Genomic DNA, 54,615 nt, shown 5'->3' with positions numbered 1-54,615 from the left:
AGATCGAACGGAAGAAACCCTTGTCCTTGTCTTCGACGTCCTGCTGCCAGTTGAACACGTCCACATCGCGCAATAGCGGCTTGATGTAGCCGTTGAGCCGGCCCTGTTCGGCCTGGGCTTCAATCACCAGGTCACCGTGCCCGGCGTTGAAGTCGAACTTGCCATAGGCACTGGCGAAATCGTTGAGCCGGCGCAGCTGGATGTCGGTGGCGCGCAGGCGGAATTCGAAGTCGTCGAAGTCGCTGAACGGGTCGAAGGTGGCGCGGCTTTCCACCCGGGCGTCGCCCAGCAGGCGCGCCGTGCCGTCGAAGCTGGCGTCGCGCCTGCCTTTCTCGTCGCGCACATTGGTCAGGTTGCGGATGCTGGCCTGCAGTTGGGTGGCCTTCAGGTCCACGGGCGGCTTGGAGGTGAAGTTGCGAAAGGTCAGGGTGCCGTCGTCGATGCGCACTTCGTTGAGGGTGATGGGCAGCAGCTTCTCCAGCTGCTGGCGCCAGTCGGTGCCCTGGCCGGTCTGGGAATTGCGCTTGTTGCCACCGTCGACGAAGTTCAGCTCTGGGTGCACGAACACCACTTCGGCCACCACTGCCTGGTCGTACCACAGCGCGCGCCAGCTCACCGACAGGTCGACCAGCGGCGCATCGAGCAGCGGCACCGGGACCTTGCCGGTGGTCTTGACGATCTTCAGGCCGTTGACCTGGTAGGCGCCGCGCCACCAGGCCAGGTCGACATCGGTGATGTGGCCGCGGTAGTCGCCCATGTCGGCCAGCCTGTCGTTGAGGTAGTCGCGCACCAGGTAGGGCAGGGCCAGGTGCAGGGCCAGCAACAGGGCAACCAGGCCGGTGACGCCGAGCAACGGCCAGCGGTAACGCGCTTTCATCGAAGGCTCTCCGAGGGCGGGTTGTCCGGTTGACCGCGCCGGGCTTGGCCGAGTTCGAACGGGCTTTACTGGCCTGTGGGGCGGGCTTACCCTTGAGGCTTTCCTGCACGGTTAAGGACCCTGCCATGAGCCGCATCTACGCAGACAATGCCCATTCCATCGGCAACACGCCGCTGGTGCAGATCAACCGCATCGCCCCGCGCGGGGTGACCGTCCTGGCCAAGATCGAAGGGCGTAACCCAGGTTATTCGGTCAAGTGCCGGATCGGCGCGAGCATGGTCTGGGATGCCGAGAGCAGTGGCAAGCTCAAGCCGGGCATGACCATCGTCGAGCCGACCTCGGGCAACACCGGCATCGGCCTGGCGTTCGTTGCCGCTGCCCGTGGCTACAAGCTGCTCCTGACCATGCCCGCTTCCATGAGCCTGGAGCGGCGCAAGGTGCTCAAGGCCCTGGGCGCCGAACTGGTGCTCACCGACCCGGCCAAGGGCATGAAGGGCGCGATCGAGAAAGCCAACGAGATCGTTGCTTCCGAGCCTGGCAAGTACTACCTGCCGGGGCAGTTCGACAACCCGGCCAACCCGGCGATCCATGAGAAGACCACCGGCCCCGAGATCTGGAACGACACCGACGGCGCGGTGGACGTGCTGGTGGCGGGCGTCGGCACCGGCGGCACCATCACCGGTGTTTCGCGCTATATCAAGCACACCCAGGGCAAGTCGATCCTTTCGGTGGCGGTGGAGCCTGTGGCTTCGCCGCTGATCAGCCAGACCCTGGCCGGAGAGGAGCTCAAGCCCAGCCCGCACAAGATCCAGGGTATCGGCGCAGGTTTCGTGCCGAAGAACCTGGACCTGTCGGTGGTCGATCAGGTCGAGACGGTCACCGACGAGGAGGCCAAGGCCATGGCGCTGCGCCTGATGCAGGAAGAGGGCATCCTCTGCGGTATCTCCTGTGGTGCGGCGATGGCGGCGGCGGTGCGCCTGGCCGAGAAGCCCGAGATGCAGGGCAAGACCATCGTGGTGATCCTGCCGGACTCCGGTGAGCGCTACCTCTCGAGCATGTTGTTCAGCGACCTGTTCACCGAGCAGGAAAACCAGCAGTAGGCGGCTGCTGGGCAACCTAATCGCCGGCAAGCCGGCTCCCACGAAGCACGCGTAGCCTGGGAGCTTGTCCAGCATACCGCTGATCCGGCGCAATGCTCGATGGCGCGCTTTGTTGCAAAATCCTCAACACTGCAGTCCGGCCCCGGTTGTTTTTACCGGGGCCGGATGGGTTTATGATGGCCGGATGATTTTGCGTGGGAGCAGGCTACGGCCTGGTTTCCTCTCCAAGGAGTTGTTGCATGACCTTTTCCTTTGCAGCCAAGGCAGGTGTCCTGCTGGTGTTCTTCGGTAGTGTGCTGTTCGTGCACTTGCGCGGCAAGGCGCGCTTGCCGGTGCTGCGCCAGTTCGTTAACCATTCAGCGTTGTTCGCCCCTTACAACAGCCTGATGTATCTCTTTTCCGGCGTACCTTCCAAGCCCTACCTGGACCGCCAGCGCTTCCCGGAACTGGACGTGCTCAAGGACAACTGGGAGGTGATCCGTGAAGAGGCCATGCGCCTGTTCGACGAGGGCTACATCCGCGCGGCGGAGAAGGACAACGATGCCGGCTTCGGTTCGTTCTTCAAGAAGGGCTGGAAGCGTTTCTACCTGAAATGGTACGACAAGCCGTTGCCCTCGGCCGAAATGCTCTGCCCCAGGACCGTCGAACTGGTCAGCCGCATCCCCAATGTCAAGGGCGCCATGTTCGCCCTGCTGCCGGGCGGCAGCCACCTGAACCCGCACCGTGATCCCTTCGCCGGCTCGCTGCGCTATCACCTGGGCCTGTCGACGCCCAATTCGGACAACTGCCGCATCTATGTCGATGGCCAGCCGTACGCCTGGCGCGACGGCGAGGACGTGATGTTCGACGAAACCTACGTGCACTGGGTCAAGAACGAGACCGACGTCACCCGCGTCATCCTGTTCTGTGACATCGAGCGGCCGCTCAGCAGCCCGCTGATGACCCGCATCAACCGCAAGGTCAGTGCCTTCCTCGGGCGCGCCACCGCGCCACAGAACACCGATGACGAGCGCGTGGGCGGCATCAACCAGGCCTATGCCTGGAGCAAGCGCTTCAGCAACCGGATCAGCACCCGGGTGAAGCAGTTCAAGCGCGCCAACCCCAAGGCCTACCGCATCCTGCGGCCGGTGCTGGCGGTGGTGGTGGCCTACCTGCTGTACCGCTGGTTGTTCTGACGCCCTGGCCCGATCGTCGGCGAACCGGCGATCGGGCCCTGATCATCACGCGCCTTGCCCAGTAGCGGATACGCCGCTATAGTCGGATCCATTCACATCCTTCCAGAAGACCTGTTCATGCCAGCCATCCCTTCCACCACTGCTTTCGTCCTCGCGCCTGTCGCGGGCGTGGCCGTGCGTGGCAGCCAGCAGCCGGCCATGATCAGTCACTACCCACCACCTGTCAGTGGCGTCGTAGGCGGCGTAGCTCCGCCTCCTTGCGCAGTCGTGGTGCTGGGCTGACCGGCCCCTGGCCGCACCCCACCGCACGCGCAACCTACTGAACACGGTCGGCTATATCCCTCGCTAACGCGACAGCCTGCCGTTTGGCTTTCTTGCCCAATACAGGTGGCAACACATGTCTGTCTTTTCCAAAGCATCCGTGGTCTCGGCGGCCACGACCAGCTTGTTCGTCCTGCTGTGGAGCAGCGGGGCGATCGTCTCCAAGCTCGGCCTGGCCCAGGCCAGCCCGTTCGCCTTCCTCTTGCTGCGCTCGGCGCTGGCCCTGGCCGGCCTGCTGCTGATCGGCCCATTGCTGGGGCTGCGTTGGCCGCGCACCCCGGGCGCGATCCTGCGTGCCCTGGGGACTGGCTGCGTACTGCTGGGCGCCTATCAGGTCTTTTACCTGCTGGCGCTCGATACTCACGTCACGCCCGGCGTGATGGCTACGGTGATGGGCGTGCAACCTATCCTCACCGTGGTGCTGATGGAGCGCCAGCGTTCCTGGAGCCGCTTGTTCGGCCTGGGCTTGGGGCTCGGCGGGCTGGTGATGGTGGTGTACCAGGGCATCAACCTGGGCGGGGTATCCCTGGCCGGGATGCTGTTCGCCCTGCTGGCGCTGGCCAGTATGACCTTTGGCTCGATCCTGCAGAAGCGCATCACCGACAACCCCATGGGCACCTTGCCGCTGCAATACCTGGCCGGTTTCGCCCTGTGCGCGGTATTCGCGCCGCTGCAACCGTTGCATGTGCAATGGAACGCGACCTTCTTCGGCGCGCTGTTGTGGATGGGCCTGGTGGTGTCGTTGCTGGCGACCCTCCTGCTGTACCGGCTGATCGCCCGGGGCAACCTGGTCAATGTCACCAGCCTGTTCTACCTGGTGCCGGCGGTGACGGCGGTGATGGACTTCCTGATCTTCGGCAACCGGCTGGCACCGCTCAGCCTGCTGGGGATGGGGTTGATCGTCGTCGGCTTGTTGTTCGTGTTCCGCAAGCCTGGGTTGCGGCCGGCTGAGGCTTGAGGCCCGGGGGCCGCTTTGCGGCCCGTTCGCGGCGCAAGGCCGCTCCTGCAGGGGCGGCCTTGCCTCGCGATCGTTATCTGGCCGGTCGCAGCACCAGCCACAGCGCCATGCCAATCAGCACGCCGCCATACAGGTGCGCCATCGACAGCGGCTCGTCCAGCAGCCAGGCGCCCCAGAGCACGCCGAACACCGGGATCAGGAAGGTCACGGTGCTGGCCTTGACCGGCCCGATCTCGGCCAGCAGGCGGAAGTACAGGATGTAGGCGAAGGCTGTGCACAACAGGCCCAGGCCCAGCAGCGACGACCAGACCTGCCAACCGCCCCAGCTGGCCGGAGGCTGGGTCAGGGCGCTCCAGGCGAACAGCGGGGTCAGCAGCAAGGTGGCGCCCAGCATGCTGCCCAGGGCGGAAAGCCGGCTGTCCAGGTCGCTCAGCCAACGCCGGGCGAGAAAACCGGCGAAGCCATAGCAGGTGGTCGCCGCCAGGCAGGCCAGGGCGCCTTGCAGCAGGGCCAGGTCCAGGGCAACGGGGCCTGCGCCGCTGAGGATGCCGACACCGAACAGGCCGAGGAAGATCCCGCACAGCTTGGCCAGGGTCATCGGCTCACGGAAGAACAGCACGCCGATGAGCACGCCCATCAACGGTGTGGTGGCATTGAAGATCGCCGAATAGCCCGCCGGCAGCACCTGGGCCGCCACCGAATAGAAAGTGGCTGGAATTCCTGAGTTGATCATCCCCAGCACCAGGCAGGCACCCAGTTTGCCTTGGAAGTTCCAGCGCACCCGTGCCGCCGCCAGGATGGCCATCAGCCCCAGGCAGGCGATCGATACCCGGAAGAACGCGGTCGGCACCGTGCCAAGCTCCGGGGCGATGATACGCATGAACAGGAAGCTCGCTCCCCAGACGGCGGCAAGGGTCAGCAGGCGGGCAAGGGCGGTGGCGCTCACGGTGGTCTCCAGCGATCGGCAAGGGCGCGAGTGTACGCTAGCGGGGGAGAGCGGTTCTTGTCCTTTCTTGCGGTGTGAATTCGCGCTGGTCCTGTCGCGGGACAAGCCCACCCAGGTGGGACGGTGTGCTGCCCCTGTTACCCGCGAAGGGGGATACCAAGAGCGGGAGATGAAACTAAGCTGACGTGTTGAACCCCAGCACAGAGGTCCTTCGCATGTCCCAGCCCTGGCCGGCAGCTCAGATCGCCCGGATGATCCTCGATGGCTTCGACGACTACCGCGAGCATTTCCGGCGCATCACACTCGGTGCCCGTGAGCGTTTCGAACAGGCTCAGTGGCAGGAAACCCAGCGGGCGGCCGCGAGGCGGATCAACCTCTACGAGGCCAAGGTCAATGAAGTCAACGGTTGGCTGCGTCAAGGCTTCGCCGAGATGGTGCTGCTGGACGTGGAGCAGTGGCCGCTGGTCAAGAGCGCCTACATCAGGCTGATCGACCCACGGCTGGACGATGAACTGTCGGAGACGTGGTACAACTCGATCTTCTGCAGCCTGTTCAGTCATGACCTGATCAGCGATGGCTGCATGTTCATCCACACCACCCGACCCTCGATGCGTGGCCACGAACGTGCGGCGCAGACTCGTACCTACCGGCCGGACGGCAGCCTGCGCAACCTGCTGCGGGCCGTGTTTGCCGACTATCCGTTCGACGTGCCCTACGCTGACCTGGAGGGTGACGTGGTGCGCTTGGAGGGGCAACTGCGCGACTGCCTGCCGGACTGGGTGTGCAAGGATCCGGCATTGGCCGTGGAGCTGTTTTCGCCGGTGCTGTACCGCAACAAGGGCGCCTACTTGGTCGGGCGGCTGTATACCCCCGACGAGCAATGGCCGCTGGTGATCCCGTTGCTGCACCGCGAGGGCCATGGCATCGAGGCGGATGCGCTGATCACCGACGAAGCCGAAGTCTCGATCATCTTTTCCTTCACCCGTTCGTATTTCATGGTCGACGTGCCGGTGCCCGCGGAATTCGTCGGTTTTCTCAAGCGTATCCTGCCTGGCAAGCATATCGCCGAGCTGTACACCTCCATCGGCTTCTACAAGCATGGCAAGTCGGAGTTCTACCGTGCCTTGATCAACCACCTGGCGACCACCGAGGATCGCTTCATCATGGCGCCGGGGGTGCGGGGCATGGTGATGAGCGTATTCACCCTGACCGGCTTCAATACGGTGTTCAAGATCATCAAGGACCGTTTTTCGCCGTCCAAGACCGTCGACCGGGCCACGGTGATCGACAAGTACCGCCTGGTGAAAAGCGTCGACCGGGTCGGGCGCATGGCCGATACCCAGGAGTTCGCCGACTTTCGCTTCCCCAAGGCCAAGTTCGACCCCCAGTGCCTGGCCGAACTGCTGGAGGTGGCGCCTTCGACCGTGGTGCTCGAAGGCGATACCGTGCGTATTCGCCACTGCTGGACGGAACGGCGCATGACCCCGCTCAACCTCTACCTCGAGCAGGCCAGCGAGGCCCAGGTGCTGGAGGCCTTGGAGGATTACGGCCTGGCGATCAAGCAGCTGGCGGCGGCGAATATCTTTCCGGGCGACATGCTGCTGAAGAACTTCGGCGTCACCCGCCATGGCCGGGTGGTGTTCTATGACTATGACGAGATCAGCTTCCTCACCGAGGTGAATTTCCGGCACATTCCGCCGCCTCGCTACCCGGAGGACGAAATGTCTGGCGAGCCCTGGTACTCGATTGGGCCCCACGACGTGTTCCCCGAAGAGTTCCCACCGTTCCTGTTTGCCGATATCGGCCAGCGGCGATTGTTCAGCCGGCTGCATGGGGAGCTGTATGACGCCGATTACTGGAAGGGGCTGCAGGCGGCGATTCGTGACGGGAAGGTCATCGATGTGTTTCCGTATCGGCGTAACGCACGCTGAGCCTGGCCACGGCTTTTGTGCAGCCGGACGCACAGGCATCACCGAAGCGTGTGGTGGTGCCCATGCGTCGTTATTTCACAGCTGGGTAAGCACCAGGTGGGTACCCGCCTTGAGGTATTCGAGCTGCGCTTGCAGCGCATCACGGACGATAGCTTTCCCGGTATCGGTCAGCTTGGCTTTCTTGGCCTGCAGAGCCGCCAACTGTAGCAACTGCATGGTGACATCCATCGAGTTCATGTAGGCGGTCAGGGTGCTGTTGCGTGATCCCAGCAGCCCGATAAGTGTTTCGATACGCTTGTCCGCTTCATCCCGAATGGCCCTGTATTCCTGGGCCGAAACGCAGCCATCCGCGTAGATGGCGCTCAGCAAGTCCTCCAACGAGCCGGAGTAGAAGGGCGCATTCTCGTCCTGATTGGTGAAATCGGTCTTCATGGGTCAGTGCTCTCGACAAAAAGGTGAATGGCGTCGGCTGTGATGCCTTGCTGTGCATTGTGTCGATACCCCTGTAGAACCTGCGGTAGATATGTCTGGCATGAGGTGTCGCTGGTCATCGTGTGGCTGCGGCTTGCAGGCACTTCAGCTCACGGAAATCAGCGCGCACCTTGCTCAACCGCTGTTGGAGAAACTGCCGCTGCCCGGGGGTGCTCTGCTTCATCAGGTCTACCAGCAGGCTGCGAGCCTGTTGCTCGGAGCGCTGAAAGGCGATGCGGTATTCCGGGCTCCATAGGCTTTCCTTGCGTTGTAGCAGCTGGGCGATCCGAGGCTCGAAGGCGGGGGTGTTGCGCTGGGCCATGGCCTTTACCAGTTGCTGCTGCCAGTGGGCGCGATTGGCAATGCGCTGGCCGTTCTGGTCCCCCAGCGCCTGGGACCAGGTCAGCACGCGCAGGCGCTGGGGCGCGTTGAGCTCGCCGAACCAGGGCTCCAGGCGCTCTTCCATGCGCTGGGCGCGTTCGCTGACCTGCTTGTGCAGTGGCGTCTTGTCGTATTGCGTCTGGCGCTTGTGGATATCGTCGCGCAAGGCCTGGCTCATCTCCTTGACCTGATCATCGCTCATACCACGCAACAACTCGGTGGCTGATGGCGTGATCGCCTCAGCGACCCGGACAATGGCCTGGCGCGCTTCGTCGGTGCGCTGGCGCAGGGCCTGGTCGGTAACCTGATCGTTGGCCACCATCCGGCGGATCTGGTCGAGCCACTCCAGGTAGCTGGGCAGCTGGGTCTGGCAATGCCAGGCCAGGTGTTGCTTGAGCCGCTGGTCGAGCCAGGCCTTCTGCTGGCGGTTCATGTTCAGGTAGTCGCCCAGCGACCAGGGCACCAGCACGTCGAGGTTGCGATAGGCCAGGTCGATGCGGCTGCAGGCCACCACGGCCAGGGCGAAGCAGAGGGCGAGGAACGCGTGGCGCAGGGTCAGGAGCATGGGCCAATCCTTGCTGGGGCTTGCCTGGCAGTAGATGCAACCTGGCCACCGCAGTTCCTGGGCATGGATGGACAGGCGGCCGGGGCTGTTCAGGTGTAGAATAGCCGCCTTGTCTTGAGGATCTTCGTAAATGGCTTTGCTTGGGCGCTACAACAGTTTGCAAATCGTGAAACACACCGACTTCGGCCTGTACCTCGACGGTGGGGCCGATGGCGAGATCCTGCTGCCCAGGCGCTACATTCCCAAGGACACCGCCACCGAGGTCGACGACTGGCTGAACGTGTTCATCTACCTCGACAGCGAGGACCAGCTGATCGCCACCACCGAGAAGCCCAAGCTGCAGGTCGGTGAGTTCGCCAGCCTCAAGGTCAAGGACATCAACGGCGCCGGCATCTTCCTCGACTGGGGCCTGTCCAAGGACCTGCTGATGCCATACTCGGAAGAGTCCCGGCCGCTGAAGATCGGCGATTATTGTGTGGTGCACGCCTACCTGGACAAACGCACACGCCGCATCACCGCCACCGCTCGCCTGGACCGCTACCTGGATCGCACCCCGGCCGACTACCAGGCCGGCCAGCCGGTCGAGCTGTTGGTGGCCGGGCAGACGCCGATGGGCTTCAAGGCGATCATCAACAACCGCCACTGGGGCCTGATCCACAAGAACGAGGTGTTCAAGTTCCTGCGTTCGGGCATGCACGAGAAGGGCTACATCAAGGAAGTGCGCCACGACGGCAAGATCGCCCTGAGCCTGCAGCCGGTGGGCAAGGTGCTGGCCGACAGCCTGCCCGAGCAGATCATGGCGCGCCTGGAGGCCGCCGGCGGTATGCTCGAGGTCTGCGACAAGAGCGACCCGGAGCTGATCAGCCGGCTGTTCAACGTCAGCAAGGGCAATTTCAAGAAAGCGATTGGCGCGCTGTACAAGCAGGGCCGTATCGTCATCCTTGACGATCGTATCGAGCGAGCCTGATCAGGCCTGCAGGAAAGGCGTGAAGTCCAGCTGCTCGCCACCGGGGCGGGTGTCGCGTAGCAGCGAGTCGCGGTCGGCGCTCAGGGCCAGGCTGATGGTCGAGCGGCGCTTGCCGGGGTGGCGGACTTCCATCTGTTCCTGATGGGCACGCAGGAAGTTGGTCGGCACCTTCAGGTGCTGCAGCGTGTCGGTCTCGGGCGTGTGCAGCAGCAGGTTGACCCAGTCGGGCTGGCCCTTGCGCAGCAGCGCCGTCGGTACATCGAACCACCACAGGTTGCGCTTGCGGTCGAGGATCGCGAACAAGGTGTTGTCGCGGTTGAGCACCGGCCGTTCCAGCACTTCGTTGCGGCGGGCGATGGCGGTGGGTTTGTCGAGTTTCATGCAGGTTCCTGCGGGTTGACGCTAGAAAGGCCTGGTATTGTGCGTTGGGCGCTGCTGGCGAACAAGCCCGGTATGCTCCCGCAGTGCGTGCCCGGCATAGCCCATTGCGTAGCCATTTCTTCGGTGTGTCCGGGATTGAGCAGCACCGCACCTGGCGTGGTCTATTAGACTTGCATCATTGAAAGGGCCTACCGCCTGCCAGTTGGCCTTGCCTGACACGATCCTGCGGCGAAAGGAGACGCTATGATTTTCCCCGACCTGCGCGGCTTGCCCCTGCACCGCGTGCTGGTGCGCACCGTTCGCGAATTTCTCGATGACGAGATGTCCACCTATGCTTCCGCGCTGGCCTACCAGATGCTGTTTTCGCTGTTCCCCTTCCTGCTGTTCCTCATCGCCCTGATCGGCTTCCTGCACCTGCCGGACTTCTTCTCCTGGCTGCGCTTGCAGTCGGAGCTGGTGCTGCCGCCCCAGGCCTTGGAGCAGGTCAACCCGGTGATCGACCAGTTGCAGCAGTCCAAGGGCGGGCTGCTGTCGGTGGGTATCGTCATTGCCCTATGGACCGCCTCGGCCGGCGTACGCCTGATGATGAGCGCGATGAACGCCGCCTACGACGTGCCCGAAGGGCGCCCGGTGTGGAAGCGCCTGCCGCTGTCGATCATCTACACCGTCGGCATCGCCGGCATGCTCCTGGCGGCTGCGGCACTGATGGTGCTCGGGCCGCAGGTGATGGAATGGATCGCCGCCCAGGTCGGCATGCAGGAAGTGATCGTCACGGTGTGGACCATCCTGCGCTGGCCGTCGATCATCATCCTGATGATGGTGGCGGTGGCATTGATCTACTACGTGATGCCCGATGTGAAGCAGGAGTTTCGTTTCATCACCCCAGGCTCGGTGCTGGCGGTCGTCGTGTGGATCATCGCCTCGCTGGCGTTCGGGTACTATGTGAAGACCTTCGCCGACTACAACGCGATGTACGGCAGCATCGGTGCGATCATCGTGCTGCTGCTGTATTTCTACATCTCCGCCGCGGTACTGCTGTTGGGCGCGGAAATGAATGCGGTCATCGAGCACATGTCGAGTGAAGGCAAGAACCCTGGCCAGAAGGAAGCCACCGGCCAGGCCGCCAAGCAGACCCTGACCGTGCTCGGCCATGAGCACCCGGTCGAGCCCCAGCCCAGCGAGCCGAACCCGCGATGATCCGTGACATCCTGAAGATGGGCGACGAACGCCTGCTGCGCATCGCCCCGCCAGTGCCGCAGGAGCTGCTCGGCAGCGCCGAGCTGCAGCAGTTGATCGACGATATGTTCGAGACCATGCGCCATGTAGGGGGTGTGGGCCTGGCCGCGCCACAGGTCGGCATCGACCTGCAGTTGGTGATCTTCGGCTTCGAGCGCAGCGAGCGCTACCCCGATGCCGAGCCGGTACCGCAGACGATCCTGCTCAACCCGGTGATCACGCCCGTGGGGATGGAGGTCGAGGACGGCTGGGAAGGCTGCCTGTCGGTGCCCGGCCTGCGTGGCGTGGTGCCACGCTTTCGGCATATCCGCTACGAAGGCATCGACCCACAGGGCAACCCGATCAACCGCTTCGCCGACGGTTTCCATGCCCGGGTGGTGCAGCACGAGTGCGACCACCTGATCGGCCGCCTGTACCCGTCGCGCATCCAGGATTTCAGCCGGTTCGGCTATACCGAGGTGCTGTTTCCCGGGCTGGATGCCCGCGACGATTGACCTCGTACCATCGCCACTAGGCGCTTGCTGCGCTGGTAGCGCGTCAGGCGTGCGCCCAGGGCGTCGGGCAGGACAGCGGTGACGGTAAAGCCCATGCGCTGGTAGAACGCTTCCAGCTCCGGATGGCAGAACAGCCAGGTAGGGGGCGCGTTGGCGGCCAATGCTGCCTCGATCAAGTGCGTGGCGACCTGCCGGCCACGCCATTGCGGCGCCACGAACAGGCCGGTGAGCCAACGGCCATCGGCCACGGGGCTCAGGTTCATGCCGCCGACGATGCCATCGGCCCGAGCCACCCATGATTCGCCATCGCCAGCCGCGCGCATGCGCGAGCCGTGCTGGCGGTAGAAGTGATCGAGCAACTTGCGTTCGAGGCGGGTGAGGGGGCGGCAGTCAAGTGCGGGCATCGTCGTCATGTGCCGATTGTGACATCACAATGGCTGACCTGCAGCCTCCCTGGTGCAGGCCTGTCATGAATTGTTGCAGGCCACGCAAGGGTGATTGTCCGAGTTTGGGGTTCAACTATTACCGGCGGGGAGTAGAATTTTCTCCATCCCCCGTACGCAGCGGGATCGGTACTTCGTGTCATCTCGAAGTCGATGACAACTTCTCCGCGCCATTTCCGGCATATGAAGTCAATCGATCAGTTTGATTGCTTTTAAGGCCATATACCATGAAACCCTTACTGATTCTTGCATTGGTCGGTATGTCCTCGTTCGCCCTGGCAGACGAGGTCAAGACCGCCTCCACCCAGCCTGTTGTCGAGCAGTACGACTACTCCATGAACCTGGACATCAAGCGGGTGATCAGCCTTTCGACCATCCCCAACGTCTGCGAAGTGGTGCCCGCCACCATGACCTACGAGGACCATCAAGGCCAGGTGCACACCATCCAATATCGTGCCATGGGCGAAGGTTGCAGCCAGGGCTGAAACGTCGGCGCCGCCTTCGACCTTGAAGGAGATAGCCCAACCCTTCGGGCTGCGCTGTCGCGCAGAGAACCATTGATCAGTGCTGCCCTGTGGGACCACCGCTCCCACAGGGCGTCGCAGGACAAATGGTGTTTGCCAGCGACCACCCAGCGGCAAGGTTCTAGAGTGTAGTTGGTACTCGGCAGCCAATGCTGGCGGTGCCATCGGCCTCGCCTGGGAAAGGAGGCCAAGCGGTCGAGCAGGCTGCGCGGGCCTGACATCCACGCTGCAAGCCAGGCACAATGCGCCTCTTCTCGAGCCGTAGCGTATACAGAGTGCCCCATGCCTTTTTCGAATGGATTCCTTCTGAGCCTGTCCTTGTGCCTGGACATCGGCGTGGCCAACATCGCCATGATCACCTTGGCGATGCGCCGCGGCTTCATGCAAGGCCTCTGGCTGGGCTTGGGAACGTGCGTTGGTGACCTGATCTATGCCGTCGCGGCGTTGGCGGGCATGACCGTGCTGTTGCAGTTCGAGGCGGTGCGCTGGACCTTGTGGCTTGGCGGCTCGGCGCTGTTGGTGTGGTTTGCGCTGAAGATGGCACTGGCGGCCTGGCGTGGCGGGCACCTGGAGGCCCGTGGGCAGGTGGTGATCGAGCCGGCCTGGCGCGAGTTCCTGCGAGGAATGTTCCTGGCCATGTCCTCGCCCAGTGCCATTCTCTGGTTCGCTGCGGTGGGAGGGGTGCTGATTTCCCGCTCCGGTGCCGGTGGGCTGCTGGAGGCCGGGTTGTTCCTGGGAGGCTTCTTCGCCGCCGGGGTGGTCTGGTGCCTGGCCCTGTGTGGTATCGCCAGCCACGGCGGGCGTCTGCTGGGGGATCGTTTGCTGACTTGGTCGTACCTGTTGTCGGCGGCGATCTTCTGCTACTTCGCGGGGTACGTGATTCTCTCCGGTTATCGTGAGTTCATTCTGGCCAGCCCGGCGTCATAAGCCTGGTTAATAGCGTGGTCCCGTCGCGGACGCGACAAAAAAAGATTTTCAGCGCGGTGTCGATTTCCCCGATCCCAGTTCGACCAGTCATGAAGGCACCGGCTTCTCCCGGTGCCACCCACTCATGAGCGATCGGAGGAAACACCGATGAACACTGCAGCCGAAACCGAAATCCGCCAATTGATCGAAGGTTGGATGCAAGCCGTGCGTGACCGCGACCTCGATGCGATCACCGCGCCCTATGCCGACGATATCCTGGCGTTCGATGCCATCCAGGAACTGCAATTCAAGGGCAAAGCGGCCTACCGGGCGCATTGGGAGATGTGCATGGGCATGTGTACCGGGCCGATGGTCTTCGAACTCGCCCAGTTGACCGTGCATGCCGACGGTGACCTGGCCCTGGCCCATTGGCTCAACCGCTGCGGCCCGGCCGACAACGAAAGCCAATGCGGCTTCATGCGCGCCACCGTGGGCTATCGTCGTAGGGGCGGGCAGTGGCAGGTCATCCATGAACACTGGTCGGCGCCTTTCGACATGCAGACCCAGAAGGCGCTGTTCAACCTCAAGCCCTGATACCGCTTATCGGCAATTGCCCGCGACCCCTGCATTGGAGACGACCATGAAATACCTGTGCCTGGTCTATTGTGACGAAGGGCTGCTGCACAGCTTGCCCGACAGCCCCGAAGACGCCGAATGCATGGCCTACGCCGAATCGCTGCAGGGGTCCGGGCGAATGCTCGCGGCCGAGGCGCTCAAGCCTGTGCAGACCGCCACTACGGTACGCGTGCGTGGCGGGCGCATGAGCCTGACCGACGGCCCGTTCGCCGAGACCAAGGAACAGTTGGCCGGCTTCTACCTGGTCGATGCCCGCGACCTCAACGAGGCGCTGAACATCGCCAAGGGGATTCCGGCGGCGCGGGTCGGCAGCGTCGAAGTGCGGCCGGTGCGCGAGCTGCAACCTTGACAATGGAGAGCGAGCATCATGAGCCTTGCACAACCAGGCCTGGCCCAGGCACAGCATGAGCTGGCCATCAGCCGCCTGATCGATGCACCGCCGGCCAAGGTGTTCCGCGCCTGGACCGAGCCCCAGTGGCTGAGCCAATGGTGGGGGCCCCATGGCATGACCACCCCTGAATGCGAGATGCAACTGTGGGTCGGTGGCCTGTTCCGCACGTTGATGCGGGCGCCCGATGGCGCCGAGTACCCCAACCAGGGTGTATTCCTGGAAATCATCGCACCGCGGCGGCTGGTATTCACCGATGCGTTCGCCCCGGGCTGGGTGCCGTCGGGCAAGGCTTTCATGACCGCGGTGATGACCTTCGACGAAGAGCAGGGCAAGACCCGCTACACCGCCCGGGCCTTGCATTGGAGTGCTGCCGACTGCCGCGCCCACGAAGAAATGGGGTTCTACCAGGGATGGGGCGAAAGCCTGGACCGCCTGGTGGAGGTCGTGACCCAGCGGATGCCGGACTGATGGTCGATGCCGAACAGGTGCGCGGGGAGGTCGAGGCGGTCTACCGCCGCGACTCCCGGCGTATCCTGGCAACCTTGATCCGCCTGCTCGGCGATTTCGACCTGGCCGAAGAGGCGATGCATGACGCCTTCTTCATCGCTGTCGAACGTTGGCAGCGGGACGGCATCCCGGACAACCCCCGGGCCTGGCTGGTCTCCGCAGGCCGTTTCAAGGCCATCGATGCCTTGCGCAGGCGGGCTCGCTTCGACCGCTCCCAGGCTGACCTGATCATGCTTCTGGAAGGGGAGGGACAGGACCCCAGCGAGGAGGAACTGCTGGTGGATGACCGCCTGCGCCTGATCTTCACCTGCTGCCACCCGGCTCTTGCCGCAGACGCCCAAGTACCGCTGACCCTGCGTGAAGTATGCGACCTGACCACCGAGCAGATCGCCCGGGCATTTTTGCAAAGCCCGGCGACCATTGCCCAGCGCATCGTCCGCGCCAAGGCCAAGATCCGCGATGCGCGCATTCCCTACCAGGTACCGGCCCTGGGTGAGCTGCCCGAACGCCTGGAAAACGTGCTGCGGGTGGTGTATCTGGTGTTCAACGAAGGGTACTCCGCGTCCTCTGGCGAAGACCTGGTGCAGCGCGAACTGTGCGACGAGGCGATCCGCCTGGGGCGCTTGATCGCCCAACTGCTGCCCGATGCCGAGGTGCTCGGGCTGCTGGCATTGATGCTGCTGCAGGCGTCGCGCCTGCGCGCCCGCACCGATGCGGCGGGAGAGCTGGTGCTGCTCGACCGCCAGGACCGCAGCTTGTGGGACCGTGCGCAGATCGACGAAGGCTGCCAATTGGTGCAGCAGGCGTTGCGCAGCCGTCAGTTTGGCGCCTACAGCGTACAGGCAGCCATCGCCGCGCTGCATGCCGAGGCGCCCAGCGCCGAGCAGACCGACTGGGCGGAAATCGTCGGGCTTTATGATGTGCTGCAGCGCCACTGGCCGTCACCGGTGGTCGAGCTGAACCGGGCGGTGGCGCTGGCCAAGCGAGATGGAGCGAGGGCTGGGTTGCAGGCGATCGAAGCGATCCTGGGGCGGGGCGAGTTGCTCGATTACCACCTGGCCCATGCCGCGCGGGCCGAACTGCATCGGCAGTTGGGGCAGGATGAGCAGGCCCGGGTCGCCTGGCGCCAGGCCCTGGCGCTTACCCGGCAAGGGCCGGAGCGGCGGCATATCGAGCGGTGTCTGCGGGAGTTGGGGTGAGAAAGAGCTGAGCAAGCGCAAGGCCCGTGGGAGCGGGTTTACCCGCGAATACCGTGTGGCATGCTGTGCGGGTAAAACCGCTCCCACAGGGCACCGTATCAGCTGGCGACGAAATTTGGCGGGGTGACCAGTTCCACGGTCTGCTGTTTGCGCGGTGCGAGGATCTCGGCGACGCCTTCGACGACCAGCTCGTCGTTCTGGTTGTATACATTGGTGGCGATGCGCACCTTGAACTTGGGCAGTTTCTCGAGAATCTCAAGGCGCACGGTCAGGGTGTCGCCGATCTTCACCGGCTTCTGGAAGCTCATCTGCTGGCCCAGGTAGATGGTCCCGGGGCCCGGAAGGGTGCAGGCCACCGCGGCGCTTATCAAAGCGCCACTGAACATGCCATGGGCGATGCGCTCGCGGAACATGCTCTTGGCCGCGAACTCGGCGTCCAGGTGCACCGGGTTGTGGTCACCGGACATCGCGGCGAAGAGCTGGATGTCGCGCTCCTGCACGGACTTTTCATAGCTGGCTTTCTGCCCGACTTCGAGGGCTTCGTAGGGCGTGTTGGTGACCTGGGGCATCGGGGCTTCCTTAGGGGGGCGGACGGGGAAGTGTACATCATTCACTGCGGGCAGGGCGGCCAAGGGCCAGGGCCTGCTCCAGCCAGCCGAGGATATCGGCGGTGACCTCGTCGCGGTTGGTTTCGTTGAGCAGTTCGTGCCGGGCCTCGGGGTACAGGCGCAGTTGCACGTGCCGGTTGCCGGTCGCGCGCAGGGCAGCGGCCAGACCTTTCAGACGCTTGCCGGCACTGACCGGATCACATTCGCCGCCGATCACCAGGATGGGCAGGTTCGGGTCGATCTGCGCCAGGTTCTTCGGCTGGCTGATCTGCGCCAGGCCTTGGAGCAGGTCAACCCACAGCTGGTTGCAGCAGCGAAAGCCGCACAGCGGGTCGGCGACGTACTGGTCGACTTCGTCAGCATCGCGGCTGAGCCAGTCGAAGGCAGTGCGGTTGGGCTTGAAGGCCTTGTTGAACGAGCCGAACGACAGCCAGTCGAGCAGCGCGCTCTTGCCCAGCGGCCCCTGGCGCCAGGTTTCGGCACGGGCTACCAGGGAGGCGGTGCGGTACAGCAGGGGGGGGTGGAAGTTCGAGCCACTGAGCACGGCGCCCTGCAGGCTGGCGCTGTGGTGCATCAGGTACGCTTGGGCGATGTAGCTGCCCATGCTGTGGCCGAACAGGAACAGCGGTGTACCAGGGAATTGCTGGCCGATGTGCTGGGCGATCAGGCCCAGGTCGTTGACCACGGTGGTCCAGCCATGATGACGGGCGAACAGGCCCAGGCAGCCCAGCTCGGCGGTACGGCCATGGCCACGCAGGTCCGGGGCGAGCAGCGCGAAACCTGCATCCGCCAGGGCGTGGCCCAGGCGCCGATAGCGACCGGCATGCTCGGCCATGCCATGGGCCAGCAGCACCACGGCCTTGACCGGGGTGGTCGGCAACCACTGGTGGACATAGAGGCTGCAATGCTCGCTGGCAGGCAGCCAGAAGGCGTCATGGGGCATGGAAGGTCCTTTGCGCACGGCTTCGAGACAGTGTATGCGCAATGGCGCCGATTGCAGGAAGACAACAAATAAGATTCACAATGTTAATGGCGGCATTTGGCTTGTATGCCACCTGCGTCTTACCTGCTAACGTCGGTTCAACACCCTTTTGCCTGTGTGGGCAAAGAGGTAGGGATAGCTTCGGGCAGAGGAACAACTATAAATGCAAGCCGACTTCTGGAACGACAAGCGCCCGGCGGGCGTGCCTTCCACCCTCGATATCAATGCCTACTACTCCGTGGTCGATGTCTTCGAACGCTCCTGCAAGCGCTTCGCCGACCGCCCGGCCTTCAGCAACCTGGGCGTGACCCTCAGCTATGCCGACCTCGATCGCCACTGCGCGGCCTTCGCGGCCTGGCTGCAGCAGCACACCGACCTCGTCCCGGGCGATCGCATCGCCGTGCAGATGCCCAACGTGCTGCAATACCCTATCGCCGTGTTCGGTGCCATGCGCGCCGGCCTGATCGTGGTCAACACCAACCCGCTCTATACCGCGCGCGAGATGCGCCACCAGTTCAAGGACTCCGGCGCCCGCGCCCTGGTGTACCTGAACATGTTCGGCCAGCGCGTGCAGGAGGTGCTCGGCGAGACCGACATCCAGTACCTGATCGAGGCGAAGATGGGCGACCTGCTGCCCACCGCCAAGGGCTGGCTGGTCAACACCGTGGTCGACAAAGTGAAGAAGATGGTCCCGGCCTACAACCTGCCCCAGGCCGTGTCGTTCAAGCAGGTGATGCGCCAGGGCCGCGGCCTGTCGCCCAGGCCGGTGGCGCTGGCGCTCGACGACATCGCCGTGCTGCAGTACACCGGCGGCACCACCGGCCTTGCCAAGGGTGCCATGCTCACCCACGGCAACCTGGTCGCGAATATGTTGCAGGTGCTGGCCTGCTTCGCCCAGCACGGCCCCGACGGCCAGCGGCTGATCAAGGACGGCGAGGAGGTGATGATCGCGCCGCTGCCGCTGTACCACATCTATGCCTTCACCGCGAACTGCATGTGCATGATGGTCACCGGCAACCATAACGTGCTGATCACCAACCCCCGCGACATCCCGGGTTTCATCAAGGAATTGGGCAAGTGGCGGTTCACCGCGCTGCTGGGCTTGAACACGCTGTTCGTCGCTCTGATGGACCACCCCGGCTTCAAGGCCCTGGATTTCTCCGCCCTCAAGGTCACCAACTCAGGCGGCACGGCGCTGGTGAAGGCCACCGCCGAACGCTGGGAGCAACTGACGGGTTGTCGCATCGTCGAGGGCTATGGCCTGACCGAAACCTCTCCGGTGGCCAGCACCAACCCCTATGGCGAGCTGGCACGCCTGGGCACCGTGGGCATCCCCGTGCCGGGCACGGCGTTCAAGGTTATCGACGACCAGGGCAACGAACTCCCCCTGGGCGAGCGGGGCGAGCTCTGCATCAAGGGGCCGCAGGTCATGAAGGGCTACTGGCAGCAGCCCGAGGCCACCGCCGCCACACTGGATGCCGAGGGTTGGCTGAAGACGGGCGATATCGCCGTGATCGACCCCGACGGTTTTACCCGTATCGTCGATCGCAAGAAGGACATGATCATCGTCTCGGGTTTCAACGTGTACCCCAACGAGATCGAGGATGTGGTCATGGGGCACCCGAAGGTCGCCAACTGCGCGGCCATCGGCGTGCCGGACGAACGTTCCGGCGAGGCGGTCAAGCTGTTCGTGGTGCCCCGCGAGGGCGGGCTGGATGTCGATGAGCTCAAGGCGTTCTGCAAGGCCAACTTCACAGGCTACAAGGTGCCCAAGCACATCGTGCTGCGCGATTCATTGCCCATGACGCCGGTGGGTAAGATCCTGCGCCGCGAGCTGCGTGATATCGCCTGATCCCTGGCGGTCTTCCGAACAGGCAGGCTAGGGATGAACCGCTCTAGCCTGCCTTTTTCGGGCTGAATTGCGACGTTTTGGTTAAATACTCTAAAAATGACCTGTATAGTTCTTTGAGTCATTTTTGTGACCGGTAAGGCCGATTCGGGCTCTAGTCGACCCTTGGCAAAGCTGTTACTCTCGGCGCGCTTTCGGATGATCCGGTTTGCAATGAGCCGTCATCTCATATCAATAATAAACGCACAATGCGTGACGAATTGGCTGTTGCTGAAGGAGCGGGCTTCCATGATCGAAAATTTTTGGAAGGATAAGTACCCAGCCGGAATTACGGCTCAAATCAATCCTGACGAATTCCCCAATATCCAGGCGGTACTCAAGCAATCCTGCCAACGCTTTGCCGACAAACCGGCCTTTAGCAACCTGGGCAAGACCCTGACCTACGGTGAGCTCTACACGCTCTCGGGCGCTTTCGCCGCTTGGCTGCAACAGCATACCGACCTCAAGCCCGGCGACCGCATCGCCGTGCAATTGCCCAATGTCCTGCAATACCCCGTAGCCGTGTTCGGCGCCATGCGCGCCGGCCTGATCGTGGTCAACACCAACCCGCTGTACACCGCGCGGGAAATGGAGCACCAGTTCAACGACTCCGGCGCCAAGGCCCTGGTATGCCTGGCCAACATGGCCCACCTCGCCGAGAAGGTGGTGCCCAAGACCCAGGTCAAGCACGTCATCGTCACCGAAGTGGCCGACCTGCTGCCGCCGCTCAAGCGCCTGTTGATCAACAGCGTGATCAAGTACGTGAAGAAGATGGTGCCGGCCTACAACCTGCCGGGCGCCGTGCGCTTCAACGATGCCCTGGCCCTGGGCAAGGGTGGCGCGGTGACCGAGGCCAACCCCCAGCCCAACGACGTCGCAGTGCTGCAGTATACCGGCGGTACCACGGGGGTTGCCAAGGGCGCCATGCTGACCCACCGCAACCTGGTGGCCAATATGCTGCAATGCCGGGCGCTGATGGGCTCCAACCTGCATGAGGGGTGCGAGATCCTCATCACCCCGCTGCCGCTGTACCACATCTATGCGTTCACCTTCCATTGCATGGCCATGATGCTGATCGGCAACCACAACGTGCTGATCAGCAACCCGCGTGACTTGTCGGCGATGGTCAAGGAGCTGGGCAAGTGGAAGTTCAGCGGCTTCGTCGGGCTCAACACCCTGTTCGTCGCCCTGTGCAACAACGATGCCTTCCGCGCCCTGGACTTCTCGGCGTTGAAGATCACCCTGTCCGGCGGCATGGCCTTGCAGTTGAGCGTGGCCGAGCGCTGGAAGGCGGTGACCGGTTGCGCCATCTGCGAAGGCTACGGCATGACCGAGACCAGCCCGGTAGCGGCGGTCAACCCGGCCGAGGCCAACCAGGTCGGCACCATCGGCATTCCGGTGCCTTCCACCCTGTGCAAGGTCATCGATGACAGCGGTCGCGAACTGGGCCTGGGCGAGGTCGGCGAGCTGTGCGTCAAGGGCCCGCAGGTCATGAAGGGCTACTGGCAGCGCGAGGACGCCACCGCCGAGATCCTCGACCAGGACGGTTGGCTGAAGACCGGCGACATCGCGGTGATCCAGCCGGACGGCTACATGCGCATTGTCGATCGCAAGAAGGACATGATCCTGGTGTCCGGCTTCAACGTGTATCCCAACGAGCTCGAAGATGTGCTGGCTGGCTTGCCGGGCGTGCTGCAGTGCGCGGCGATCGGCGTGCCGGACGAGAAGTCGGGCGAGGTGATCAAGATGTTCATCGTCGTCAAGCCGGGCATGACCCTGACCAAGGAGCAGGTGATGGAGCACATGCGCGCCAATGTCACCGGCTACAAGGTGCCGCGCTACATCGAGTTCCGCGATGCGCTGCCGACCACCAACGTCGGCAAGATCCTGCGTCGCGAGCTGCGCGATGAAGAGCTGAAGAAACAGGGCCTGAAGAAGATCGCCTGACCCGCAGGCCGCGCGGTCTCTGGAGCGGCCTTGTGCCGCGAAAGGGCTGCAAGGCACGCCCCGGCTTTTGCAGCATCGCTGATCGGGGCCGCTTTGCGGCCCTTTCGCGGCACAAGGCCGCTCCTACAGGGGGCGCGGAGTCAGCGCAGTTTCTCGAGCATCTGGTAGTACCACATCCCCGCCGCCAGCAGCGGATTGCCCAGTAGGTCCCCCATCGGCACCTTGATGTGCTTGCACGCCGCGAAGGTGTCGAATTTCTCCAGCGTTCCGGTCAGGGCTTCGGCCATGATCTCGCCCATGATGTGGCTGGTGGCGATGCCATGCCCTGAATAGCCCTGGCAATACCAGACGTTGTCCGAAAGCTTGCCCAACTGCGGGATACGGTTGACCACGATGCCCATGGCGCAACTCCACTTGAACTCGATCGGCACGCCCTTGAGCGCCGGGAAGGTGCGCTCGATGCAGGGGCGCAGCTCGCCTTCGATATCCCGCGAATCCTTGCCCGAGTAGTTGGCGCCGCCGCCGAACAGCAGGCGTTTGTCCGCCGTCAGGCGGTAGTAGTCGAGGACGAAACGGCAGTCGTACACCGCCAGGTCCTGGGGGTTGATCTGTTCGGCCAGCTCACCCAGCGGTGCAGTGGTGACGATGCCGCCCATGGCCGGGAAGATCTTGCCCTTGAGCTGGCGCTTTTCCAGCTTGTGGTAGACATCGCCTGCCAGCAGCACCTGACGTGCCTCGATGCGGCCTTGGGCGGTGACCACCGCCGGGCGCGGGCCATGGATGATCTCCAGTACCTCGGAGTTTTCGTATACCAAAGCGCCCAGGGAATGGGCGGCGCGGGCCTCGCCCATGCACAGGTTGAGCGGGTGCAGGTGCAGGTTGCGGCGGTTCTTCAAGGCGCCCAGGTACAGCGGGCTCTGCAGGTGCTGGCCGACCGCGGCGCGGTCGAGCAACTGCACCTGGTCGCCCATGCCACGGCGCTGCGCCTCGTCGTAGCTGGCTTGCAGCTCGCTCATGTGCGACGGCTTCATCGCCGCGTGCAGGTGGCCGCGCTTGAGATCGCAATCGATACCGTAACGCGCCACGCGCTGCTCGATGATCTGGTGCCCGCGCCAGCGCAGGTGCCAGATGAAATCGTCTACCTCGCTGCCCAGGCGATTGCGCATCTGCGTGCGCATGGCCTCGTCGCCCGAGAGGCTGCCGGTGACTTGGCCGCCGTTGCGCCCGCTGGCGCCCCAGCCGATCCGGTTGGTTTCGACGATGGCCACCTTCAGGCCTCGCTCGGCCAGCTCCACTGCCGTGGCGACTCCGGTGAAACCGCCGCCGATGATGGCCACGTCCACCTGCTCGGTGCCGGTGAGCGTCGGGTAGGCGGTCGGGTCGTTGAGCGTGGCGCTGTAGTAGGACGGTGCCCGTTGCGCCGCCAGGTTGTTCGATGCTGCGTTCATGTCGATTCCTTCAAACGGATGAGGCTCATGCCTGGTGCAGATACCAGCGCCAGTCCTGTTCGCCGACTTCGGCCATGAACTGGCGGTACTCGGCGCGCTTGACCTTCAGGTAGACCCCGAGGAAGGCCTCGCCCAGAGCTTCCCGGGCCCACGTCGAATGCTCCAGGGCCTCCAGGGCGGTCAGCCACTCGGTGGGCAGGTGCTCCTTGGCTTGGGCGTAGCCGTTGCCTTGCACAGGCGCACCGGGGTCGAGCTGCTCGCGTACACCCCGGTGGGCGGCGGCGAGAATAGCTGCTGCGGCCAGGTACGGGTTGGCATCGGCGCCGCAAATACGATGTTCCACGTGGCGGCTGTTGGCCGGCCCACCGGGCACCCGCAGGCTCACGGTACGGTTGTCGACGCCCCAGGTCGGCGCCAGGGGCGCATAGCTGTTGGCCTGGAAGCGCCGGTAGGAGTTGGCGTTGGGGCAGAACAGCAGCAAAGACTCGCGCAGGTGGCGCAACATGCCGCCGACCGCCTGGCGCAGCAGCGGGGTACCGGCCGGGTCGTGGCTGGCGAACAGGTTGTTGCCCTCGGCATCGGCCAGGCTCAGGTGCATGTGCATGCCGGTGCCGGCCAGGTGGGCGAAGGGCTTGGCCATGAAGCAGGCCTGCATGCCATGCGCGTTGGCGATGCCCTTGACCAGGCGCTTGTAGCGCACGGCCTGGTCCATGGCCTGCAAGGCAGGGCCGTGTTCCAGGGTGATTTCCACCTGGCCGGGCGCGTATTCGGAGATCGCCGTGCGCGCGGGGATGCCCTGGGCCTTGCAGGCGGCATAGAGGTCGGCGAGGAAGGGTTCGATCTGCTCGAGTTCTCGCAGCCCGTACACCTGGGTGGCGTGTGGGCGACCGCCATCGCTGTCCAGTGCCGGTTGCGGGCGCCCCTGCGCGTCGCGTTGCTGATCGAGCAGGTAGAACTCCAGCTCGCAGGCCATCACCGGGTGGTAGCCGTCAGCCTCGAGCGCTTCGAGGGTGCGCAGCAATACATGACGCGGGTCGGCCACGCTGGCCGGCAGGCCCTCGCTGGGGTGCATGCTCACCTGCACGGCGGCGGTCGGCACGCGTCGCCAGGGCAGGCGTACCAGGCTGCCTTCGAGCGGGTAGGCGCGGCAGTCGATATCGCCCACGTCCCAGACCAGGCCGGAGTCTTCCACGTCCTCGCCATTGAGGGTCAGGCCGAGAATGGTGCTGGGCAGGGGGCGGCCGCTTTCGTACACCGCCAGCAGCTCGTCGCGGTGCAGCAGCTTGCCACGGGGCACGCCGTTGGCGTCGAGGATGAACAGCTCGAACAGCTCGATATCAGGGTTGTCGGCCAGGAAGCGCCTGGCCTGGTCGGGGTTGGCAAAGTGCATGATGTTCGCTCGCGCCCGCAGGCGCACAGGGCCGTCGCACGCAGGCGGCGGCTCGTACCGGGAAACCGGCCGAAGGTGGCCGGGACGGGTCAGAGAGGCGTGAACGAAGTATCCGGCGGGCGTGCGTGGCGGCAGTGCCACAGGGCCCAGAAGGCGAGGATGACATGTACCAGCGGGTTTTCGCCGGCGCGCGCCTTGGCCTTGGGAAGGGCCGGGTGCGCATTGCTCGAGGGGCGGATCATGCCTGGATACTCACATGGGGTATAAGGTTGATTAAAGCAGTGAATGGCAACGTTCATTCCGTGGTTGGCTAAACATTCTCAAGCAACGATGCAAATGCTGTCGGAAGGCCTTGTGCCGCGAAAGGGCGCGAGGCCGCTCCTTCAGTGCAGGCAGCACAGACAGCAAAGCGGTCGCAAATCTGCGACAATCGCGCATCTTTCGAATGCCGATCATGAAAAAGCAGGCCCACCTGCATCACCAAAAAGCCCCATGACAGACCACTCAATCGACCAACTCCTGAAGAACCTTGACCACGCCATGATCGCCGACCGCCATCGGCTGCGGCGTCAACTGCACGAGCTGCGCAAGCGCCCCGACGAGGCGAAGCAGGCGTCGTGGGTGGAAAAGGTCCAGGCTTCCTGCGCCCAGGTCGTGGCCCGCGAGCAGAGCGTGCCGAGCATCCGCTACGACGACAGCCTGCCCATCGCGGCCAAGCGCGACGAAATCAAGAAGGCCCTGGCCGAGCACCAGGTGCTGGTGATCGCCGGCGAGACCGGCTCGGGCAAGACCACCCAGTTGCCGAAGATCTGCCTGGAGATGGGCCGCGGTCGCCACGGCCTGATCGCCCACACCCAGCCGCGTCGGATCGCCGCGCGCAGCGTGGCGGCGCGGGTGGCCGAAGAACTGGGCACGCCCTTGGGCGGGCTGATCGGCTACCAGGTGCGCTTCGAGGACCAGAGCGATGCCGGTACCCTGGTCAAGCTGATGACCGACGGCATCCTGCTGGCCGAGACCCAGCACGACCGCTTCCTCGAGCGCTACGACACGATCATCGTCGACGAAGCCCACGAGCGCAGCCTGAACATCGACTTCCTGCTCGGCTACCTGAAGACCCTGCTGCACCGCCGCTCGGACCTGAAGCTGATCATCACCTCGGCGACCATCGACCTGGAGCGCTTCTCCAAGCATTTCGACGGCGCGCCGATCATCGAGGTGTCGGGCCGCACCTTCCCGGTGGAGACTTGGTACCGCCCGTTGACCAGCGAGCAGGACGAGGAGGGCAACCGCGTCGAGGACGACCTCACTGTCGACCAGGCGATCCTCGCCACCCTGGACGAACTGGCCCATCACGAGCGCAGCGAGGGCAAGGGCCCCGGTGATGTGCTGGTGTTCCTGCCGGGCGAGCGGGAGATCCGCGATGCCGCCGAGATCCTGCGCAAGGCCCAGTTGCGCCACACCGAGATCCTGCCGCTGTATGCGCGCCTGACGCCAGCCGAGCAGCAGAAGATCTTCCAGCCCCATACCGGGCGCCGGGTAGTACTTGCCACCAACGTTGCCGAAACGTCGCTGACCGTGCCGGGCATCCGCTACGTGATCGACACCGGTACTGCGCGCATCAGCCGCTACAGCTACCGGGCCAAGGTTCAGCGCCTGCCCATCGAGGCGGTGTCGCAAGCCAGCGCCAACCAGCGCAAGGGCCGTTGCGGGCGGGTCGAGCCGGGCATCTGCGTGCGTCTGTACAGCGAAGAAGACTTCAACGCCCGACCGGCGTTCACCGACCCTGAGATCCTGCGCACCAACCTGGCTGCGGTGATCCTGCAGATGCTGCACCTGCGCCTGGGCGCGATCGATGCCTTCCCGTTCATCGAGCCGCCGGATGGCAAGGCCATCAGCGACGGCTTCAACCTGTTGCAGGAGCTCTCGGCGGTCAATCGCGAAAACCAGCTGACCCCGCTGGGCCGCCAGCTGGCACGCCTGCCGATCGACCCACGCCTGGGCCGCATGCTGCTCGAAGGCGCCCGCCAGGGCAGCCTGCAGGAAGTGCTGATCGTCGCCAGTGCCCTGTCGGTGCAGGACCCCCGCGAGCGCCCACCGGAGCGCCAGCAGGCGGCTGATCAGGCCCATGCCCAGTGGAAGGACACCGACTCCGATTTCGCCGCCCTGGTCAACCTTTGGCGGGGCTTCGAGGAGCAGCGCCAGGCCTTGACCGCCAACCCGCTGCGCAATTGGTGCCGCAAGCACTTCCTTAGCTACCTGCGCCTGCGTGAATGGCGCGACGCCCACCGCCAGCTCTCGCTGATCTGCCGCGACCTGCAATTGGCGGTCAACAAGGAGCCGGCAGACTTCCCACGTATGCACAAGGCCATCCTCAGTGGCCTGTTGAGCCAGATCGGCCACAAGACCGAAGACGGCGACTACCAGGGCGCGCGCCAGCGGCGCTTCTGGGTCCACCCGTCCTCCGGCATCGGCCGCAAGCGCCCACAGTGGGTGATGGCCGCAGAGCTTGTGGAAACCACCAAGCTCTATGCACGTATGGTGGCCAAGATCGAACCGGACTGGATCGAGCCGCTGGCCACCCACCTGGTCAAGAAGAACCATTTCGAGCCGCACTGGGAGAAGAAGCGCGGCCAGGTGGTGGCCTACGAGCAGATCACCCTGTATGGCCTGATCCTAGTCGGTCGCCGGCCGGTGCACTTCGGCCCGATCGACCCGGTGGTGTCCCGCGAGCTGTTCATCCGTGACGGCCTGGTGGGTGGCCAGATCCAGTCGCGGGCCAAGTGCCTGGCGGCCAACAAGCGCCTGCTCGAGCAGCTCGACGAACTGGAGGCCAAGGCCCGGCGACGGGACATCCTGGCCGACGAGGAAACCCTTTACGCCTTCTACGAGGCGCGCCTGCCGGCAGAGATCCACCAGAGTGCGACCTTCGACAGCTGGTACCGGGTCAACAGCCAGAAGGACCCGAACCTGCTGATCATGCGCGAAGAGGACGTTCTGGCCCGCGAAGCCAGCGAAGTGACCGCCGCGCAATACCCAGACAGCCTGCAGGTGGGGGACTTGCGCCTGCCATTGACCTACCACTTCGAGCCGGGCCACCCCCGTGACGGCGTTACCGTGCGTGTGCCGGCACCGCTGCTGCCGAGCCTGCCGGGCGAGCGCCTGGAGTGGCTGGTACCCGGCCTGCTGGAGGCCAAGTGCGTGGCCTTGGTGCGCAACCTGCCCAAGGCCCTGCGCAAGAACTTCGTGCCGGTACCCGATTTCGTCAAGGCGGCCCTGGCCCGCATGACCTTCGGCCAGGGCGCCTTGCCCCAGGCCCTGGGCCAGGAACTGCTGCGCATGACCGGCGCCCGGGTGCCGGACGACGCCTGGGCCGAAGCGGCCGGGCTGGTGGAAGGGCACCTGCGCATGAACGTCGAGGTGGTCGACGGCCAGGGCAAGTTCCTTGGCGAAGGCCGTGACCTGGCCGAACTGACCGCGCGTTTCGCCGCTGCGAGCCAGGCCGCACTGGCCATGCCGCGCAACGAAAAAGCCGAGCAGCCGGTGCAGGCCAAGGCGTTCGCCGAGGTGGCGCAAACCGCCCAGCAGAAGATCGCCGGCCTGTCGCTGACGGTGTATCCGGCGCTGGTGGAAGAGGCCGGGGCAGTGCGCGAGGGGCGTTTCTCGACCCAGGCCGAGGCCGAGTTCCAGCACCGCCGTGCGCTGCAGCGGTTGCTGCTGCAACAGCTGGCCGAGCCTGCCAAGTTCCTGCGCGGCAAGCTGCCGGGGCTGACCGAGCTGGGCCTGTTGTACCGCGAGCTGGGCCGGGTCGAGGCGTTGGTGGAGGATATCCTCCTGGCCAGCCTGGACAGCTGCATCCTCGAAGGCGAGGCGCCGTTGCCGCGTGACGGTGCAGCGCTCGCCGCGCTGGCCGAGCGCAAGCGCGGCAGCTGGGCCGAGCATGCCGAGCGTCTGGCCCGCCAGACCCTGGAGGTGCTCAAGCTGTGGCATGGCTTGCAGAAGCGCTTCAAGGGCAAGATCGACCTGAGCCAGGCGGTCGCCTTGAACGACATCAAGCAGCAGCTCGCCAACCTGGTGTATCCAGGCTTCGTACGCGAGACGCCCGCGGCCTGGTTCAAAGAATTGCCGCGCTATCTCAAGGCGGTGGAGCTGCGTCTGGAGAAGCTCGGTTCGCAGGTGCAGAAGGACCGGGTGTGGAGCGGCGAGCTGGCCAACCTGTGGACCCAGTACAAGGCCCGCGCCGACAAGCATGCCCAGGAGGGCAAGCGGGACGAACAGCTTACCCTGTACCGCTGGTGGCTGGAGGAATACCGGGTGTCGTTGTTCGCCCAGCAGCTGGGCACCAAGGTGCCGGTTTCCGACAAGCGTCTGTCCAAACAGTGGTCCCAGGTGGAAGCCTAAACCTAGGGAAATGTGGCAAACTTGCGGGAATTTGGGCCGCTGTGCGGCCCATCGCAGGGCAAGCCTGCTTCTACAGGAACCGCGCCTATCCTGAGAGTGCGGGCTTGTCTTGTGATCGAGGGCACGGCCCTCGCGTATAAGTTGGCACTAAAGTGCCATTATCTTGCCTTTTCCGGCCAGCGCCGCGTGGCGATGGCCTCTGACCAGAGGAACGACCGTGCATAACGTCGTGATCAGCGGCACCGGCCTGTATACCCCGGCCCAGAGCATTTCCAACGAAGAACTGGTGACGTCCTTCAACACCTGGGCGCAGCAGTACAACCAGGACAACGCCGCCGCCATCGAGCGGGGCGAGCTGGAGGCCGCGCCGCTGTCCGACGCGGCCTTCATCGAGAAGGCTTCCGGCATCAAGAGCCGCTTCGTCATGGACAAGGCCGGCATCCTCGACCCGCAGCGCATGAAGCCGCGCCTGCCGGAGCGCTCCAATGACGAGCCGTCGATCCTCTGCGAAATGGCCGTGGCCGCCGCCCGCCAGGCCCTTGAGCGTGCAGGCCGCACGCCCGCCGACGTGGACGGGGTGATCGTCGCCTGCTCCAACCTGCAGCGCCCGTACCCGGCCATCTCCATCGAAGTGCAACAAGCACTGGACATCCAGGGCTTTGCCTTCGACATGAACGTGGCCTGCTCCTCGGCCACCTTCGGCATCCAGACCGCCGCCAACAGTGTGCAACTGGGCCAGGCCCGAGCGGTGCTGATGGTCAACCCGGAGATCTGCACCGGGCACCTGAACTTCCGTGACCGCGACAGCCACTTCATCTTCGGCGATGCCGCTACCGCCGTACTGGTCGAACGCGCCGACCAGGCCACCTCGGTGCACCAGTTCGAGATCGTCAGCACCAAGCTGTGGACCGGCTTCTCCAACAACATCCGCAATAACTTCGGTTTCCTCAACCGTGCGGCGGAGGAGGGGATCGACGCCCCAGACAAGCTGTTCGTGCAGGAAGGCCGCAAGGTATTCAAGGAGGTCTGCCCGAAGGTCGCCGAGCTGATCGGTCAGCACCTGGAGGAAAACGACCTGCAACCGAACGACGTCAATCGCTTCTGGCTGCACCAGGCGAACCTCAGCATGAACCACCTGATCGTCAAGAAGCTGCTGGGGCGTGAGGTCGCCGAGGAGGATGCACCGGTGATTCTGGACCGTTATGCCAACACCAGTTCGGCGGGCTCGGTGATTGCCTTCCACCTCTACCAGGATGACCTGCCCAAGGGCGCGCTGGGCGTGCTGAGCTCGTTTGGTGCGGGGTATTCGATCGGCAGCGTGATCCTGCGCAAGCGCTGATCCCTTGTAGCGTCTGCATTGGCCCAATCGCCGGCAAGCCGGCTCCCACGGGTCTGTCACGATCCTGTGGGCGCCGGCTTGCCGGCGATTGGGCCAATGCATTTGCAGCAGGCAAAAAAAGCGGGAAGCGCCGGATGGGGTCGGCACTTCCCGCCTGAGTGACGCAGGGGAGCTTGCGCTTAGAACTTGGCTTCCAGGTCGACCTGCAGGGTGTCGACGTCGGCATTGCTGTTCGGCAGCTGGGACAGGTCGGTCTTGGCCATCAGGTAGGCTGCGCCCAGCGAGAAGTTCTTGTCGATCTCGTAGCCAACCTTGAACTTGTGACCGCGCGAACCGGTGAAGCCGGCACCGAAGTCGGAGTCGGTGAAGGCGCTGACCACCGCGTTGCGCTGCACGTCGCGGTAGTTGTAGTCCAGGCTCCAGGCGCCGAGCTTGGTCTTCAGGCCGGCCAACCAGGCCTTGTCTTCGCCGTCGGTGCTCTCGGTGTTCTTCACGTACTGGCCGTAGGCCGACAGCGGGATGGCGAAGCCGGTGAAGTCCACCTGGCCGAAGCCTTCCACCAGGTTGAACTCGTTGGTGGTGTTGCCGAAGGCGCGCAGGGCAGCCGATTCCTTGTCGTTGTCATAGCCGTAGATGCTGGTACCCACGGTGACCTTGACGGTGTCGGCCGCATCGAAGCGTGCGCCCAACTGGCCGTGGTACAGCTGGGCGTCGTGCTTGAACTGCACGCCGTCGCCGTCCACGTTGTCCTTGAGGTTGTAGTGGCCGGCGCTGCCGAACAGCTCGGCGCCGCCCAGGTCGGTCTTGTAGGTGACGGCCACGCCTTCGGGGTTGATGTCGCTGTCCCAGATGATGTCGCCCATGCTCACCCAAGGCTGAGGCATCTTGCCGCCGATCAGGTGCAGGTTCGGCACGGCGGTCGGGTGCCAGTCGAGGTAGGCCAGGTCTACCCACAGCGACTTCTTGTCGAAGTAGTTGTCCAGGCTCTGGTTGGTGGAGCGGGCATCGGAGCTGCTGCCGGTGGCAACGCGGATGCCGGCATCGACCTGCGGGTTGATCTGGCTGTAGAAGCCGACGCGGGCACGGACGCGCTCGCGGTCCTGGTTGCCGCTGCGGCTGTTGGGGTTGTCGACGTTGACGTCTTCGTAGCGCAGGCGTACGTCGCCCTTGATCTGGGTCTTGGCGGCCCATGCCACTTTCTGCTCGAAGGAGCTCAGGCGGTCGGCCTGGGCCTTCTGCTCTGCCTTTTCCTTGGTTTCCTTGGCCAGATCGGCCTGCAGTTCGTTGTACTGCGCCTGGTTGATCGAGCCGTTGGCGCGGAGCATCTCGAGCAGCTTGGCGTCGACTGCAGCACTGGCCGGAGCGCTCAGTGCCAGCATCATGCCGGTGAGGCTTACTCCGGTAAGTGTAGAAACAAGACGCATAAGGTTCTCCCTGTTGGAAAAAGTTGGGGAGGCTCTTGCGCCTGCCCCTTAGTTGGCATGCCTTCGGAAAGGCCCTGGCTAGAGGGGTTGCCGGGGTTCCGAAAAACAGGCGCCAGTATTGCGGGGAGGAATGACAAAATAATGTCTATTTGATGGCACTGTGGTTAAGCGAGATTGAGTGTTCGCTTCATTTGAGTGTCGCGACCCACTTGGGGATACTGGCCACTTCCTGGCCTGTGAGTCGACATCGTGACCAGCCTGTACAGCCTTGCCCATCTACGTGACCTGCCGGCGACGACCTGGGATGCCCTGGTGCCTTGCGGCCAGCCGTTCCTGCGCCACGCTTTCCTCAGTGCTTTGGAGGACAGCGGCAGCGTCGCGCCCGCGACCGGCTGGGCGGCCGAGCATCTGGTGCTGGAGCGCGCTGGGCAGGTGCGTGCAGTGCTGCCTGCCTACCGCAAGTGGCATTCCTTCGGTGAGTACGTGTTCGATCACGGCTGGGCCGATGCCTGCGAACGCGCGGGCATCCGCTACTACCCCAAGCTGCTCGGCGCGGTGCCGTTCAGCCCGGTGAGCGGTCCGCGCCTGCTGGCGGCCGAGCCAGCCGATGGGTTGCTCATGCTGCAGGCCATTCCCGAGTACCTGGGCAAGGGTGAGCTCTCCGGTGCGCACATCAACTTCACCGACAGCGCCCTCGACGAGCGCATCGCCGGCTTGCCAGGGTGGATGGAGCGCCTGGGTTGCCAGTTCCACTGGCATAACCGCGGTTACCGCGACTTCCAGGACTTCCTCGATACCCTGAGTTCCCGCAAGCGCAAGCAGATGCGCAAGGAGCGCGAGCAGGTGGCCGGGCAGGGGATCGACTTCCGCTGGTTGCGCGATGAGGAACTGAGCGAGGCGCAGTGGGACTTCGTCTACCTGTGCTATGCCAACACCTATGCGGTGCGGCGTCGTACGCCCTATCTGACCCGCGAATTCTTCAGCCTGCTGGCCGAGCGCATGCCCGAGGCGGTGCGGGTGGTGGTGGCTCGCCAGCACGGGCGCGAGGTGGCCATGGCCCTGAGCCTGGTCGGTGGTGACAGCCTGTATGGGCGTTATTGGGGGTGCCTGGACGAATTCGATCGGTTGCATTTCGAAACCTGCTTCTATCAGGGCATGACGTTCGCCATTGAAGAAGGGCTGCAGCGGTTCGATGCCGGGGCCCAGGGTGAACACAAGCTGATCCGCGGCTTCGAGCCGGTGCTGACCAGGTCGTGGCATTACCTGTTGCACCCGGGGTTGCGCCGGGCGGTGGGGGATTTCCTCGAGCAGGAGCGGGCAGGGGTGAGGGCCTATGCCGAGCAGGCGCGGGAGATGTTGCCTTACCGGAGGGCCTGAGCGGGCCCAATCGCGGGATGGAGCGGTCAATCCACCCCGACGAACCCGCCGGTCTGGTGATGCCACAACCGCGCATACAACCCGCGCTCGGCCAGCAACTCGGCATGGGTACCGCTTTCGACGATGCGCCCTTGGTCCAGCACCACCAGCCGGTCCATACGGGCGATGGTGGACAGGCGGTGGGCGATGGCGATCACCGTCTTGCCTTGCATCAAGGTCTCCAGGCTCTCCTGGATCGCCGCCTCGACTTCCGAATCCAGCGCCGAGGTGGCTTCGTCCATGATCAGGATCGGCGCGTTCTTGAGCAGCACCCGGGCAATGGCGATGCGCTGGCGCTGGCCACCGGAGAGCTTGACGCCGCGCTCGCCCACATGGGCATCGAACCCAGTGCGCCCCTGGGCGTCGGAGAGGTGGGGGATGAACTCGTCGGCCCGGGCCTGGCGCACGGCCTCCCAGACTTGCGCCTCGCTGGCATCCGGCCGGCCATACAGCAGGTTGTCACGGATCGAGCGATGCAGCAGCGAGGTGTCCTGGGTGATCATGCCGATCTGCGCGCGCAGGCTGGCCTGGTTGACCTCGGCGATGTCCTGGCCGTCGATGAGGATGCGCCCGCTGTCCACGTCGTACAGACGCAGCAATAGGTTGACCAGGGTCGACTTGCCGGCGCCGGAAGGGCCGATCAGGCCGATCTTCTCGCCGGGGCGGATGTCCAGGTCCAGCCCGTCGATGACCTTGTTGCCCTTGCCGTAATGAAAGTCCACATGGTCGAAGTGCACCGCGCCACGGCTGACCTGCAGTGCCGGGGCGCCAGGCTTGTCGGTGACGCTGACCGGCTGGGCGATGGTCTGCAGGCCGTCCTGGACCATGCCGATGTTCTCGAAGATGCCATTGACCACCCACATGATCCAGCCGGACATGTTGATGATGCGGATCACCAGGCCCGTGGCCAGCGCGATGGCGCCAACGGTGATCAGCGACTGGCTCCACAGCCACAGGGCCAGGCCCGTGGTGCCCACCACCAACAGGCCGTTGAGGCCGGTGATGACCACGTCCATGCTGGTGACCACCCGCGAGGCCAGCTGGGTTTTCTCGGTCTGCTCGCTGATCGCCTCACGGGCGTACTGCTGTTCGTAGTCGGTATGGGCGAACAGCTTGAGGGTGGCGATGTTGGTGTAGCCATCGACGATGCGCCCCATCAGCTTGGAGCGGGCGTCGGAGGAAATCACCGAACGTTCCTTGACCCGGGGTACGAAGTAGTAGAGCGCGGCGATGTAGCAGGCGATCCAGGCCAGCAATGGCAGCATCAGCCGCCAGTCGGCCTCGGCGAACAGTACCAGGGAGCTGATGGCGTAGATGAGCACGTGCCAGAGTGCGTCCACGGCCTGTACCGCTGAGTCGCGCAGGGAGTTGCCGGTCTGCATGATGCGCTGGGCGATGCGCCCGGCGAAGTCGCTCTGGAAGAAATTCAGGCTCTGCTTGAGCACGTAGGTATGGTTCTGCCAACGGATCAGGCTGGTCATGCCCGGGCTGATGGTCTGGTGCACCAGCAGGTCGTGCAGGCCGAAGAACACCGGCCGCAGCACCAGGATGACCACCAGCATCCAGGCCAGCTCGCCGCTGTGCCGGCTGAAGAACTCGGAGCCCGGCGTGGCCTGGGCCAGGTCGATGATCCGGCTCAGGTAGCTGAACATGGCCACCTCGATCAGCGCGGCCACCAGGCCGACCACCAGCAGGGCGATGAAGCTGGGCCAGACCTGGCGCAGGTAATACAGGTAGAACGGCCATACCTGGCTTGGCGGCGCGTCGCTGGGCGCCTCGCGGAAAATGTCGATCAGCTGTTCGAAGCGGCGGTACAACATGGTGGACACACTCCTGTTCCATCCGACCTCAAGGCGGGTTCACATCCTTGTGAGACCTGCGATCAGTCGATGCGTTTGGCGGACTTGATGTACACCGGGTCCGCCGGTACATCGCGCATGCCTTGCTTGATGGTGGTAGGCGAGTTGACGATCTGGTCGACCACCTCCATACCCTTGGTCACCTTGCCGAACACCGCGTAGCCACGGTCGCGGCCTGGGTTGAGGAAATCATTATCGGCCACGTTGATGAAGAACTGGCTGGTGGCCGAGTTCGGGTCGGAGGTACGCGCCATGGCCAGGGTGCCGCGCGTGTTGGCCAGGCCGTTGCTGGCCTCGTTGCGGATCGGGTCGCGGGTCGGCTTTTGCACCATCTGGTCGGTGAAACCGCCGCCCTGGGCCATGAAGCCTGGGATCACGCGGTGGAAGATGGTGTTGTCGTAGAAGCCGCTGTCGACGTATTCGAGGAAGTTCTTCGTGCTGATCGGCGCCTTTTCGGCGTTCAGCTCGATCTCGACCTGGCCTAAGCTGGTATCCAGCACGACGTGAGGGGTCTTGTCCGAAGCCATGACGCTGGTGGCGAAGGCGACCGAGCAGGCGGTGATCAGGAGTTTTTTCAGCATGGGCTCAAAGATCCTTGAGAAGTGGAAGCCGCTGCGAGGAAGTGCAGCAGGGTCTGGTTGAAGACCTCGGGTTGGTCGAGGGGAGTAGCGTGCCGGGAATCGGCGATGACCGCCAGTGTCGCCTGGGGCATCAGGGCGACATAGCGTTCCTTGAGTTGTATCGGGGTGTAATCGTGGTCGGCGGCGATCACCAGGGTCGGGCAGCGGATCTGCCCGATGCGCGCCTGCACACCCCAGTCGACGATGGCATCGAAGCTGCGCAGGTAGGCGCGCTTGTCGTTGCGCGCCCAGCGCTGGGCCATCTTGTGGCGCAGTTCGGTTTGTTCTGGCTTGGGGAACAGCCGCTCGGCCAAGCCCTTGCCGATCGTCTCGACACTGAGGATGCGCGCCAGGCTCCAGCGCTTGATCCACCAGATCCAGTGAGCGATCGAGTTGCGTCGCACCTCAGGGGCGCTGTTGACGATGCACAGGCTGCGTAGCCAGGCGGGGTGGTCGACGGCGAACTGAAAACCCACCATGCCGCCCATGGACAGGCCGACGACGTGCACCGGGCCGGTCTGCAGGTGCTCCAGTAGGGCCAGCAGGTCGGCACTGAAGGTCGCGATCTGGTAGCCGTCGCGAGGTTTGTCGGAGCGACCATGACCGCGGATATCCATCAGAATCACCCGGTAATGGCGGCTCAACACCGGGACTTGCAGTTCCCAGTCCTGGCAGCTCGAGCCCAGGCCATGCAGCAGCACCAGGGGTTCGCCCTGGCCGTATTCCTCGTAGTGCAGCGTGCATCCTTCGTGCTCGAAATAGGCCATGGGCGCGGTCCTCTCAGGCTTGCGGGGGGGCTGCGAAGGGCTCGTCCAATGGCGCTGTGTCGAAATTGCGCAGCAGCTCGATGAGAATCTGCGTGGCCGGACCCAAGGTCTTGTCCTTGTTCGAATAAAGGTAGAACAGTGGGTGACGGCTGCCACCTTGATCCAGCGGCAGCGGCTTGAGCACGCCGTCGCGCAGCTCGCGCTCGATCATGTGCCGGGGCAGCCAGGCAAAGCCCAGGCCGCTGCTTACGAAGGTGGCGGCGGTACCCAGGCTGCCGACCGTCCAGCGCTGCTCGGCGCCGAGCCAGCCGACATCCCGTGGTTGGGCACGGCCGGAGTCGCGGATCACCACCTGCAACTGGCTTTCCAGGTCCTGGAAGGTGATTTCCCGGCCCAGGCGGTGCAGGCTGTGCTCGGGGTGGGCGACGGCGATGAATTCCACCGAGCTCAGTTCGGCGCCCAGGTAGCCGCCGATGCTGTAGCTGCTGATGGCAAGGTCGGCAATGCCTTCGTGCAGCACTTCCTCGACACCGGACAACACCTCCTCGCGCAGGCGTACCCGACACCCGCGGCTTTGCGGCATGAAGGCGCTCAGCGCCCTGACCAGGCGGGCGCTGGGGTAGGCGGCATCGACCACCACGCGCACCTCGGCCTCCCAGCCTTGCTCCATGTGGTGGGCCAGGTCCTCGAGCTGGCTGGCCTGCTTGACCAGATGGCGTGAACGGCGCAGCAGCACATTGCCGGCTTCGGTGAGCACCGCCTTGCGCCCATCGATGCGCAGCAGCGGCACGCCCAGCTGCTCCTGCATGCGTGCCACGGTGTAGCTGACCGACGATTGCGAGCGGTGCAGGGCTTCGGCGGCCTGGGCGAACCCGCCGTGGTCGACCACTGCCTGGAGGGTTCGCCACTGATCCAGGGTTACGCGTGGCGCTTTCATCTTCGGCTCCTGTTGTCCTAAGCTGCGCTCTTCCAAGGAGAGCGCCCAATGAAGAAATCTTGTGCGGCATTGCTGCTGTGCCTGCCCCTGGGGGCCATGGCCTACCCCATCGAGGTAGAGAAGGAACTGGCCGGGGTCAAGCTGGACTACACCACCTACGACACTGCCTACGACATCGGTAGCATCACCTTGAACAACTACGGGCAAGTCCCGGCGGCTTGCAAGGTGACCTTCCGCAACGGCCCCGAGGCGCCGCGGGTGCGCCGGGTGAATGTACCGGCGGGCAAAAGCGTGGACGTCACCGCCAAGTTCAACCGCCAGATCATCAAGCTGCGCATCGCGGTGAACTGCAAAGCCGAATAAACGGAATAGTCGATAGATTTCACCCACTTTTTACGCTTTTTTATCGATAGGTCAAGTTTTAATCTCACCTCCATCGAATCGCAACCCTTTGTTCGCCGATGGAGGCTTCCATGTCCCGCGTATTGATCATCGAAAGCAGCGCCCGCCAGCAGGATTCCGTTTCCCGCCAGCTGACCCAGGATTTCATCCAGCAGTGGCAAGCGGCCCATCCGGGCGACGAGATCAAGCTGCGCGACCTGGCGGTGAGCCCTGTGCCGCACCTGGATGCCAACCTGCTCGGCGGCTGGATGAAGCCTGAAGAGCAGCGCAGCGCCGCAGAAGTGGATGCACTGGAGCGGTCCAATGAACTGACCGAGGAGTTGCTCGCGGCCGACGTGCTGGTGATGGCGGCGCCGATGTACAACTTCACCATCCCCAGCACCCTCAAGGCCTGGCTGGATCACGTGCTGCGTGCCGGCATCACCTTCAAGTACACCCCGACCGGCCCGCAAGGCCTGCTGACCGGCAAGCGCGCCATCGTCCTGACTGCCCGTGGCGGCATCCATGCCGGTGCCACCAGCGACCACCAGGAACCCTATCTGCGTCAGGTGATGGCCTTCATCGGCATTCATGAGGTGGACTTCATCCACGCCGAAGGCCTGAATATCAGCAGCGAATTCCACGAGAAAGGCCTGAACCAGGCCAAGGCCAGGCTGGCCGCGGTGGCCTGACGCGTAACGCATTCCCAACCCCCTGACACCCTGTTGCTCCTTTGGGTGTACCTGCCCGGCCTGATGGCCGGGCTTTTTTATGTTGGTTTTTTCGCCATGCAGGACTGACCTGTTCACGGGCAAGCCCGCTCCCGCAACCTGTGGGAGCGGATTTACCCGCGAATGGTCTGGCACTGCCCCTACACTGCGCATGGTTGAACTGCTTCGGTTCAACCCGCTAAGGTCGCCGCCTTGATACTCAAGAGGCAATCATGAGCTACCTGATAATCGTCGCGCTGATCCAGGCGTTTTCCTTCAACCTGATCGGCGTCTACCTGGCCGGCAACGTCGACAGCTACTTCGCGGTGCTGGCGCGCGTGGTGCTGGCCTTGCTGGTGTTCCTGCCGCTGACCCGCTGGCGCCAGGTGGAGCCACGCTTCATGCGCGCGATGCTGCTGATCGGGGCGTTGCAGTACGGCATCACCTATGTGTGCCTGTACCTGAGCTTCCGCGTGCTGACGGTGCCGGAGGTGCTGCTGTTCACCATTCTCACGCCCTTGCACGTGACCCTGATCGAAGACGCCCTGAACCGCCGCTTCAACTTCTGGGCGCTGCTGGCCGCCTTGGTGGCCGTGGCGGGCGCTGCGGTGATCCGCTTCGACAGCATCAGCGGTGACTTCTTCATGGGCTTCCTGTTGCTGCAACTGGCCAACTTCACCTATGCGGCAGGCCAGGTCATGTATCGCCACTTGGTGGCTCGGCACCCCAGCGACCTGCCGCACTACCGGCGCTTTGGCTATTTCTACCTGGGCGCGCTGATCGTCGTGCTGCCCGCCTTCCTGTTGTTCGGCAACTACCAGCACCTGCCAGCGACCGACACACAATGGCTGGTGCTGTTGTTCCTGGGGCTGGTCCCGACGGCGTTGGGGCTGTACTGGTGGAACAAAGGCGCGTGCCTGGTCCCGGGGGCCACGTTGGCGGTGATGAACAACCTGCACGTGCCGGTGGGGTTGTTGCTGAACCTGCTGATCTGGAACCAGGACGAGCCGCTGGGGCGGCTCTTCGTAGGCGGGGCGATCATCGTGGCGTCGGTGTGGATGAGCCGGTTGGGTAGTCGCCGGCCCCTACCGTTGGGCAGCCGGACATAACGACCAGTGGAAACCCTCTTTTGTTATGTATACATTACATTTGTCATCATTTGTAAGGTTAGCGTGACATGAGCGATGCCTTGATTGCTGAGCGAGTCGGACGCAGCATCGAAACCCTGCGCAAACATCGCGGATGGTCCAAGGTCGAGCTTGCCCAACGTATCGGTATCACCCGGCAGAAACTTGGTGAAATTGAAAAGGGTTCGCTTACCGTCGCGATGTCCTATTACTGTCGAGCCTTGAGTGCGTTGGGGTGTGAGCTCGAGGTTGTGCCCAGGCGAATGCCCACGCTCGATGAACTTGGGGATGTCTTCGCGTGAATGCAGAATTGCAGGTCTCCACGCCACTTGGGCCAAGCGGTCGAGTTTTCCGGGAAATGGCCGGTGACTATGTTTTTCGATACGACGGCATCGAGCCCTCTCGCTGCGTCAGCTTGACCATGCCGCCGAGGCGCCTGGACTATTTCCAGCGCGAATTGCATCCGTTGTTTCAGATGAACCTGCCGGAAGGTTTTTTGCTGGAGCAGTTGAAGTTCAGGCTGGCGAAGTTGGTCAAAGTCGACCCCATGCTGTTGTTGGCCATTTCCGGCAGCAATTCGCCGGTTGGCCGGGTGTCGGTGAGCGCTCCGGAGGTAGAGCGGTTGTTGGACCAGCAGGTGCCTGGAGCCAAGGGCGAGCGATTGGAAGAAATTCTGGCTTGGGATGGCGCACAGGACCTGTTCAGTGAATTGGTGCATCGGTACATTCTGCGCTCTGGTATTTCAGGTGTTCAGCCAAAGGTGCTGGTTCCGGAGTTGGTCGATACGCCGCTCAAGGCCACCGCGCTCACTTCGGAACTGATAATAAAAAGTGGTCGGGACGCTTTTCCCCACCTGGCCATCAATGAGTACCTGTGCATGTCGATTGCCAGCGCTGCGGGTATTTCTACGCCGCCCTTCTATTTGTCGAGGGACATGAAAATGTTTGTCATGCGGCGGTTCGACCGGGACGCCGAGCTGAACCCGCTGGGCTTCGAAGACATGGCAGTGCTCATGGGGGTGGGCACGGAGCAGAAGTACAGCAAGAGCTATGAACAGATCGCCAAGGCCATCGAGGTCTTTGGGGCAGTGGAGACGCAGGTCGATAGCTTGCACAGGTTGTTCGATATCGTTGCGTTGAGTTGCATCGTTGGCAATGGCGATGCCCACCTCAAGAACTTCGGGTTGCTCTACAGCACGCCAGATGCCAACGATGCCGTGTTGGCTCCAGCCTATGACATCGTCAATACCACGGCTTATCTGCCGGATGATGCCTTGGCGCTGGCATTGAACAACCAGAAATCCATGTTCGCATCCCGCCTTTACTTGCTCGAATTCGGTAAACGTTGCCGTGTCGAAGATCCAGGTGGACGAATATGTGAAATCCTTCAGGCCGTAGAGGGAACATTGCTCCACCAGCAGGCGCTGGTGGAGCGGGCACCTGAAGTTGCCCTGGCCATCAGAAAGAGCGCGCAGCCTTTCGAGATGACCTTCGGTTGAAAACGGCTAGGCCTCGCTCAGCTCGCTCAACCGTTGCGGCTCGTGAGTGGCCAAAGGCCTGGCGGCAAGCCCGATACGCATGTCATTGCCGCTGGGTTGCTGGTACAGGCTCAAGCCGAACTCGGGCAACACCGCCAGCAGGTAGTCGAAGATATCGCCCTGGATGCGTTCGTACTCCGCCCATGCGGTGGTGGTGGTGAAGCAGTAGATCTCCAGCGGCACGCCCTCGGCCGTGGTCTGCATCTGGCGGACCATGCAGGTCATGCCTTGCTGCACGTCGGGGTGGTTCTTCAGGTAGGCCAGGGCGAAGGCGCGGAAGGTGCCGATGTTGGTCAGCTTGCGGCGGTTGGCGGCGAGTTCGGCCACCGGCCCCAGGGCTTCGTTCCAGGTGCTCAGTTCCTGGCGCTTTTGTTTCAGGTAGTCGCCCAGCAGGCGGACCTGGCCCAGGCGCTGTTCTTCTTCGGCGGTGAGGAAGCGCACGCCGGCGGCGTCGATGAACAGGCTGCGCTTGATGCGCCGCCCGCCGGACTGCTGCATGCCGCGCCAATTGCGGAACGACTCGCTCATCAGGCGCCAGGTGGGGATGGAGACGATGGTCTTGTCGAAGTTCTGCACCTTGACCGTGTGCAGGGTGATGTCCACCACGTCGCCGTCGGCGCCGACCTGGGGCATCTCGATCCAGTCGCCGACGTGCAGCATGTCGTTGCTGGTCAATTGCACGCTGGCGACGAACGACAGCAAGGTGTCCTTGTAGACCAACAGCAGCACGGCCGACATGGCACCCAGGCCCGAGAGCAGCAACAGCGGCGAGCGGTCGATTAGGGTGGCGACGATGACGATGGCGGCGAAGATCCACAGCATCATCTTGGCCAGCTGTACGTAGCCCTTGATCGAGCGTGTGCGGGCGTGCTCGGTGCGGGCGTAGATGTCCAGCAGGGCATCGAGCAGGCACGACAGGGCCATGGTCATGAACAGCAGGGTGAAGGCCAGGGCCACGTTGCCGAGGAAGTGCTGGGCGGTTTCGCCCAGCTCCGGCACCAGCTTCAGGCCGAACTGGATCACCAGTGAGGGCGTGGTCTGGGCCAGGCGGTGGAAGACCTTGTTGTGGCGCAGGTCGTCGAGCCACTTGAGCGGTTGCTGGCGGGCCAGCAGGCGGCTGGCATGCAGCACCATGAAGCGGGCCAGGCGGCCGATGAGCAGGGAAATAACCAGCAGGACCACCAGGCCCAGGGCGGCGTGCAGCATGGGGTGTTGGTCGAGGGTGCCCCAGAGGTCCAGGGCGTCTTTCCAGAGTCGTTGGATATCCATGAGGGTTAGACGGGTCTGTATTGCGAAAACGAAGGCCCATTAGAACGCGGATTGGCGCCAAGGTGCCAAAAGAAATTCGGCGTCCGTCACGGAAAACGTTACCCTATGCAACTTGAATTTCCAGCGACTGCCCGAGGTACACCCGTGTTTTCCCAATTCGCCCTGCACGAACGCCTGCTCAAAGCCGTGGCCGAGCTGAACTTTGTCGAGCCGACCCCGGTGCAGGCGGCGGCCATTCCCCTGGCCCTGCAAGGGCGTGACCTGCGGGTGACCGCGCAGACCGGTAGCGGCAAGACCGCCGCCTTCGTGCTGCCGCTGCTCAACCGCCTGGTCGACCTGCGCCAGCGTCGCGTGGAGATCCGGGCACTGATCCTGCTGCCGACCCGCGAGCTGGCCCAGCAGACCCTCAAGGAAGTGCAGCGTTTTTCCCAGTTCACCTACGTAAAGTCCGGGTTGGTCACCGGCGGCGAGGACTTCAAGGAGCAGGCCGCACTGTTGCGCAAGGTCCCGGACATCCTGATCGGCACCCCGGGCCGCCTGCTGGAACACCTGAACGCCGGTAACCTGGACCTCTCCCACGTCCAGGTTCTGGTGCTGGACGAAGCCGACCGCATGCTCGACATGGGCTTCGCCGAAGACATGGAGCGCCTGTGCAAGGAGTGCGAGAACCGCGAGCAGACCCTGCTGTTCTCGGCCACCACCGGTGGCGCGGCGCTGCGCGACATCATCGGCAAGGTGCTCAAGGACCCCGAGCACTTGATGCTCAACAGCGTCTCGCAGCTGTCCGAAGGCACCCGCCAGCAGATCATCACTGCCGACCATGACCAGCACAAAGAGCAGATCGTCCAGTGGCTGCTGGCCAACGAGACCTACCAGAAGGCGATCATCTTCACCAATACCCGAGCCCTGGCCGACCGCATCTACGGTCATCTGGTGGCCAAGGATGTGAAGGCGTTCGTGCTGCACGGCGAAAGGGACCAGAAGGACCGCAAGCTGGCCATCGATCGCTTCAAGCAAGGCGGCTCCAAGGTGCTGGTCGCCACCGACGTGGCCGCCCGTGGCCTGGACATCGACGGTCTGGACTTGGTGATCAACTTCGACATGCCGCGCAGTGGCGACGAGTACGTGCACCGTATCGGCCGTACCGGTCGTGCCGGCGCCGAAGGCCTGGCGATCTCGCTGATCTGCCACAACGACTGGAACCTGATGTCGAGCATCGAGCGCTACCTCAAGCAGCAATTCGAGCGCCGGGTCATCAAGGAGGTCAAGGGCACCTACAACGGGCCGAAGAAGGTCAAGGCCTCAGGCAAGGCGGCTGGCACCAAGAAGAAAAAGGTCGAGAAGAAGGCCGCCGAGAAGAAGGGCGGTACCGCCAAGCGCAAGCCGGCAGCCAAGCCAAAGGCCAAGGCGCCTCTGGCCAGCGCCGATGGCATGGCGCCTTTGAAGAAGCGGGCACCGAAGGCTGAGTGATGTTCTGGCGGCCTGGTTTCAGGGCTGCAAAGCAGCCCTGAAGGCAGTTCCCTAGCCCGCCTTGGTTTCCGCTTCCTTCAATTCCTTGATCCGCTTGTCGATCAACTGGCATTTGTCCGGCAGGTCCTTGCTGGCCGTGCCCAGGTCCATGCCCTGCAATTCCTCGTTGATCTCCTTGGCCTTCTGCGGATCCTGCTCGGTCAGCTGGGTGACCAGCCCGGCCAGTTCCTCGCGTTTCTGGGTGGCTTCCTCCGGTGTGCAGGCCCAGCTGGGCAGGGCGTACAACAGGGCGCTGGCACAGGCCAGGGGCAGTAACCGTTTCATCCGTTCGATCTCCAGCAAGGGTATATGCGGTTGAAAAGTGTGTCGCCTGGAAGTTCAGACCGATAACGGCAGCCTGTTGCCGATTTTCACTTGGAACACCCCGCACTGCCTTTCGGTCCCATGCTGTGTACCCCAACCGTTCACAGCAGGAGGCCACCTCCATGAGTACCTACGACTGGGACCTGATCGAGCGTCTGTTGCATGAAGTGCAAAACAGCGCCGGCCACAGCTTCACGCCACGGCCGTATGCTGAGCAGCATGCGGCGGCGCTGGCCGCCACCGGCCAGCCGGTGGGCGACCTGGACCATTTGAAGACCCGTGCCTGCGAATACGAGAAGATCCTCTTCGAGCGTGGCTTCATCGAAAGCCGGCCGGAAGAGGACGGCGGCAACGGCGAGAACTTCGTCCTCACCGAGCGTGGCTCGCGCCTGCTCAGCCTGATCGACAGCAGCATCCCTGGCTTCGAGCACCCGCGCCAGGTGTTGGACGAGCAGGACGATGCCCTGGACGAGACGACGTTCGAACAGGTGGCGGCAAAAGCTCAGATCGCCTGAGGTCGTTTTGACGCTGGCGTGGAGAAGGCTGCAAACCTGATAATCAGGGCTTGTCTGCCATCGTCGAGACCGTGCCCATGCCATCGATACGCCAAGGGGGCCGCCCATGAGCGCGGCCCGCAAGAACACCGATGCCTTCGCCCTGCAGGTGATGCTGGTGCTGTGCCTGATCTGGGGCAGCCAGCAGGTGATGATCAAATGGGCTGCCAGCGATATCGCACCGGTGATGCAAGCGGCCCTGCGTTCAGGGATCGCCGCGGTACTGGTGGGGATCCTGGTGTGCTGGCGGGGTGGCTGGAGCATGGTGGGCAGCACCTGGCGCGCGGGTTTGCTGTCGGGCGTATTGTTCGGCCTGGAGTTCCTGTTCATCGCCGAGGGCCTGAAGCTGACGTCCGCAGCGCACATGTCGGTATTCCTCTACACCGCACCGGTGTTCACCGCCCTGGGGCTGCATTTCATGTTGCCGAGCGAGCGGCTGCGGCTGTTGCAGTGGCTGGGCATCCTGCTGTCGTTCGGCGGCATCGCCATGGCCTTTGCCGGTGGCTTGTCGTGGGACCAGCTCGATGGCCGGGTGCTGCTTGGCGATGCCTTCGGTGTACTGGCGGGCCTGGCCTGGGGTGCGACCACCGTGGTGGTGCGCGGGTCGCGGTTGTCGGAGGCGCCTGCCGACCTGACCTTGTTCTACCAATTGCTGGTGGGCTTCGTCGGGTTGCTGTTGATCGCCGTGATCAGTGGGCAGGTGGGCATGGTCGCCTTCACGCCGTTGGCAGCGGGCAGTGTGCTGTTCCAGGCCATCGTGGTGTCGTTCATCAGCTACCTGACCTGGTTCTGGCTGCTGCGCAAGTACCTGGCATCGAACCTTGCGGTGTTCTCCTTCATCACACCGCTGTTCGGCGTGACCTTTGGTGTGGTGTTGCTGGGTGAACCGCTCAGCCTGAACTTCGTACTGGGCGCGGTGATGGTGCTGTGCGGGGTCATCCTTGTCAGTGCCGAACCTTGGGTGCGCCAGCAATTGCGCAAGCTGGTCGGCTGAACAGGCGCAGCCGCGCCGCCTCTGTAGGAGCGGCCTTGCGCCGCGAAAGGGCTGCAACGCAGCCCCGGCGCCGTCAAGTCGAAGTACAACGCCCGACCGGCTGAAGCCTCCCCCCGTGTTCGCCAACCAACACCAACCCCCCGGCGACGCCCAACCCACCCGCAGCGAGCAGCAAGGCAGGCTGCAGACTCCCACCGTAATGGTTGCTCACGGCCGCCAGCAGCGGCCCGCTGAGCTGGCCGAGGGCGAAGCAGGCGGTGAGCAGCCCGGCGTTGCGCTGGGTGGCGTAGGGCGCCAGCTCCTGCGAACGCCGCATCACCAGCTGCATGCAGGCCAGGAAAGGCGCGCCGCACAACAGCACGCCCAGGGCCAGGCCGAACCCGTTGCCCAACAGGCAGGCCAGTACCCCCAGCCCCTGCAACCAGAGCGTCGCGCTCAGCCAATGGGACGTGCGGGCTGGGCGTCGCACGCTGACCAGCACGACCCCCAACGCAGCCGCCAGGCCGAACGCTGGCCAGAACAGATCGGCCTGCCACTGACCGTGGAACTGCTGGCTGGCCATCTGCGACAGGAAGGTCGCCGGCAGGATATAGCCGATGCCATATAGCCCATAGACCAACCCCAATCGCGCGATGCCCGGCTGGGTGGTGCCGTCCTGGGGTACGGCCGGAACCGCCGTGGTCGGTTGCATCCGGGGCAACCACGGCAGCACGGCCAACAACATCACCAGGGCGGCCAGCGCATAGATCAGCCACAGCGTCGCTGACCCTAGGCCCATCAGGTGGGCCCCCAGGGCGAGCAAGCCGGTGACAGCGATGCCGATGCCGGGCCCGGCGAACACCAGCGCTCCCAGGCGAGGGCGAGCGTGGGTGGCGGCCAGTTGCTGGCTGAGGCTGGTGATCATCACCAGTACCCAGGCGCTGGCCACACCGGTCCCGAAGCGCAGCAACAGGTGGCTCCAGAAACCCTGTGCCGCCCACGAGGCGAGGGTCAGCACCACGCACAGCCACAGGCCGGCATGCAGGCGCAGACGGACCTGGGCCGGGCGGCGGGCGAACATGCCGTCCACTGCGCCGAAAAAGTAGCCCAGGTAGTTGGCGGCAGCCACCAGGCCGCCCGCCGTCAGGTCGATCTGGCCTTCGGCGATCAAGCGCGGCAGTTGCGGGGTCAGGGCGAAGCGGCCGATGCCCATGGCCATCATCAGGGCAACGGCGCTGGCCAGCAGTTGTACGAGGGGGGACATGCGGCGACTCCTGCACCAATAGACGCGATGGGTGGCAGGGTAGGGCGGATTGACTTTCAAAAAAATTGAATAATGATGATCAAGTTGTTCTGTTTTGGAGAAGGTAATGGAGTTCAGCCAACTGCGCATCTTCCAGGCCGTCGCGCAAGAGGGGTCGGTGACCCGGGCCGCCGAACGCTTGCACCGGGTGCCGTCGAATCTGTCGACCCGCTTGCGCCAGCTGGAGGAGCAGTTGGGTGTGGAGTTGTTCCTGCGCGAGCGGCAGCGCTTGCAGCTGTCGCCGGCGGGCAAGGTGCTGCTCGATTACGCCGATCGCCTGTCCGCCCTGCGTGACGAGGCCATGGCCGCAGTGCAGGGCGGCCAGCCAGCCGGTGATTTCACCCTCGGCACCATGTACAGCACTGCGGCGATTCATCTGCCGACCTTGCTCGCCCGCTATCACCAGGCCTACCCAGCGGTGAACCTGCAGGTGCGGGCGGCGCCCAGCGGTGAGTTGCTCGAAGGGCTGCTGGCGCATCGCCTGGACGCTGCCCTGGTCGATGGCCCGCCGAGCCTGGCCGGGCTGGATGGTGTGCCGTTGTGCGAGGAGGTTCTGGTGCTGATCACGCGGCCCGAGCATGTCCCGGTGCATAGCGCCCGGGATGTGGCCGGCAAGGCGGTGTTCACCTTCCGCCAGGGCTGCTCCTACCGCATGCGCCTGGAGGCCTGGTATGCCCATGACCATACGCCCATGGGCCGGGTCATGGAGATCGAGTCGTACCAGAGCATGCTGGCGTGTGTGATCGCCGGGGCCGGGGTGGCACTGATGGCGCAGTCCATGCTCGACAGCCTGCCTGGACGCGACCAGGTTCGTGCCCACCGCCTGCAGGCACCCTTCGACCATGCGGTCACTTGGCTGATGTGGCGCCAGGGCATGTGCGGCGCCAACCTGCAGGCCTGGATCGACGTGCAACAAGGGGAAACAATTGACCGACCGTCGGCAGGCGGCGTTTGCGCTTGATCCGCGTCAAACTCGCCCTTATCTGTAGGAGCAGAAGCATGCGTAATACAGGACATGGGACTATGATCTGTATGAAGCATCGCAGGATTGAATCGCCGTGAGGCTGACCCGTGAGGGGGCATTTATGAACAATCGAATGTACAACTGGCTCCACGACCTCGCCGTCGCCCTGGGCTTGCTCCCACCTCCGCTGCAGCCGGTGCCGATCCCTACCGACGAAGAGCAGCGCAAGCGCCAACCACGTCGCCGCTGAAACGAAAAGGCCGCCGCATCCGATGATGCAGCGGCCTTTTCAGTCATGGCGGCTTTTCACGCCTGCCCAAGGCTCAGGCCAGGTTGACGGCCCCCACCGGGCGGCGCGACAGCAGGCTGACCACCACGAAGCTCACCAGGCCGACCGCTAGGCTGTAGTAGATCGGGGTGTTGGCATCCAGACCGTCCTTGAACATGAAGAACAGTGCAGTGGCAAAGCCCAGCGACATGCTGGAGATCGCCCCGGCGGTGGTGGCGCGCTTCCAGAAGATCGCCCCGATCAACGGGATCAGCATGCCGCCGACCAGCAGGTTGTAGGCCAGGGTCAGAGCGCTGATCACATCGTTCACCGCCAGGGCGATGCCCAACACCACCAAGCCAGTAAGCAGGGTGAACAGGCGGTTGACGCCCAGGCTCGATTGCTTGCCGCCACGCAGCTTCGGCAGCAAGTCCTCGGTCAGGGTGGTCGATGCAGCCAGCAGGCCGGCGCTGGCGGTGGACATCATCGCAGCCAGGGCTGCGGCCATCAGCAGGCCACGGATGCCCTCGGGCAATTGGCCCTTGATCATCTCGGCGAACGCGTTGTTCGGGTTGGCCAGGTCCGGCATCAGCACATGGGCGGCCATGCCGATCAGGGCGCAGGCCAGGCCGTACAGTACGCAGTAGATGCCTGCGGTGGTACCGGCGCGCTGGCAGACCTTCTCGTCACGGGCGGTGAACACCCGCTGCCAGATGTCCTGGCCGATCAGGATGCCGAAGAAGTAGATCAGGAAGTAGGTGATGATGGTGTCCCAGCCGATGGTGGTCCAGCTGAAGCTGGCCGCCGGCAGCTTGGCCACCAGTGTGTCCCAGCCACCGGCCTTGTACAGGCACACCGGCAGCAGGATGAACATCAGGCCCACGGTCTTGATGATGAACTGGACGATGTCGGTCAGGGTCAGCGACCACATACCGCCGATGGTCGAGTACACCACCACCACGCCACCGCCGAACAGCAGGGCCATCCAGAACGGCACATCGAGCAACACCTGCAGCACGGTCCCCATGGCCAGGGTCGAGGTGACCGCGATCATCAGCGCATAGGCGAGCATGATCGCCGCACTCGCCTGGCGTGCCATCGGGTTGTAGCGGCGTTCCAGTACCTGCGTGACGGTGAAGATCTTCAGGCGCAGCAGCGGCTTGGCGAGGAACAGGTTCAGCGCAATGATACCCAGGCCCAGTGCGGCGCACAGCCAGAAGCCGGAAATCCCATGGACATAGCCCAGGCGCACGGTGCCGACGGTGGAGGCACCGCCCAGTACGGTGGTGGCCATGGTGCCCATGTACAGGGTCGGGCCGAGGTTGCGCCCGGCCACCAAGTAGTCTTCGTGGGTCTTCGCACGCCGCATGCCATACCAGCCGAGGCCGAGCATGCCGGCGGCATAGATCAGTACAACGATGATGTCCAAGGCCATTGGGGGTCTCCCGATTATCTTTATTATGGCGAGATCGACCAGTCAGGCGACTCACGGCGCCCGGCGGTCCTGTCTTGTGTTGGCGGGCCTCTATGGCCCTCCCTCATGGCTCCTGCCGGGGTCAAGCAGTTGCTCGTGTCGTGCTAGCCGTAGGCGCGGCGCAAGGCCGCGCCTGCAGGTCAGCGGCGCACGACGCCTGGCAGCACGCAGAGCATCTCGAACAGCAGGTTGGCGCCCAGCAGCGAGGTGTTGCCGGTGGTGTCGTAGGGCGGCGAGACCTCGACCAGGTCGCAGCCGATCAGGTCCAGGCCGTGGCAGCCACGGATGATCTCCATCGCCTGGATAGTGGTCAGGCCGCCGATCTCTGGGGTACCGGTGCCCGGTGCCCAGGCCGGGTCGATGCCGTCGATATCGAACGACAGGTACACCGGGCCGCCACCGACCTTCTCGCGTACTTCGGCCATCAGCGGTTCCAGCGACTTGTGCCAGCACTCCTCGGCCTGTACCACACGGAAGCCCTGGCGGCGGCTCCAGTTGAAGTCATCGGCGGTATAGCCCTGGGCGCGCAGGCCGATCTGTACCACACGGTCGCAGTCGAGCAGGCCTTCTTCCACGGCACGGCGGAAGGTGGTGCCATGGGCGATCTTCTCGCCGAACATATGATCGTTGACGTCGGCGTGGGCGTCGATATGCACCAGGCCGATCTTGCCGTGCTTCTTGTGCAGTGCGCGCAGGATCGGCAGGGTGATGGTGTGGTCGCCACCGAGGGTCAGGGGGATGATGTTGTGCTCGAGGATTTCATCGTAGGCCTCTTCGATGATGCGCACGGCGTCGAGCAGGTTGAAGGTGTTGATGGCCACGTCACCGATGTCGGCTACCGACAGCGAGTCGAATGGCGCGGCACCGGTGGCCATGTTGTACGGGCGGATCATCACCGACTCGGCACGGATCTGCCGCGGACCGAAGCGGGTACCCGAGCGCAGCGAGGTACCGATGTCCAGCGGTACGCCGATGAACGCGGCGTCCAGGCCTTCGGCGCTTTGCAGGTGGGGAAGACGGAGCATGGTGGCGATGCCGCCGAAACGCGGCATTTCGTTGCCGCCCAGTGGTTGGTGGAGAATCTTTTCCACGGTGGGCCTCATCAGTCGGTCGATTGTTCTGTTTGTTCGAACCTGTGCCGCCGCGTGCCTGGCTGGCAAGGTGGCGCCGGCGGGCAGGGACATTGCGACCAAGTCTGCGCAAGGTAGTGGGCAGGAGGAATCGCTACACGCAAATACTTACTTCAGTAATTTCTAAACTAATGCTCGACAGCGGGTTAGACTCTGCCGATCTCCACCCTGCGGAACCGCTGCACCATGGCCTCTTCACTGCCCGACCTGAAACTGTTGCGTATCTTCGTCAGCGTGGTCCGCCACCAGGGCTTCGCCAATGCCCAGCGTGAGCTGAACCTCTCCACTTCGGCCATCAGCACCTACATGAGCCAGCTGGAAAGTGCCCTGGGTATCGTCCTGTGCCACCGTGGCCGAGGGGGCTTCAGCCTGACCAGCAAGGGCGAGCTGTTCCACCAGGAGACCCTGCGCCTGCTGGCCGAGCTCGATGGTTTCGAACAGTATGCCGCGGCCCTCAAGGGCGAACTGCGCGGCACCCTCAACCTGGGGGTGATCGACTCCACGGTCGGTGACCGGGCCTTGCCGCTGGCCGAGGCCATCGGTGCCTACAGCCAGGAGCATCCGGCGGTGCACCTGCATCTGTCGGTGTCCAGCCCCTACGAGCTGCAACTGGGCGTGCAGGACAATCGCCTGGACCTGGCCATCGGCGCGTTCTCCTCGCGCATGAGCGGCCTGGTGTACCAGCCGCTCTACCGTGAGCAGCACTGGCTATACTGCAGCAGTCGGCATCCGCTGTTCGGCGAGCGTCGGGTCCCTGAAGAGGTGATCACCCAGCAGCGCATGGTCGGGCGGGGCTATTGGAGCCAGGCAGAGCTGGCCCGGCATGGGTTCAAGCACAGTGCCGCAACGGTGGAAAGCATGGAGGCGCAATTGATCCTGATTCTTTCCGGCGCCTACATCGGCTACCTCCCCGAGCACTATGCCCAGGCCTGGGTCGACAAGGGCGACCTGCGGGTGCTGTCGCCTGCCACCTTTGGCTACCAAGCACCGTTCTCCATGATCATTCGCCGTGGCAGAAGCCGCGAACCGTTGATCCAGACCTTCCGCGACCTGCTCAAGTCGCAGCTCAACGTCAGCTGAGAAGGGTCGCTTTCAGAACATTGCGTCAGGCTGTGTAAATTTTCGTCCAAGGCACGCGACTGGAGTGATGGCACTCTGCTAAATATCTATTTGCTTTGATGAAATTTCCCATCATCTACATGAAGCAAGGACTGCCACGATGCGCATGAATTTGCCCGTCACCGAGCACGAAAGAACCTTCCCCAACGACCAGCGGCTGATCTCCACCACCGATCTGAACAGCCGCATCACCTATTGCAATGATGCGTTCGTGGCGATCAGCGGTTTCACCTATGAGGAGTTGGTGGGCCAGCCGCACAACCTGGTACGTCACCCGGACATGCCGCCTTCGGTGTTCGGCCACATGTGGGAAACCATCAAGCAGGGCAAACCCTGGATGGGCGTGGTCAAGAACCGCGCCAAGAATGGTGATTACTACTGGGTCAGTGCCTACGTCACCGCCATCTACGAGAATGGCCGCATCAGCGGCTACGAGTCGGTGCGTTCGGTGCCCAGCCGCGACCAGATCCGCCGCGCCGAGGCGCTCTATGCGCGCTTGCGCGGTAATCGCCCTGCCGTGCCCTTGGTCGCACGCCTGGGGCATGGGCTGCAGCATGGCCTGCCCTTGGTCGGTGCCGGCCTGGTATCGGCCGCCGGCTACCTCTGGCTGCCGCAGTACGCGGCGCTGGGTGTGCTGATGGCGAGCATGCTCGGTGCCTGGTACTGGATCGAACATCGGCAGAACCAGGCCATCCGCCGTACTTTGGCCGAGCATCCCAAGGCCTTCACCAGCCCGCTGGTGGCGCTGACCTACAGCGACAACCCAGGCCTGCAGGGGCAACTGGACCTGGCCATCATCAGCGAGGAGGCGCGCTTGCAGACCGCCTTGACCCGACTGGTGGATGCAGGGGTGGGGGTCAAGTCCCGGGCGGCGCAATCGGCAGGCCTGTCCGACGCCCAGGCGCAGATGCTCGATCGTCAGCGCAGCGAGACCGACCAGTCGGCCACGGCCATCGCGCAGATGGCCGCGACCATCCAGCAGGTCACCCACAACGTGCAGAGCACCGCCCATGCCGCCAGCGACGCCGACCAACTGGCCCAGCAGGGCAGCGACCTGGCGCAGCAGAGCCTCAAGGCCATGGGCAGCATGAGCGATGCGGTCGCCGATATCGGCCAGGCGGTCAATGCCTTGGCCGAGCAGACCCAGTCGATCGGCAGCGTGGTGGATGTGATCACCTCCATCGCCGAGCAGACCAACCTGCTGGCGCTCAACGCCGCCATCGAGGCGGCGCGGGCAGGTGAGCAAGGGCGAGGCTTCGCGGTGGTGGCCGATGAGGTGCGTTCGCTGGCCCAGCGTACCCGCGCGTCCACCGAGGAGATCCACCAGATCATCGCTTCGCTGCGCTCAGGGGCCGAGCGCGCGGTGAGCACGGCCAACCGTGGCGAGCAGATTTCCCGTGACAGCGTGCAGAGTGTCGAGGCGGTGCAGCAGGCATTGTCGGGCATCGTCCAGGCGGTCAGCCGCATCACCGGGATGAGCCAGCAGATGGCGACGGCTTCCGAGCAACAGAGCCATGTCGCCGAAGACATCAACCAGCAGATCGTGCGTATCGCGCACCTGTGCGACGAGAGCGCGGGGCAGGCCAAGCAGGGCGCAGAGATCAGCCAGGACCTGGAGCGCATGGCCGAATACCTGCACAGCCTGGCGGAGCGCTTCAACCGCTGACATCGTGCTTACCCCACAAGGATGTGGGGGCTTTGCCGGTGTGCTGTGGCACACTGCGCGGGGTAAGGAGAAGCCTATGTCCAGACCCCGTTGCGAACGCTGCCTGCGTCCGCTTGACCATTGCCTTTGCCCATTGATTCCCAGCCTCGACAGCCGTACCCGGGTGGTCGTGCTGCAGCATCCGAGCGAGACTTCGCATGCCTTGAACACCGCGCGCTTGGCGGCCCTTGGGCTGGTCAATGCCGAGTTGCGGGTGGGTGAGGTGTTCGACGATCTCGAGCGGTTGTTGGCGACGCCTGGATATCGGCCGGTGGTGTTGTTTCCGGGGGACGAGGCTGGGGTCTTGCGGGCCTACGAGGGCGATGACGAACTGCCTTTGATGCTGATCGTGCCTGATGGTACCTGGCGCAAGGCGCGCAAGCTGCTGTACCTGAATCCGTCATTGGCGGCGTTGCCGCGGGTGACGCTCGGGGAGGTGGGGGCATCGCGTTATCGGTTGCGCAAGGCGCCGGGGGAGGGGGCTTTGTCGACGGTCGAAGCTGTGGTGGGGGCGTTGAATGTCCTGGAGTCACCATTGTGCTTCGATGAGGTGTTGAGGCCGTTCGATGCGTTGATCGAGGGGCAGATCAGGGCCATGGGGCGGGAGACGTTTGAGCGCAATCATCAGTAGGTTGCTGGTTGCTGGTTGCTGGTTGCTGCTTGCTGGTTGGTTTTGGGTTTTGGGATACAGCCATTTGCTTTATCGACGCTGAGTCACCTTTCCGGAGGGTGTCAGAAATTTTGTGTTCGGGCATAACATGAGTAAGAGGTGCATGTATGCCAACCAAAAAGAAACCCTTGCGTGACCTGCCCAAAATCCCCAAAGAACTGCTGGA

Annotated in this window: 52 protein-coding genes and 2 pseudogenes (1 of these 54 only partly in view); 33 read left to right on the top strand and 21 right to left on the bottom strand. The window is 63.9% G+C overall.

Annotated features, from left to right (window positions below; translation table 11 throughout):
* Positions 1 to 877: the 5' portion of a DUF748 domain-containing protein gene (locus tag ACNFCI_RS15995; protein ID WP_084858394.1), read on the bottom strand. It extends 197 nt beyond the left edge of the window; 877 of the gene's 1,074 nt are visible here — the first part of the coding sequence; its start codon is at positions 875 to 877; the stop codon falls past the left edge of the window.
* Positions 878 to 1,002: 125 nt separating this feature from the next.
* On the opposite strand from ACNFCI_RS15995, the gene cysK reads away from it, so the two are divergent.
* The 4 genes from cysK to ACNFCI_RS15975 all read left to right on the top strand — a co-directional run bounded on the left by cysK (position 1,003) and on the right by ACNFCI_RS15975 (position 4,431).
* The gene (cysK, locus tag ACNFCI_RS15990) at positions 1,003 to 1,977 is read left to right on the top strand and encodes a cysteine synthase A (RefSeq protein WP_084858395.1); all 975 of its coding nucleotides are present in this window, start codon (positions 1,003 to 1,005) and stop codon (positions 1,975 to 1,977) included.
* A 239-nt stretch (positions 1,978 to 2,216) separates the two neighbouring features.
* Positions 2,217 to 3,152: an aspartyl/asparaginyl beta-hydroxylase domain-containing protein gene (locus ACNFCI_RS15985; RefSeq protein ID WP_084858396.1), complete on the top strand. Its 936-nt coding sequence runs from the start codon at positions 2,217 to 2,219 to the stop codon at positions 3,150 to 3,152.
* Between the two features lie 117 nt (positions 3,153 to 3,269).
* Complete coding sequence (locus tag ACNFCI_RS15980) at positions 3,270 to 3,434, top strand: hypothetical protein (RefSeq protein WP_172403051.1); 165 nt, start codon at positions 3,270 to 3,272, stop codon at positions 3,432 to 3,434.
* Between the two features lie 115 nt (positions 3,435 to 3,549).
* Positions 3,550 to 4,431, top strand: a complete 882-nt coding sequence (locus tag ACNFCI_RS15975; RefSeq protein WP_084858397.1) for a DMT family transporter — start codon at positions 3,550 to 3,552, stop codon at positions 4,429 to 4,431.
* Between the two features lie 73 nt (positions 4,432 to 4,504).
* Here ACNFCI_RS15975 and ACNFCI_RS15970 read toward each other — a convergent pair whose 3' ends face one another.
* Positions 4,505 to 5,377: a DMT family transporter gene (locus tag ACNFCI_RS15970; RefSeq protein WP_368829941.1), complete on the bottom strand. Its 873-nt coding sequence runs from the start codon at positions 5,375 to 5,377 to the stop codon at positions 4,505 to 4,507.
* Between the two features lie 215 nt (positions 5,378 to 5,592).
* On the opposite strand from ACNFCI_RS15970, the gene aceK reads away from it, so the two are divergent.
* The gene (aceK, locus tag ACNFCI_RS15965) at positions 5,593 to 7,308 is read left to right on the top strand and encodes a bifunctional isocitrate dehydrogenase kinase/phosphatase (protein ID WP_368829942.1); all 1,716 of its coding nucleotides are present in this window, start codon (positions 5,593 to 5,595) and stop codon (positions 7,306 to 7,308) included.
* 75 nt (positions 7,309 to 7,383) lie between these two features.
* Here the strand turns inward: aceK and ACNFCI_RS15960 are convergent, their stop codons facing one another.
* Together ACNFCI_RS15960 and ACNFCI_RS15955 are read right to left on the bottom strand one after the other, a co-directional pair.
* Positions 7,384 to 7,740, bottom strand: a complete 357-nt coding sequence (locus ACNFCI_RS15960; protein WP_084858400.1) for a hypothetical protein — start codon at positions 7,738 to 7,740, stop codon at positions 7,384 to 7,386.
* 115 nt (positions 7,741 to 7,855) lie between these two features.
* Positions 7,856 to 8,725 (bottom strand): DUF6279 family lipoprotein, encoded by an 870-nt coding sequence (locus tag ACNFCI_RS15955; RefSeq protein WP_084858401.1) that lies wholly within the window; start codon positions 8,723 to 8,725, stop codon positions 7,856 to 7,858.
* Between the two features lie 130 nt (positions 8,726 to 8,855).
* Here ACNFCI_RS15955 and ACNFCI_RS15950 point away from each other — a divergent pair, with 130 nt between their 5' ends.
* On the top strand, positions 8,856 to 9,692 hold the full coding sequence (locus ACNFCI_RS15950; RefSeq protein WP_368829943.1) for a S1 RNA-binding domain-containing protein: 837 nt from the start codon (positions 8,856 to 8,858) through the stop codon (positions 9,690 to 9,692).
* On the opposite strand, the gene ACNFCI_RS15945 is transcribed toward ACNFCI_RS15950, so the two are convergent.
* A complete protein-coding gene (locus tag ACNFCI_RS15945) occupies positions 9,693 to 10,073 on the bottom strand; it encodes a hypothetical protein (protein ID WP_084858403.1) in 381 nt (126 codons plus the stop codon).
* Between the two features lie 243 nt (positions 10,074 to 10,316).
* Here ACNFCI_RS15945 and ACNFCI_RS15940 point away from each other — a divergent pair, with 243 nt between their 5' ends.
* Both ACNFCI_RS15940 and def read left to right on the top strand, forming a co-directional pair.
* Positions 10,317 to 11,270 carry a YihY/virulence factor BrkB family protein gene (locus tag ACNFCI_RS15940; RefSeq protein WP_084858404.1) on the top strand — a complete coding sequence of 318 codons (954 nt, stop codon included), beginning with the start codon at positions 10,317 to 10,319 and terminating at the stop codon, positions 11,268 to 11,270.
* Positions 11,267 to 11,803: a peptide deformylase gene (gene def, locus ACNFCI_RS15935; protein WP_084858405.1), complete on the top strand. Its 537-nt coding sequence runs from the start codon at positions 11,267 to 11,269 to the stop codon at positions 11,801 to 11,803. The genes ACNFCI_RS15940 and def overlap by 4 nt, the downstream gene beginning before the upstream one ends.
* Here the strand turns inward: def and ACNFCI_RS15930 are convergent.
* Positions 11,758 to 12,207 carry a GNAT family N-acetyltransferase gene (locus tag ACNFCI_RS15930; protein ID WP_084858406.1) on the bottom strand — a complete coding sequence of 150 codons (450 nt, stop codon included), beginning with the start codon at positions 12,205 to 12,207 and terminating at the stop codon, positions 11,758 to 11,760. The genes def and ACNFCI_RS15930 overlap by 46 nt on opposite strands.
* 266 nt (positions 12,208 to 12,473) lie before the next feature.
* On the opposite strand from ACNFCI_RS15930, the gene ACNFCI_RS15925 reads away from it, so the two are divergent.
* The 6 genes from ACNFCI_RS15925 (at position 12,474) to ACNFCI_RS15900 (ending at position 16,409) form a co-directional block, all read left to right on the top strand.
* Positions 12,474 to 12,731: a DUF2790 domain-containing protein gene (locus tag ACNFCI_RS15925; RefSeq protein WP_084858407.1), complete on the top strand. Its 258-nt coding sequence runs from the start codon at positions 12,474 to 12,476 to the stop codon at positions 12,729 to 12,731.
* Positions 12,732 to 13,052: 321 nt separating this feature from the next.
* Complete coding sequence (locus ACNFCI_RS15920; RefSeq protein ID WP_084858408.1) at positions 13,053 to 13,697, top strand: LysE family translocator; 645 nt, start codon at positions 13,053 to 13,055, stop codon at positions 13,695 to 13,697.
* A 147-nt stretch (positions 13,698 to 13,844) separates the two neighbouring features.
* On the top strand, positions 13,845 to 14,270 hold the full coding sequence (locus ACNFCI_RS15915) for a nuclear transport factor 2 family protein (protein WP_368829944.1): 426 nt from the start codon (positions 13,845 to 13,847) through the stop codon (positions 14,268 to 14,270).
* A 46-nt stretch (positions 14,271 to 14,316) separates the two neighbouring features.
* Positions 14,317 to 14,661: a YciI family protein gene (locus ACNFCI_RS15910; RefSeq protein WP_084858410.1), complete on the top strand. Its 345-nt coding sequence runs from the start codon at positions 14,317 to 14,319 to the stop codon at positions 14,659 to 14,661.
* A gap of 18 nt (positions 14,662 to 14,679) precedes the next feature.
* Positions 14,680 to 15,171 carry an SRPBCC family protein gene (locus ACNFCI_RS15905; RefSeq protein WP_084858411.1) on the top strand — a complete coding sequence of 164 codons (492 nt, stop codon included), beginning with the start codon at positions 14,680 to 14,682 and terminating at the stop codon, positions 15,169 to 15,171.
* A complete protein-coding gene (locus tag ACNFCI_RS15900) occupies positions 15,171 to 16,409 on the top strand; it encodes an RNA polymerase sigma factor (RefSeq protein WP_084858412.1) in 1,239 nt (412 codons plus the stop codon). Before ACNFCI_RS15905 ends, ACNFCI_RS15900 begins: the two co-directional genes overlap by 1 nt.
* A gap of 98 nt (positions 16,410 to 16,507) precedes the next feature.
* On the opposite strand, the gene ACNFCI_RS15895 is transcribed toward ACNFCI_RS15900, so the two are convergent.
* Both ACNFCI_RS15895 and ACNFCI_RS15890 read right to left on the bottom strand, forming a co-directional pair.
* Complete coding sequence (locus tag ACNFCI_RS15895; RefSeq protein WP_084858413.1) at positions 16,508 to 16,978, bottom strand: MaoC family dehydratase; 471 nt, start codon at positions 16,976 to 16,978, stop codon at positions 16,508 to 16,510.
* Positions 16,979 to 17,015: 37 nt separating this feature from the next.
* Positions 17,016 to 17,960, bottom strand: coding sequence for a lysophospholipase (locus ACNFCI_RS15890; RefSeq protein ID WP_368829945.1), 945 nt, complete (start codon positions 17,958 to 17,960; stop codon positions 17,016 to 17,018).
* A 202-nt stretch (positions 17,961 to 18,162) separates the two neighbouring features.
* On the opposite strand from ACNFCI_RS15890, the gene fadD2 reads away from it, so the two are divergent.
* Both fadD2 and fadD1 read left to right on the top strand, forming a co-directional pair.
* On the top strand, positions 18,163 to 19,851 hold the full coding sequence (fadD2, locus tag ACNFCI_RS15885; protein WP_368829946.1) for a long-chain-fatty-acid--CoA ligase FadD2: 1,689 nt from the start codon (positions 18,163 to 18,165) through the stop codon (positions 19,849 to 19,851).
* Positions 19,852 to 20,136: 285 nt separating this feature from the next.
* Entirely contained in the window at positions 20,137 to 21,834 is a 1,698-nt protein-coding gene (gene fadD1 / locus ACNFCI_RS15880) for a long-chain-fatty-acid--CoA ligase FadD1 (RefSeq protein ID WP_084858416.1), read from the top strand.
* A gap of 140 nt (positions 21,835 to 21,974) precedes the next feature.
* Here the strand turns inward: fadD1 and ACNFCI_RS15875 are convergent, their stop codons facing one another.
* From ACNFCI_RS15875 to ACNFCI_RS15865, 3 genes are all read right to left on the bottom strand, one after another.
* Positions 21,975 to 23,282 (bottom strand): NAD(P)/FAD-dependent oxidoreductase, encoded by a 1,308-nt coding sequence (locus ACNFCI_RS15875; RefSeq protein WP_084858417.1) that lies wholly within the window; start codon positions 23,280 to 23,282, stop codon positions 21,975 to 21,977.
* 25 nt (positions 23,283 to 23,307) lie between these two features.
* Positions 23,308 to 24,672 carry a glutamine synthetase family protein gene (locus tag ACNFCI_RS15870; RefSeq protein WP_084858418.1) on the bottom strand — a complete coding sequence of 455 codons (1,365 nt, stop codon included), beginning with the start codon at positions 24,670 to 24,672 and terminating at the stop codon, positions 23,308 to 23,310.
* A gap of 89 nt (positions 24,673 to 24,761) precedes the next feature.
* Positions 24,762 to 24,914 carry a hypothetical protein gene (locus ACNFCI_RS15865; protein ID WP_172403052.1) on the bottom strand — a complete coding sequence of 51 codons (153 nt, stop codon included), beginning with the start codon at positions 24,912 to 24,914 and terminating at the stop codon, positions 24,762 to 24,764.
* 250 nt (positions 24,915 to 25,164) lie between these two features.
* On the opposite strand from ACNFCI_RS15865, the gene hrpA reads away from it, so the two are divergent.
* Together hrpA and ACNFCI_RS15855 are read left to right on the top strand one after the other, a co-directional pair.
* Positions 25,165 to 29,070 (top strand): ATP-dependent RNA helicase HrpA, encoded by a 3,906-nt coding sequence (gene hrpA / locus ACNFCI_RS15860; protein ID WP_368829948.1) that lies wholly within the window; start codon positions 25,165 to 25,167, stop codon positions 29,068 to 29,070.
* A gap of 217 nt (positions 29,071 to 29,287) precedes the next feature.
* The gene (locus ACNFCI_RS15855; protein WP_368829949.1) at positions 29,288 to 30,409 is read left to right on the top strand and encodes a beta-ketoacyl-ACP synthase III; all 1,122 of its coding nucleotides are present in this window, start codon (positions 29,288 to 29,290) and stop codon (positions 30,407 to 30,409) included.
* A 179-nt stretch (positions 30,410 to 30,588) separates the two neighbouring features.
* On the opposite strand, the gene ACNFCI_RS15850 is transcribed toward ACNFCI_RS15855, so the two are convergent.
* On the bottom strand, positions 30,589 to 31,833 hold the full coding sequence (locus tag ACNFCI_RS15850; RefSeq protein ID WP_084858421.1) for a putative porin: 1,245 nt from the start codon (positions 31,831 to 31,833) through the stop codon (positions 30,589 to 30,591).
* A 249-nt stretch (positions 31,834 to 32,082) separates the two neighbouring features.
* Here ACNFCI_RS15850 and ACNFCI_RS15845 point away from each other — a divergent pair, with 249 nt between their 5' ends.
* On the top strand, positions 32,083 to 33,210 hold the full coding sequence (locus ACNFCI_RS15845) for a GNAT family N-acetyltransferase (RefSeq protein WP_416768056.1): 1,128 nt from the start codon (positions 32,083 to 32,085) through the stop codon (positions 33,208 to 33,210).
* Between the two features lie 26 nt (positions 33,211 to 33,236).
* On the opposite strand, the gene ACNFCI_RS15840 is transcribed toward ACNFCI_RS15845, so the two are convergent.
* The 4 genes from ACNFCI_RS15840 to ACNFCI_RS15825 all read right to left on the bottom strand — a co-directional run bounded on the left by ACNFCI_RS15840 (position 33,237) and on the right by ACNFCI_RS15825 (position 37,432).
* On the bottom strand, positions 33,237 to 35,069 hold the full coding sequence (locus tag ACNFCI_RS15840) for an ABC transporter ATP-binding protein (RefSeq protein WP_368829955.1): 1,833 nt from the start codon (positions 35,067 to 35,069) through the stop codon (positions 33,237 to 33,239).
* 62 nt (positions 35,070 to 35,131) lie between these two features.
* Positions 35,132 to 35,689: a peptidylprolyl isomerase gene (locus tag ACNFCI_RS15835; RefSeq protein ID WP_368829951.1), complete on the bottom strand. Its 558-nt coding sequence runs from the start codon at positions 35,687 to 35,689 to the stop codon at positions 35,132 to 35,134.
* Positions 35,683 to 36,495: an alpha/beta fold hydrolase gene (locus ACNFCI_RS15830; RefSeq protein ID WP_084858425.1), complete on the bottom strand. Its 813-nt coding sequence runs from the start codon at positions 36,493 to 36,495 to the stop codon at positions 35,683 to 35,685. The genes ACNFCI_RS15835 and ACNFCI_RS15830 overlap by 7 nt, the downstream gene beginning before the upstream one ends.
* Before the next feature lie 13 nt (positions 36,496 to 36,508).
* Entirely contained in the window at positions 36,509 to 37,432 is a 924-nt protein-coding gene (locus ACNFCI_RS15825; protein WP_324818238.1) for a LysR family transcriptional regulator, read from the bottom strand.
* 48 nt (positions 37,433 to 37,480) lie between these two features.
* On the opposite strand from ACNFCI_RS15825, the gene ACNFCI_RS15820 reads away from it, so the two are divergent.
* The 5 genes from ACNFCI_RS15820 (at position 37,481) to ACNFCI_RS15800 (ending at position 41,148) form a co-directional block, all read left to right on the top strand.
* Positions 37,481 to 37,795 (top strand): 3-phosphoglycerate kinase, encoded by a 315-nt coding sequence (locus tag ACNFCI_RS15820; protein ID WP_084858427.1) that lies wholly within the window; start codon positions 37,481 to 37,483, stop codon positions 37,793 to 37,795.
* 110 nt (positions 37,796 to 37,905) lie between these two features.
* A complete protein-coding gene (locus tag ACNFCI_RS15815; RefSeq protein ID WP_324818232.1) occupies positions 37,906 to 38,505 on the top strand; it encodes an FMN-dependent NADH-azoreductase in 600 nt (199 codons plus the stop codon).
* A gap of 251 nt (positions 38,506 to 38,756) precedes the next feature.
* Positions 38,757 to 39,632, top strand: coding sequence for a carboxylate/amino acid/amine transporter (locus ACNFCI_RS15810; protein ID WP_416768055.1), 876 nt, complete (start codon positions 38,757 to 38,759; stop codon positions 39,630 to 39,632).
* 68 nt (positions 39,633 to 39,700) lie between these two features.
* Entirely contained in the window at positions 39,701 to 39,952 is a 252-nt protein-coding gene (locus tag ACNFCI_RS15805) for a helix-turn-helix transcriptional regulator (protein WP_416768054.1), read from the top strand.
* Positions 39,949 to 41,148 carry a type II toxin-antitoxin system HipA family toxin gene (locus ACNFCI_RS15800; RefSeq protein ID WP_416768053.1) on the top strand — a complete coding sequence of 400 codons (1,200 nt, stop codon included), beginning with the start codon at positions 39,949 to 39,951 and terminating at the stop codon, positions 41,146 to 41,148. The genes ACNFCI_RS15805 and ACNFCI_RS15800 overlap by 4 nt, the downstream gene beginning before the upstream one ends.
* Before the next feature lie 6 nt (positions 41,149 to 41,154).
* On the opposite strand, the gene ACNFCI_RS15795 is transcribed toward ACNFCI_RS15800, so the two are convergent.
* Positions 41,155 to 42,456 (bottom strand): mechanosensitive ion channel family protein, encoded by a 1,302-nt coding sequence (locus tag ACNFCI_RS15795; protein ID WP_084858435.1) that lies wholly within the window; start codon positions 42,454 to 42,456, stop codon positions 41,155 to 41,157.
* Between the two features lie 105 nt (positions 42,457 to 42,561).
* Here ACNFCI_RS15795 and ACNFCI_RS15790 point away from each other — a divergent pair, with 105 nt between their 5' ends.
* Positions 42,562 to 43,926, top strand: coding sequence for a DEAD/DEAH box helicase (locus ACNFCI_RS15790; protein ID WP_416768052.1), 1,365 nt, complete (start codon positions 42,562 to 42,564; stop codon positions 43,924 to 43,926).
* Positions 43,927 to 43,977: 51 nt separating this feature from the next.
* Here ACNFCI_RS15790 and ACNFCI_RS15785 read toward each other — a convergent pair whose 3' ends face one another.
* The gene (locus ACNFCI_RS15785) at positions 43,978 to 44,250 is read right to left on the bottom strand and encodes a hypothetical protein (RefSeq protein WP_416768051.1); all 273 of its coding nucleotides are present in this window, start codon (positions 44,248 to 44,250) and stop codon (positions 43,978 to 43,980) included.
* 161 nt (positions 44,251 to 44,411) lie between these two features.
* Between ACNFCI_RS15785 and ACNFCI_RS15780 the strand changes: the two genes are divergently transcribed.
* Both ACNFCI_RS15780 and ACNFCI_RS15775 read left to right on the top strand, forming a co-directional pair.
* Positions 44,412 to 44,804, top strand: coding sequence for a transcriptional regulator (locus ACNFCI_RS15780; RefSeq protein WP_084858438.1), 393 nt, complete (start codon positions 44,412 to 44,414; stop codon positions 44,802 to 44,804).
* 106 nt (positions 44,805 to 44,910) lie between these two features.
* Entirely contained in the window at positions 44,911 to 45,837 is a 927-nt protein-coding gene (locus ACNFCI_RS15775; RefSeq protein ID WP_084858439.1) for a DMT family transporter, read from the top strand.
* A 73-nt stretch (positions 45,838 to 45,910) separates the two neighbouring features.
* Here ACNFCI_RS15775 and ACNFCI_RS15770 read toward each other — a convergent pair whose 3' ends face one another.
* Complete coding sequence (locus ACNFCI_RS15770; protein ID WP_416768050.1) at positions 45,911 to 47,080, bottom strand: MFS transporter; 1,170 nt, start codon at positions 47,078 to 47,080, stop codon at positions 45,911 to 45,913.
* Between the two features lie 106 nt (positions 47,081 to 47,186).
* Between ACNFCI_RS15770 and ptrR the strand changes: the two genes are divergently transcribed.
* Positions 47,187 to 48,080, top strand: coding sequence for a putrescine utilization regulator PtrR (ptrR, locus tag ACNFCI_RS15765; RefSeq protein ID WP_324818400.1), 894 nt, complete (start codon positions 47,187 to 47,189; stop codon positions 48,078 to 48,080).
* 124 nt (positions 48,081 to 48,204) lie between these two features.
* The gene (locus ACNFCI_RS15760) at positions 48,205 to 48,333 is read left to right on the top strand and encodes a PA1414 family protein (RefSeq protein ID WP_256543834.1); all 129 of its coding nucleotides are present in this window, start codon (positions 48,205 to 48,207) and stop codon (positions 48,331 to 48,333) included.
* Between the two features lie 73 nt (positions 48,334 to 48,406).
* Here ACNFCI_RS15760 and ACNFCI_RS15755 read toward each other — a convergent pair whose 3' ends face one another.
* Both ACNFCI_RS15755 and speB read right to left on the bottom strand, forming a co-directional pair.
* Positions 48,407 to 49,786 (bottom strand): sodium:solute symporter, encoded by a 1,380-nt coding sequence (locus tag ACNFCI_RS15755; RefSeq protein WP_324818397.1) that lies wholly within the window; start codon positions 49,784 to 49,786, stop codon positions 48,407 to 48,409.
* Positions 49,787 to 49,965: 179 nt separating this feature from the next.
* Entirely contained in the window at positions 49,966 to 50,916 is a 951-nt protein-coding gene (gene speB, locus ACNFCI_RS15750; RefSeq protein WP_043209365.1) for an agmatinase, read from the bottom strand.
* A gap of 225 nt (positions 50,917 to 51,141) precedes the next feature.
* Here speB and ACNFCI_RS15745 point away from each other — a divergent pair, with 225 nt between their 5' ends.
* The 4 genes and pseudogenes from ACNFCI_RS15745 to ACNFCI_RS15730 all read left to right on the top strand — a co-directional run bounded on the left by ACNFCI_RS15745 (position 51,142) and on the right by ACNFCI_RS15730 (position 54,410).
* Positions 51,142 to 52,035, top strand: coding sequence for a LysR family transcriptional regulator (locus tag ACNFCI_RS15745; RefSeq protein WP_084858443.1), 894 nt, complete (start codon positions 51,142 to 51,144; stop codon positions 52,033 to 52,035).
* A gap of 139 nt (positions 52,036 to 52,174) precedes the next feature.
* Positions 52,175 to 52,456: pseudogene (locus ACNFCI_RS15740) on the top strand (PAS domain-containing protein); the annotation flags it as partial.
* 303 nt (positions 52,457 to 52,759) lie between these two features.
* Positions 52,760 to 53,740, top strand: a pseudogene (locus ACNFCI_RS15735) (methyl-accepting chemotaxis protein); the annotation flags it as partial.
* A 76-nt stretch (positions 53,741 to 53,816) separates the two neighbouring features.
* Positions 53,817 to 54,410, top strand: coding sequence for a tRNA-uridine aminocarboxypropyltransferase (locus ACNFCI_RS15730; RefSeq protein ID WP_416768049.1), 594 nt, complete (start codon positions 53,817 to 53,819; stop codon positions 54,408 to 54,410).
* The last annotated feature ends 205 nt before the right edge of the window (positions 54,411 to 54,615 follow it).

This window comes from Pseudomonas sp. NY15356 (genome assembly GCF_048068175.1).
Classification (GTDB): domain Bacteria; phylum Pseudomonadota; class Gammaproteobacteria; order Pseudomonadales; family Pseudomonadaceae; genus Aquipseudomonas; species Aquipseudomonas putida_K.
This window is presented reverse-complemented; position numbering and strand designations above follow the sequence as displayed.

What these genes read in the sequence shown, in the direction of transcription:
- ACNFCI_RS15940 (WP_084858404.1), top strand. Translation starts at nt 10,317, where the DNA reads ATGATTTTCCCCGACCTGCGCGGCTTGCCCCTGCACCGCGTGCTGGTG.
- ACNFCI_RS15795 (WP_084858435.1), bottom strand. Translation starts at nt 42,456, where the DNA reads ATGGATATCCAACGACTCTGGAAAGACGCCCTGGACCTCTGGGGCACC.
- ACNFCI_RS15805 (WP_416768054.1), top strand. Translation starts at nt 39,701, where the DNA reads ATGAGCGATGCCTTGATTGCTGAGCGAGTCGGACGCAGCATCGAAACC.
- ACNFCI_RS15975 (WP_084858397.1), top strand. Translation starts at nt 3,550, where the DNA reads ATGTCTGTCTTTTCCAAAGCATCCGTGGTCTCGGCGGCCACGACCAGC.
- ACNFCI_RS15820 (WP_084858427.1), top strand. Translation starts at nt 37,481, where the DNA reads ATGAAGAAATCTTGTGCGGCATTGCTGCTGTGCCTGCCCCTGGGGGCC.
- ACNFCI_RS15870 (WP_084858418.1), bottom strand. Translation starts at nt 24,672, where the DNA reads ATGCACTTTGCCAACCCCGACCAGGCCAGGCGCTTCCTGGCCGACAAC.
- ACNFCI_RS15895 (WP_084858413.1), bottom strand. Translation starts at nt 16,978, where the DNA reads ATGCCCCAGGTCACCAACACGCCCTACGAAGCCCTCGAAGTCGGGCAG.
- ACNFCI_RS15875 (WP_084858417.1), bottom strand. Translation starts at nt 23,282, where the DNA reads ATGAACGCAGCATCGAACAACCTGGCGGCGCAACGGGCACCGTCCTAC.
- ACNFCI_RS15760 (WP_256543834.1), top strand. Translation starts at nt 48,205, where the DNA reads ATGAACAATCGAATGTACAACTGGCTCCACGACCTCGCCGTCGCCCTG.
- ACNFCI_RS15920 (WP_084858408.1), top strand. Translation starts at nt 13,053, where the DNA reads ATGCCTTTTTCGAATGGATTCCTTCTGAGCCTGTCCTTGTGCCTGGAC.
- ACNFCI_RS15905 (WP_084858411.1), top strand. Translation starts at nt 14,680, where the DNA reads ATGAGCCTTGCACAACCAGGCCTGGCCCAGGCACAGCATGAGCTGGCC.
- fadD2 (WP_368829946.1), top strand. Translation starts at nt 18,163, where the DNA reads ATGCAAGCCGACTTCTGGAACGACAAGCGCCCGGCGGGCGTGCCTTCC.
- ACNFCI_RS15825 (WP_324818238.1), bottom strand. Translation starts at nt 37,432, where the DNA reads ATGAAAGCGCCACGCGTAACCCTGGATCAGTGGCGAACCCTCCAGGCA.
- ptrR (WP_324818400.1), top strand. Translation starts at nt 47,187, where the DNA reads ATGGAGTTCAGCCAACTGCGCATCTTCCAGGCCGTCGCGCAAGAGGGG.
- ACNFCI_RS15930 (WP_084858406.1), bottom strand. Translation starts at nt 12,207, where the DNA reads ATGCCCGCACTTGACTGCCGCCCCCTCACCCGCCTCGAACGCAAGTTG.
- aceK (WP_368829942.1), top strand. Translation starts at nt 5,593, where the DNA reads ATGTCCCAGCCCTGGCCGGCAGCTCAGATCGCCCGGATGATCCTCGAT.
- ACNFCI_RS15900 (WP_084858412.1), top strand. Translation starts at nt 15,171, where the DNA reads ATGGTCGATGCCGAACAGGTGCGCGGGGAGGTCGAGGCGGTCTACCGC.
- ACNFCI_RS15770 (WP_416768050.1), bottom strand. Translation starts at nt 47,080, where the DNA reads ATGTCCCCCCTCGTACAACTGCTGGCCAGCGCCGTTGCCCTGATGATG.
- hrpA (WP_368829948.1), top strand. Translation starts at nt 25,165, where the DNA reads ATGACAGACCACTCAATCGACCAACTCCTGAAGAACCTTGACCACGCC.
- ACNFCI_RS15785 (WP_416768051.1), bottom strand. Translation starts at nt 44,250, where the DNA reads ATGAAACGGTTACTGCCCCTGGCCTGTGCCAGCGCCCTGTTGTACGCC.
- ACNFCI_RS15810 (WP_416768055.1), top strand. Translation starts at nt 38,757, where the DNA reads ATGAGCTACCTGATAATCGTCGCGCTGATCCAGGCGTTTTCCTTCAAC.
- ACNFCI_RS15745 (WP_084858443.1), top strand. Translation starts at nt 51,142, where the DNA reads ATGGCCTCTTCACTGCCCGACCTGAAACTGTTGCGTATCTTCGTCAGC.
- ACNFCI_RS15830 (WP_084858425.1), bottom strand. Translation starts at nt 36,495, where the DNA reads ATGGCCTATTTCGAGCACGAAGGATGCACGCTGCACTACGAGGAATAC.
- ACNFCI_RS15835 (WP_368829951.1), bottom strand. Translation starts at nt 35,689, where the DNA reads ATGCTGAAAAAACTCCTGATCACCGCCTGCTCGGTCGCCTTCGCCACC.
- cysK (WP_084858395.1), top strand. Translation starts at nt 1,003, where the DNA reads ATGAGCCGCATCTACGCAGACAATGCCCATTCCATCGGCAACACGCCG.
- ACNFCI_RS15925 (WP_084858407.1), top strand. Translation starts at nt 12,474, where the DNA reads ATGAAACCCTTACTGATTCTTGCATTGGTCGGTATGTCCTCGTTCGCC.
- ACNFCI_RS15985 (WP_084858396.1), top strand. Translation starts at nt 2,217, where the DNA reads ATGACCTTTTCCTTTGCAGCCAAGGCAGGTGTCCTGCTGGTGTTCTTC.
- ACNFCI_RS15960 (WP_084858400.1), bottom strand. Translation starts at nt 7,740, where the DNA reads ATGAAGACCGATTTCACCAATCAGGACGAGAATGCGCCCTTCTACTCC.
- ACNFCI_RS15910 (WP_084858410.1), top strand. Translation starts at nt 14,317, where the DNA reads ATGAAATACCTGTGCCTGGTCTATTGTGACGAAGGGCTGCTGCACAGC.
- ACNFCI_RS15945 (WP_084858403.1), bottom strand. Translation starts at nt 10,073, where the DNA reads ATGAAACTCGACAAACCCACCGCCATCGCCCGCCGCAACGAAGTGCTG.
- ACNFCI_RS15850 (WP_084858421.1), bottom strand. Translation starts at nt 31,833, where the DNA reads ATGCGTCTTGTTTCTACACTTACCGGAGTAAGCCTCACCGGCATGATG.
- fadD1 (WP_084858416.1), top strand. Translation starts at nt 20,137, where the DNA reads ATGATCGAAAATTTTTGGAAGGATAAGTACCCAGCCGGAATTACGGCT.
- ACNFCI_RS15840 (WP_368829955.1), bottom strand. Translation starts at nt 35,069, where the DNA reads ATGTTGTACCGCCGCTTCGAACAGCTGATCGACATTTTCCGCGAGGCG.
- ACNFCI_RS15980 (WP_172403051.1), top strand. Translation starts at nt 3,270, where the DNA reads ATGCCAGCCATCCCTTCCACCACTGCTTTCGTCCTCGCGCCTGTCGCG.
- ACNFCI_RS15755 (WP_324818397.1), bottom strand. Translation starts at nt 49,786, where the DNA reads ATGGCCTTGGACATCATCGTTGTACTGATCTATGCCGCCGGCATGCTC.
- ACNFCI_RS15815 (WP_324818232.1), top strand. Translation starts at nt 37,906, where the DNA reads ATGTCCCGCGTATTGATCATCGAAAGCAGCGCCCGCCAGCAGGATTCC.
- ACNFCI_RS15950 (WP_368829943.1), top strand. Translation starts at nt 8,856, where the DNA reads ATGGCTTTGCTTGGGCGCTACAACAGTTTGCAAATCGTGAAACACACC.
- ACNFCI_RS15915 (WP_368829944.1), top strand. Translation starts at nt 13,845, where the DNA reads ATGAACACTGCAGCCGAAACCGAAATCCGCCAATTGATCGAAGGTTGG.
- ACNFCI_RS15780 (WP_084858438.1), top strand. Translation starts at nt 44,412, where the DNA reads ATGAGTACCTACGACTGGGACCTGATCGAGCGTCTGTTGCATGAAGTG.
- ACNFCI_RS15865 (WP_172403052.1), bottom strand. Translation starts at nt 24,914, where the DNA reads ATGATCCGCCCCTCGAGCAATGCGCACCCGGCCCTTCCCAAGGCCAAG.
- ACNFCI_RS15730 (WP_416768049.1), top strand. Translation starts at nt 53,817, where the DNA reads ATGTCCAGACCCCGTTGCGAACGCTGCCTGCGTCCGCTTGACCATTGC.
- ACNFCI_RS15775 (WP_084858439.1), top strand. Translation starts at nt 44,911, where the DNA reads ATGAGCGCGGCCCGCAAGAACACCGATGCCTTCGCCCTGCAGGTGATG.
- def (WP_084858405.1), top strand. Translation starts at nt 11,267, where the DNA reads ATGATCCGTGACATCCTGAAGATGGGCGACGAACGCCTGCTGCGCATC.
- ACNFCI_RS15955 (WP_084858401.1), bottom strand. Translation starts at nt 8,725, where the DNA reads ATGCTCCTGACCCTGCGCCACGCGTTCCTCGCCCTCTGCTTCGCCCTG.
- ACNFCI_RS15890 (WP_368829945.1), bottom strand. Translation starts at nt 17,960, where the DNA reads ATGCCCCATGACGCCTTCTGGCTGCCTGCCAGCGAGCATTGCAGCCTC.
- ACNFCI_RS15790 (WP_416768052.1), top strand. Translation starts at nt 42,562, where the DNA reads ATGCAACTTGAATTTCCAGCGACTGCCCGAGGTACACCCGTGTTTTCC.